This window comes from Rathayibacter sp. YIM 133350 (assembly GCF_037404875.1).
Lineage (GTDB): Bacteria > Actinomycetota > Actinomycetes > Actinomycetales > Microbacteriaceae > Orlajensenia.
Genome location: NZ_JBBELO010000022.1, coordinates 112,675 through 169,619 on the forward strand (window position 1 = coordinate 112,675; position 56,945 = coordinate 169,619).

A 56,945-nucleotide genomic window follows, 5' to 3' on the forward strand; every position below is an offset into this window, starting at 1 on the left:
AGCAGGCCGACGCCCTCCGCGCCGGCAGCGACGGCCGCGGCGGCCCCCTCGGCCGACCCCAGGTTGGCCAGCAGCGGAATGGCGGTGCCGTCGGCCAGTCGGCCGGGTCCGATCGGTGCGGCCGCGGCGACGGCGAGCTCGTGAGCCCGCCGGAGGGCGGTGGCACGCTCGGCCTCGCTGGGCGAGGCGATGACTAGACCGTTCTCGGCGTCGACGACGACCTCGGTGCCGTCGTCGATCTGCATGGCGCCGGCAGCTCCCACGACCGCGACGATCGCCTTCTCGGCGGCGAGGATGGCGGTGTGCGACGTGCGGCCGCCCTCCTCGGTGACGACGGCGAGCACCTTGGCGAGGTCGAGGGTCGCGGTGTCGGCCGGGGCGAGGGTGCGGGCGACGAGCACGAACGGATGATCGGGGTCGGGCACCCCGGCGGCCTCGACGCCCTGCAGCCGGGCGATGATGCGGTGCGAGACGTCGTCCAGGTCGATGACGCGGTCGGCGAAGTACCCGCCGGCGGCGGCCAGTGCGGAGCGGAACGTCTCGAAGCCCTCGAACACGGCGCGCTCGGCGGTGCGTCCTCGCGCCAGGCGGTTCGCGATCTCCGCGGCGAGAGCCGGGTCGCGTGCCATGAGCGCCTGCGCGTCGAGCACGTCCTTCGCCGTGCCGTCGGTTGCGGCGGCGTGCCGCTCGAGCGCATCCGCGACGTCGGCGAGCGCCTGTTCTGCGCGGGCCGACTCCTCCTGCGCGCTCAGCCGGCTGGGCACGGCCGGCGGATCCGGCAGACGGTCGGCCATGCGCACGACGGGGCCGGTTGCGACGCCCTGGCCGATCCCGATCCCCTGCACCCTCATCGGTAACCCCTTCACGACGGCCGAGACCCTGTTCCCGCCCTATCCTGCCGTGACCCCCGCTCGGGGTCCAGACCGCGTCGCGCCGCCCGCCCCGAAAGCCTCAGGGCGCGACGGGGGTGATGCCGTACGGCGCGAGCCCGGCTGCGCCGCCGTCGGGCGCCGTGAGCACCCAGATTCCGCCCGCGTGCACGGCCACGCTGTGCTCCCAGTGGGCGGCGTCGCGGCCGTCCTCGGTGCTCACCGTCCAGTCGTCGTCCTGCAGGACCGTCTCGATGGAGCCCTCGACCACCATGGGCTCGATGGCCACGACGAGCCCGGGCTTCACCTCGGGCCCCTTCTGCCGCACCCGGTAGTTGAACACCGGCGGCTCCTCGTGCATGGTGCGGCCGATGCCGTGACCCACGTAGTCGGTCAGGATGCCGTACGGGCCGGTGTGCCCGGGCCGGGCCTCGATGTAGCCCTGCACGGCGTCGCCGACCTCGTTGAGGTGCGACGCCCGCGCGAGCCGGGCGATGCCGGCCCACAGGGAACCCTCTGTCACGTCGGCGAGCTGTTGGCGCGAGGCCGTCAGCGCGGCATCCGCTCCCCCGGGCACGACGACGGTGAATGCCGCGTCACCGTTCCAGCCCGCGACCTCGGCGCCGGCGTCCACCGATACGATGTCGCCCGGCTCGAGCGGTGTCGTTCCGGGGATGCCGTGCACGACCGCGGAATTCACCGAGACGCACAGCGTGTGCACGTAGCCCGGCACGAGCTGGAAGTTGGGGATGCCGCCGCCCTGACGGATGACGGTCTCGGCGATCGCATCGAGTTCCAGCGGGGTGATCCCGGGACGGATGGCGGAGCGCACCGCTTCGAGGGCGTCCGCCGTCAGCCGCCCGGGCGCACGCAGTGCGGCGAGCTGTTCGGGCGACTTGTAGATGGAGCGTCGGAAGGCCATGGCCTCAGCTGGCGGCTGCGGCGTCGAGTTCTCCGATGCCGCGGGCGGCCAGCGCCTCACTGATGCGGTCACCGACCGCATCCACCGAGCCGAGTCCGTCGACGTCGATGAGCAGGCCGCGGTCGCGGTAGATCTCCACGAGCGGAGCCGTTTCGCGGGCGTAGACCTCTTGGCGGTGGCGGATGGCGCTCTCGGAGTCATCCGCGCGCCCCTGCTCGGACGCGCGCTTGGTCAGGCGTGCCACGATCTCGTCCTGGTCGGCCACCAACCGGATGACCGCCTCGAGGGGCTGCGCGCGCTCGGCGAGCAGGCGGTCGAGATAGTGCACCTGCTCGACCGTTCGCGGGTAGCCGTCGAGCAGGAAGCCGTTGGTCGCATCCGGCTCGGTGAGCCGCTCGGTCACGAGGGCGTTGGTGAGCTCGTCGGGAACGTAGTCGCCCGCGTCCACGATCGCCTTGACCTGCACGCCGAGGGGCGTCTCGTTCTTGATGTTGAAGCGGAAGATGTCGCCCGTCGAGACATCGGGGATGCCGAAGCACTCGCCGATGCGCTTGGCCTGGGTGCCCTTGCCCGATCCGGGAGGGCCCACGATGAGCAGTCGGGCGCCGCGGTCGCGGTTCCGGCTCATCGCAGCAGTCCCTCGTAGTGCCGCTGCTGCAGCTGGGAGTCGATCTGCTTCACCGTCTCGAGACCGACGCCGACGATGATCAGGATCGAGGTGCCGCCGAACGGGAAGTTCTGGTCGGCGCCCACCAGCGCGAATGCCACGAGTGGCAGCAGGGCGATCAGGCCGAGGTAGAGCGAGCCCGGCAGGGTGATGCGCGTGAGCACGTAGTCCAGGTACTCGGCCGTCGGACGCCCGGCACGGATGCCGGGGATGAAGCCGCCGTACTTCTTCATGTTGTCGGCGACCTCTTCGGGGTTGAAGGTGATCGCGACGTAGAAGTACGTGAAGCCGACGATGAGCACGAAGTAGAGCAGCATGTAGAGCGGGTGATCGCCCTTGGTGAGGTAGTTCTGCACCCACGAGACCCATGGCTGAATCTGCTGTCCGGCCGCCGGCTGGTTGAACTGCGCGATGAGCGCGGGCAGGTAGAGCAGCGACGAGGCGAAGATCACCGGAACGACGCCGGCCATGTTGACCTTGATGGGGATGTAGGTGTTGTTGCCCCCGTAGGTGCGCCTGCCGACCATGCGCTTGGCGTACTGCACCGGGATGCGACGCTGCGACTGCTCGACGAAGACGACCAGGCCCACGACGAGAAGGCCGATGATGATCACCAGCGCGAAGACGTTGAAGTCCTTGGTCTGGAAGATGGCCCAGAGCGAGACGGGGAAGCGTGCGGCGATCGAGGTGAAGATCAGCAGCGACATGCCGTTGCCGATGCCCTTCTCGGTGACCATCTCGCCCATCCACATGATGACGCCGGTGCCGGCCGTCATGGTGATGACCATGAGCACGATGGCGTACCAGGCGTCGTTCGTGATCAGCTGCGAGCACTCGGAGGTCGTCGAGGTGCCGAAGAGCGCACCGGATCGGGCGACCGTGATCAGCGTCGTGGACTGCAGGACGCCGAGGGCGATCGTGAGGTAGCGGGTGTACTGGGTGAGCTTGGCCTGACCGGCCTGGCCCTCTTTGTACAGGGTCTCGAAGTGAGGGATGACCACGCGCAGCAGCTGCACGATGATCGATGCCGTGATGTAGGGCATGATGCCCAGCGCGAAGATCGAGAGCTGGAGCAGCGCACCACCGCTGAAGAGGTTGACCAGCTCGTAGAGGCCCGAGGTTCCCTGGTTGGCTGCGAGACACTTCTGCACGTTGCCGAAATCGACGAACGGCGAAGGGATGAACGATCCCAGCCGGAACAGGGCGATGATGCCCAGGGTGAACCCGATCTTCTTGCGAAGGTCGGGCGTGCGGAAGATCCGCGCGATGGCGCTAAACACTAAGCCTCCTGATGGTGCGTGCTGAGTCAGCCTACCTAAAGAATCGAGCCTGCCGAGACCACCTCGATGAGAGGTGATGCCTCGACAGGCTCGATCAGAGGAGTCCGGTTACTTGACGGATCCGCCGGCGGCGAGGATCTTCTGCTCTGCCGAGCCGGAGACCTTGTCGACCGCCACGTTGAGCTTCACGTCGAGGTCGCCGTTGCCGAGAACCTTGACCTTCTCGTTCTTGCGCACGGCACCCTTCGCGACGAGGTCGCTCACGGTCACGTCGCCGCCCTTGGGGTAGAGCTCGGCGAGCTTCTCGAGGTTCACGACCTGGTACTCGACCCGGAAGGGGTTCTTGAAGCCGCGCAGCTTGGGGGTGCGCATGTGCAGCGGCATCTGCCCACCCTCGAATCCGACCTTCACGGAGTAGCGCGCCTTGGTGCCCTTGGTGCCGCGACCCGCGGTCTTACCCTTGGATCCCTCACCGCGACCCACGCGGGTCTTGGCCTTCTTGGCGCCGGGGGCCGGACGAAGGTGGTGAACCTTGAGCACGTGCTCGCGGGTCTCCACGACATCCGTCTTCTCGGCGGCCTTGGGAGCGGCCTTCTTGGCCGGTGCCTTCTCGGCGGCCGGCTTCTTGTCGGCTGCGGCCTTGGGGGCCGCCGCCGGCTTCTTGTCGGCTGCGGCCTTGGGGGCCGCCGCCTTCTTCGGAGCCTTCTCGGCGTCCTCGGTCTTCTTGGCCTGCGCCATTAGTCGATCTCCTCAACCTTCACCAGGTGAGCGACGGTCTTGACGTAGCCGCGGTTCTGAGGAGTGTCCTCGCGAACCACGCTCTGACCGATGCGCTTGAGTCCCAGGCTGCGAAGCGTGTCGCGCTGGTACTGCTTTTCACTAACTTTGGACTTGATCTGGGTCACCTTGAGCTGAGCCATCAGGCACCTGCCTTCGCTGCGGAGGCGGCCTCGGCCGCGCGGGCCTCGGCACGCAGCAGACGCGCGGGCGCGACCTGGTCGTAGTCCAGACCACGACGGGCGGCCACGGCGCGCGGCTCCTCGAGACCCTTGAGGGCCTCGACGGTTGCGTGCACGATGTTGATCGTGTTCGACGAACCGAGCGACTTGCTCAGCACGTCGTGGATGCCGGCGCACTCCAGAACGGCGCGCACCGGACCACCGGCGATGACACCGGTACCGGCAGCGGCGGGGCGCAGCAGCACCACACCGGCGGCCGCCTCACCCTGGACGGGGTGCGGGATGGTCGAACCGACGCGAGGAACGCGGAAGAAGTTCTTCTTCGCCTCCTCGACGCCCTTCGAGATCGCCGTGGGCACCTCGCGGGCCTTGCCGTAGCCGACGCCCACCAGGCCGTTGCCGTCTCCGACGACGACGAGCGCGGTGAAGCTGAAGCGACGACCACCCTTGACGACCTTGGAGACGCGGTTGATGGTCACGACGCGCTCGAGGAACTGGCTCTTCTCGGCGTCGCGGCTTCCGCGGTCACGGTTGGGGTTGCGCTCACGGCCACCGCGGCGAGCCTCACGAGGCTCGTTCCGGGTCTCCGTGGATGCAGCGGTCTCCACCGGTGCCTCTGCGGCCACTTCTTGCTCCTTGATGTTCTCGCTCACAGGTTCAGCCCTGCCTCTCGCGCTCCGTCGGCGATGGCCGCAACGCGACCCGCGTACTTGTTGCCACCGCGGTCGAAGACGACGTCCTCGACACCGGCTGCCTTCGCGCGCTCGGCGACGAGCTCGCCGACCTTGCGGGCCTTGGCGGTCTTGTCACCCTCGAACGCGCGCAGGTCGTTCTCCATGGTGGATGCGGAAGCGAGGGTGAAGCCCTTGCTGTCGTCGACGACCTGCACGAACACGTGGCGTGCCGAGCGGGTGACGACGAGACGCGGGCGCACCTCGGTGCCGACGACCTTCTTGCGAAGGCGGGCGTGGCGGCGCGAACGCGCAGCCGACTTGGTCTTGTCAGCCATGATTATTTACCAGCCTTTCCGGCCTTACGGCGAACAACCTCACCGGCGTAGCGGATGCCCTTGCCCTTGTAGGGCTCCGGCTTCTTGATCTTGCGGATGTTGGCAGCTGCTTCACCGACGGCCTGCTTGTCGATGCCCGCGACCGTGATGCGGTTGTTGCCCTCGACGGTCAGGGTGATGCCGGCGGGAGCCTCTACGACGACCGGGTGCGAGAAACCGAGCGCGAACTCGATCGACGCGCCCTTCTGGGCGACGCGGTAACCGGTACCGACGATCTCGAGGCCCTTCGTGTAGCCCGTGGTGACGCCGATGATCTGGTTGGCGATCAGCGTGCGCGTCAGGCCGTGCAGCGAACGCGAGGTGCGCTCGTCGTCGGGACGGGTGACCAGAACCTGGTTCTGCTCGATCTTGGCCTCGATGGGCGCTGCGATGGTGAGGGCGAGCTCGCCCTTCGGGCCCTTGACGGTGACGTCCTGGCCCTGGACCGTGACGTCGACGCCAGCGGGAATGTCAATGGGAAGTCGTCCGATACGCGACATCTTCGATTACCACACGTAGGCGAGGACTTCTCCGCCTACGCCCTTCTTCTCGGCCTGGCGGTCGGTGAGCAGACCGCTGGAGGTGGACAGGATGGCAACGCCGAGGCCGCCGTGCACCGTGGGGATCTCGGTGGACTTCGCGTAGACGCGCAGTCCGGGCTTCGAGACGCGCTTGATGCCCGCGATGGAGCGCTCGCGGTTCGGGCCGAACTTGAGCGTCAGGGTGAGCGTCTGGCCCACCCGAGCGTCGGAGACCGCGTACTCGGCGATGTAGCCCTCGGACTTGAGGATGTCGGCAATGTGCGACTTGAGCTTCGAGTTCGGCATCGACACGGAGTCGTGGTGCGCCGAGTTCGCGTTGCGCAGTCTGGTCAGCATGTCTGCGACCGGATCTGTCATCGTCATGGGATGTGTTTCCTTCGTTCACCAGGTTTCAGCATCCGTACACGGCGTACTGACCTGTGGTGGTGGAAGCCGAATGGTTATCCGGCTTCGGGTGGCTGGCTGCCCCGCCCGGCCCCCTGACGCCGCCGCACGATGTGCGGCGCGCTCGGGGTCCGGACGGAGAGCAAACCTGCCTAGTCTACTGCTGGTTCTCGGTGCCCTGGAACGGGAAGCCGAGCTGACGCAGAAGGTCGCGGCCCTCGTCGTCGGTCTTCGCGGTCGTGACGACCGTGATGTCCATACCGCGCACACGGTCGATGCGGTCCTGGTCGATCTCGTGGAAGACCGACTGCTCCTGCAGGCCGAACGTGTAGTTGCCGTTGCCGTCGAACTGCTTCGGCGACAGGCCGCGGAAGTCGCGGATGCGGGGAAGCGCGAGCGAGAGCAGGCGGTCCAGGAACTCCCACATGCGGTCGCCGCGCAGCGTGACGTGCGCGCCGATCGGCTGGCCCTCACGCAGCTTGAACTGCGCGATGGACTTGCGGGCCTTGGTCACCTGCGGCTTCTGGCCGGTGATCTTGGTCAGGTCGGCAATGGCGCCGTCGATGACCTTGCCATCGCGAGCAGCCTCGCCGACGCCCATGTTCACGACGATCTTCACGAGTCCGGGCACCTGGTGCACGTTCGTGTAGCCGTGTGAGGAGAGCAGTTCGGCTGCGATCTCGTTCTTGTACTTCTGCTTGAGACGGGGCTGGATTTTGCCAGCCACCACTGCAGTGTCGCTCATTACAGGTCCTTACCAGACTTCTTGGCGTAACGGATGCGGACGTTCTTGCTGACGCCGTCCTTCGTTACCTGCTCGGTGCGGAAGCCGACGCGGGTCGGCTTCTTGGTCTCGGGGTCGACCAGGGCCACGTTCGAGACGTGGATCGGAGCCTCGTGGGTCTCGATGCCGCCGGTCTTCGTGCCACGCTGCGTCTGGCCGACGCGCACGTGCTTGGTCACGAAGTTGATTCCCTCGACGATGACGCGGTTCTTCTCGACCTGCACCTCGATGACCTTGCCCTGCTTGCCGCGGTCTCCGCCGCGGGCCTGGGTGCGGCCCGAGATGACCTGGACGAGGTCACCCTTCTTGATGTTCGCCATGACTTAGATAACCTCCGGTGCCAGCGAGATGATCTTCATGAACTTCTTGTCGCGAAGCTCACGGCCGACCGGGCCGAAGATGCGGGTACCGCGGGGGTCACCGTCGTTCTTCAGGATCACGGCGGCGTTCTCGTCGAACTTGATGTACGACCCGTCTGCACGACGGGTGTTCTTCTTGGTGCGGACGATGACGGCCTTGACCACATCGCCCTTCTTCACGTTTCCGCCCGGGATGGCATCCTTCACCGTCGCGACGATGGTGTCACCGAGGCCGGCGTAGCGCCGCTTCGAGCCACCGAGAACGCGAATGGTGAGCAGCTCCTTGGCGCCGGTGTTGTCGGCGACCTTGAGGCGTGATTCCTGCTGAAGCACTTCTACTTACTCCTTCTGTCAAGCAAGCCGGCAGGCTTACTTGGCCTTCTCGAGAATCTCGACCAGGCGCCACCGCTTGGTGGCGCTCAGGGGACGGGTCTCGCTGATGACGACCAGGTCGCCGATACCGGCGGTGCCCTGCTCGTCGTGCGCCTTCACCTTGGAGGTGCGGCGGATGACCTTGCCGTAGAGCGGGTGCTTCACGCGGTCCTCGACCTCGACGACGATGGTCTTCTCCATCTTGTCGCTGACGACGTAACCGCGGCGCACCTTGCGGTAGCCACGTGCGTCGACGTCCTTGACGTCATGCTGCGAGGACTCGTGGCCCGTCGTTGCCTTGGCGGTTGCCATGACTAGGCCTCCTTCGTGTCTGCGGCGTCAGCGGCATCCGCGTCGGCCTTCTTGGACTTCTTGGTCGCCTTGGCCGGGGCTTCGGCCGGAGCGGGCGTGGCACGGATGCCGAGCTCGCGCTCACGGACGACCGTGTAGATGCGAGCGATGTCGCGCTTGACCGCGCGCAGGCGGCCGTGGCTCTCGAGCTGGCCGGTGGCCGACTGGAAGCGCAGGTTGAACAGCTCTTCCTTGGCCTTCTTCAGCTCTTCGACGAGTCGCTCGTCTTCGAAAGTGTCGAGCTCGGTGGTAGCGAGCTCCTTGGAACCGATCGCCATTATGCGTCGCCCTCCTCGCGCTTGATGATGCGTGCCTTGAGCGGCAGCTTGTGGATGGCACGGGTCATGGCCTCACGAGCGAGTTCCTCGGAGACGCCCGAGACCTCGAAGAGGACCCGGCCCGGCTTGACGTTCGCGACCCACCACTCGGGCGAACCCTTACCGGAACCCATGCGGGTCTCGGCGGGCTTCTTCGTGAGCGGACGGTCGGGGTAGATGTTGATCCACACCTTTCCACCGCGCTTGATGTGACGCGTCATGGCGATACGAGCGGACTCGATCTGACGGTTGGTCACATAGGCGGGGGTGAGGGCCTGGATGCCGAACTCACCGAACGTGACGGTGGTGCCACCGGTGGCGGCGCCGCTACGGCCGGGGTGGTGCTGCTTGCGGTGCTTGACGCGACGGGGAATCAGCATTATGCGCTCGCTCCTTCTGCAACCGGTGCCTCGGCGCGCGGTGCGCGGCGGGGACGGTCGTCACGACGCTCGGGGCGCGACGACTTCTGGTTCGCCTGCTCGCGAGCGAGTTCCTTGTTGGTGATGTCGCCCTTGTAGATCCAGACCTTCACGCCGATGCGGCCGAAGGTGGTCTTGGCCTCGTAGAAGCCGTAGTCGATGTTCGCGCGCAGGGTGTGCAGGGGCACACGGCCTTCGCGGTAGAACTCCGAACGGCTCATCTCGGCGCCGCCGAGGCGGCCCGAGACCTGGATGCGGACACCCTTGGCGCCGGCGCGCTGGGCGCCCTGCAGGCCCTTGCGCATCGCGCGGCGGAAGGCCACACGTGCGGAGAGCTGCTCGGCGATGCCCTGAGCGACGAGCTGGGCGTCGGCCTCGGGGTTCTTGACCTCGAGGATGTTCAGCTGGATCTGCTTGGCAGTGAGCTTCTCGAGGTCGGCGCGGATGCGCTCGGCCTCTGCACCGCGACGGCCGATGACGATACCCGGGCGGGCGGTGTGGATGTCCACACGCACGCGGTCACGGGTGCGCTCGATCTCGATGCGCGAGACGCCGGCGCGGTCCAGCGAGGACTGCAGCAGCTTGCGGATCTTGATGTCCTCGGCGAGGTAGTCGGCGTAGCGCTGACCCGGCTTGGTCGAGTCGGAGAACCAGCGCGACACGTGGTCGGTCGTGATTCCCAGACGGAAGCCGTAGGGGTTTACCTTCTGGCCCATTACTTCGTACCCTCCTCAGGAGTGGCGAGCACAACAGTGATGTGGCTGGTGCGCTTGTTGATACGGAAAGCCCGGCCCTGTGCGCGCGGCTGGAATCGCTTGAGGGTCGTGCCCTCATCGACGAATGCGCGGCTGATGTACAGGTCCTGCTCGTCCAGGTAGGTGTTCGAGGCGTCGGCCTTGACCCGTGCGTTGGCGATTGCCGAGGCAACCAGCTTGTACACGGGCTCACTTGCACCCTGCGGGGCGAACTTCAGGATGGCGAGTGCCTCCTGAGCCTGCTTTCCACGGATGAGGTTGACGACGCGACGAGCCTTCTGGGGGGTGACGCGGATGTGTCGCACGCGTGCGATCGACTCCACCATTTCTTCTCCTCCTTCACGTCACCGCGTTAGCGGCGACGGCCCTTCTTGTCGTCCTTCACGTGTCCACGGAAGGTACGGGTGGGCGCGAACTCGCCGAGCTTGTGCCCGACCATGGTCTCGGTGACGAACACCGGGATGTGCTTGCGACCGTCGTGCACCGCGATCGTGTGGCCGAGCATGGCCGGAACGATCATCGAGCGGCGCGACCAGGTCTTGATCACGTTCTTGCTGCTGGCCTCGTTGGCCGCGGTCACCTTGCGAAGCAGGTGCTCGTCGACGAAGGGGCCCTTCTTAAGACTGCGTGGCATCTTCTACAACTCCTACTTGCGCTTCTTGCCGACGGTGCGACGGCGAACGATGAGCTTGTCGCTTTCCTTGTTGGGGCGACGGGTGCGTCCCTCGGCCTGGCCCCACGGGCTGACCGGGTGGCGACCACCGGAGGTCTTGCCCTCACCACCACCGTGCGGGTGGTCGATCGGGTTCATGGCCACACCACGCACGGTCGGGCGGATGCCCTTCCAGCGGTTGCGGCCGGCCTTGCCCCAGTTGATGTTGGACTGCTCGGCGTTGCCGACCTCGCCGACGGTCGCGCGGCAGCGCGCGTCGACGTTGCGGATCTCGCCCGAGGGCAGACGCAGCTGCGCGTAGGGGCCGTCCTTGGCGACGAGGCGAACCGAGACACCGGCGGAGCGGGCGATCTTGGCACCGCCACCGGGACGCAGCTCGATCGCGTGGATCACGGTACCGGTGGGGATGTTGCGCAGCGGCAGGTTGTTGCCCGGCTTGATGTCGGCGTTGGGGCCCGACTCGATCGCGTCGCCCTGGGCGAGCTTGTTCGGAGCCAGGATGTAGCGCTTGGTGCCGTCGGCGAAGTGCAGCAGCGCGATGCGCGCGGTGCGGTTCGGGTCGTACTCGATGTGAGCGACCTTGGCAGGCACGCCGTCCTTGTCGTTGCGACGGAAGTCGATCACGCGGTACTGGCGCTTGTGGCCACCACCGATGTGACGCGTCGTGATGCGACCCTGGTTGTTGCGGCCACCGGTCTTCGACAGGGGCTTCAGCAGCGACTTCTCAGGGGTCGAGCGGGTGATCTCCGCGAAGTCGGCGACGGACGAGCCGCGGCGGCCCGGGGTCGTGGGCTTGTACTTACGAATAGCCATGTTCTCTCGTCTCCTAGCCGACAGCCGTGAAGATGTCGATGGAACCGGACTTCAGCGTGACGATGGCACGCTTGGTGTCCTTGCGCTTGCCGGTGCCGAAACGCGTGCGACGGGTCTTGCCCTGACGGTTCAGCGTGTTCACCGAGGCGACCTCGACCGAGAAGATCTTCTCGATGGCGAGCTTGATCTCGGTCTTGTTCGCACGGGGGTCCACGACGAACGTGTACTTGCCCTCGTCGATCAGGCCGTAGCTCTTCTCGGAGACGACCGGCGCGATGATGATGTCGCGGGGGTCCTTGTTGTGGGCGGCGCTCATGCCGAGACCTCAACCTTCTTCGTCTTGGATGCGATGAAAACGTCCAGGGCACCCTTGGTGAAGACGATGTCGTCGGAGACGAGCACGTCGTAGGCGTTCAGCTGGTCGGCCGAGAGCACGTGGACGGTCGGCAGGTTGCGCACGGCCTTGAGAGCCTGCTCGTCACCGCGCTCGAGCACGATGAGAACGTGCTTGGACGTGGCGATCTGCTCCAGCAGCGCGACGACGGCCTTGGTCTTCGGGGTCTCACCGATGGTGAGCGACTCGACGACGTGCACGCGGCCGCCACGAGCGCGGTCCGAGAGCGAGCCGAGCAGAGCCGCGGCGATCATCTTCTTGGGGGTGCGCTGGGCGTAGTCGCGAGGAGTCGGGCCGTGCACGATGCCACCGCCGGTCATCTGGGGAGCGCGGATCGAGCCCTGACGAGCGCGACCGGTTCCCTTCTGCTTGAACGGCTTGCGACCGGCGCCGGAGACCTCGCCGCGGTTCTTGGTCTTGTGCGTACCCTGGCGCGCGGCAGCGAGCTGGGCGACGACGACCTGGTGGATGAGCGGCACGTTGGCCTGAACGTCGAACAGCTCAGCGGGGAGCTCGACCGAGCCGGAGGTCTTTCCGGTCACGTCGATGATGTCGACGGTGTTGGTAGCGGTAGCCATGCGGTTACGCCCCCTTCACTGCGTTGCGGACGAAAACGAGGCGACCACGAGCACCGGGAACGGCACCCTTGATCAGCAGCAGGCCCTTCTCGGCGTCGACCGAGTGAACCTTGAGGTTCAGCACGGTGACGCGCTCGGCGCCCATGCGGCCGGCCATGCGCATGCCCTTGAAGACACGGCTGGGGGTCGAGGATGCACCGATCGAGCCGGGCTTGCGGTGGTTGCGGTGCGAACCGTGCGAAGCGGAGACGCCCTTGAAGTTGTGGCGCTTCATGACACCGGCGGTGCCCTTGCCCTTGCTCGTGCCGACGACGTCGACGAGCTGGCCGGCTTCGAACACCGTGGCGTCGAGCTCCTGGCCGAGGCTGTACTGGTCGGCGTCGGCGGTGCGCACCTCGGTGAGGTGGCGGCGCGGCGTCACGCCGGCCTTGTCGAAGTGACCGGTCGCGGGCTTGTTCACCTTGCGCGGGTCGATGGCGCCGGCGGCGATCTGAACGGCGCTGTAGCCGTCGACCTCAGCGGTGCGAATCTGCGTGACGACGTTGGGGCTGACCTCGATGACGGTCACGGGAACGAGCTTGTTGTTCTCGTCCCAGACCTGGGTCATGCCAAGCTTCGTGCCGAGCAGACCCTTGCTGGTCTTGTTAGCAGTAGACATGGTTGTTTCCCTTAGAGCTTGATCTCGATGTTGACGTCAGCAGGCAGGTCGAGACGCATGAGCGAGTCGACGGCCTTGGGCGTCGGGTCGATGATGTCGATCAGCCGCTTGTGCGTACGCATCTCGAAGTGCTCGCGGCTGTCCTTGTACTTGTGGGGCGAGCGGATGACGCACACCACGTTCTTCTCCGTGGGGAGGGGCACAGGGCCGACGACGGTCGCGCCGGCACGGGTCACGGTGTCGACGATCTTGCGCGCCGAGGTGTCGATGACCTCGTGGTCGTACGACTTGAGACGAATGCGGATCTTCTGTCCCGCCATGTCTGACTCTCTCTCTTGTTCAAGGCGTCTTACATCCGTGAGGCTGCATTGGACGCCGTCGTAGCACTACTTGAATTCGCACCACTGTTTATCTGTCAAAGGCGGTCCTGCTCGGACCGGCCATACCCTCGACCCCGCACTCGGGCGTGTCGCCGTCGTGGCGCAGAGTTAGCCCCTGCACGATGGGTTGTCGATGAAGTAGTGTTCTTCCACCCGCGGCCTAACCTGATCCATCCGGAGGTTATGCACAGCCTGGTGGTGATTCGAACCCGCACGAAAGCGTCGTTCGAAATGTTGAACTCATTGAGTTTGCCATAGTCCGGAGCCACCTGCAAGCCCGGGCGTGTCGCGCGGACCGGACTCCCCGCCCTTTCCCAGATACCCGCGATTTCGCGGGCGACGCAGCCGCCGCGCCGGCCCTCCCCCGCCCCTTGCGCCACTTCCCCGGCCGTTGCGCCAGATCACCTGGCGCAACGGCCGTGAAGGTGGCGCAACCGCGCGGAAAAGCGGCGGCATCCGTCGTACGCTCGACGGAACAGGAACGGGGTGTTCGATGGTGGATGAGTTGCTGGCCGGTCAGCGCACGGCTCACGGAAGCGTTTCGGCGAAGCGCACCGGCGAACGCACCTTCGAGGGGCGCAACGAACGCGGCGCAACCGTGCGCATCGGGCCCGAGGATGCTCCGGATGCCTTCACCCCGGGCGAGCTGCTGAAGGTCGCGCTAGCCGCGTGCGCCGGCATGAGCTCGGACCGGGTGATCGCCCGGCGCCTCGGCGAGGACTTCTCGGCCACCTTCTGGGCCCACGGCGTCTCCGACCCCGCCACGAACCGCTACAGCGCGATCGACGAGGAGATCGTCCTCGCGGGACTCGACGCGATGGCCGAGCAGGATCGCGCCAAGCTGCTCGACCTCATCCACCGTTCGATCGACAAGGGCTGCACGGTCGCCCGCAGCGTCGAGGGATCCATCGACCTCACAAGCACGGTGTCCGACGTCGCCGGCGCCTGAGCGTTCACCGAGCCGCAATCCTCACATTGCGTCGGGAGGCGCTGGGGGCGACGCGGCTCGGACTGCTCTGCGAGCGCCCGGTCGAGAACTCGCCCCTCGTCTGCGTGCGAGCAGGAGGAGACCGAGGAGGAGTACCGCGACGGCGACGGGAACCCAGGAGATCGCGTCGGAACCCGTTCCTGCGAGCCCGGCGCCACTCCCCTCAGCCGTCGTGGGATGTGAAGAGACGTAGCCCGCGTTGACGTTCGTCACGACCGCCAGCTCACCGCTCACCCCCAGCGGCGAGGTCACGCCATCAGCTGCAGGCTTGGAGCCCGTTGCCACATCGACGCGGCGAGTGGTCAGGCTCTCGCCGTCGGAGCTCGTGGGGAAGGCCACGGTGTAGAAGCCGAAGGGAACGGTGAAGCTGTAGTGGCCAGCGGCATCTGTCGTGGTCGTCACCGGGTTGCCGGAGTCATCGAGCACCGGAGTCCGGTCGGCAGCCAGAAGCTTCACCGGAACATCGGCGATGGCGGGTTCGCCTCCGTCGAGCACTCCCGATCCGTCGATGTCCCGCCAGGCCACGCCCTCGATGGATCCCGTGACGAGGCTCACACGAGCGATCGCCGACTCCGCGCGGGGAAGCGGGAACACCTGGCCAGCACCGCTCACTCGCGTCGCTCGCCAGGCGATGGTCGTGTCGGCCGGCGACGTTCCCGGAGCGACCGGCGTCGAGCCGAGGAGGGCCGGATCGGCGATCGCCGGAGCGGCGAGGGCCGGAGCGGCGATCGTGAGCGCCAACGGGGACGGGCCACTGGGCGGGGCTGTCATCGAGTACTCGATGGCCAGCGGGGGGTTGTCGGCGTCGGGCGCTTCGTAGGGTTCGGACACCTTCATTCTCAGAGCCGTGACGGATGCCGGCGGCGGCATCGTGTTCGTCCAGTCGTCGTCGCACGGCCCCTGGTCGCCGTCGAAGAGTTCCGGTCGGCAGGGCTCCAGCGATGTCGAGTACGACACCTCCACGAACGACGGAACCGTCGTCATGCCTACGAAGACCGGAGTCCACTCACTGGCGCGCCTCTGATCCCGCAGTTCCGGCGTCAGCGGGTGGTCGCCCGGGTGGGGGAAGACGTCGTACATCACGAAATCGCCGACCCGGTAGTTCTGACGGTTCTCGACGAGAATCCGGTAGTCGATGGGAGCCGCCGCCGCTCGCCCGACATCGTCGATGAACGCGCCCTTCGTCCATTCGTCTGCCGGATCGACACGTGTGAAGATCTGTGCGGTGACGGCCGCCGATCCCACGGCCGTCCAGCTCTCGGATGCGATCGCCACCCGCTCGGCCGTCACGCCATCAGCGTCGGCGTCGAACTGGTCGGCCTCGGCACCCACCGACGGGGCGAGATCGGTGGTCCCGTCGAAGAGGTAGACGAGCATGGCCTCGTTGCCCGTCCGGGTTCCATCGCGAACTGCCTGTGCTACCTGGGTTCGGAAGGTGACGGTGGGCAGCTCCCCGCGGGTGAAGAACGCGTGGTCCGGCGAGGCGGTATCCGCCGGGTTGTCGATGACGTGGGAAGGATCCCAAGTGAAGATCAGCTCGGTACGGGGTTCCCCGTCGACGACGATGGTCGCTGTCGTGACCGACGGCTCCGCACCGTCGAGCATGCCCAAGTTGGACCATCCCACGGAACCCTCGACGAGCGTCTGACCAGCAGGAATCACCACCGCCATTCGTGGATTGAGCGGCGTACCGTTCAGCCCGTTCGTCATGACGGCGCGCCACTGAGGCGTGTCGCGCGGCGCCAGTGCCGAGACCGGGTCGTCCGCCGTGACAGTCACAACGGGATCGGGGGCCGGCTGGGTGAAGGTACGCGGGTACTGGAAGCTGTCGTTGCCCCCGAACCACTGGCCCGTGGCCGGCGATCCCCACGGGAATCCGCCGGCGTACGTCATGGCCGCGATCGCATTGGACATCTGACTGAATCCGGAATCGGCGAATGCCTGCGTGGAACTGCCGTACATGTCCGCCGAGACCATGTTGTAGTAGTCCACCTGGTCGTAGACGACTCGCACGTCCGTGACGATCTCACCGGCGGGTACCCCGAGGCTGTACACGGTCGGGGTACCCGCTGATGCACCGACGCTGATTCCCGTCTGCGTTATGAGTCCGCCGTCGGAGGACTCGCCCTCGATCGCCGGCGTCGGGCCTGCGGGTCGTGGCGCATCGACGATGTCGGTCGGCGCGTGGACCGCGATCTGGATGGGTCCTGCGGCAGCGGCTGGAGGATTCCACTTGTAGACCTTGCCGACAGTGCCATCCCACGTCACGGCCTCGAACTGCACGATCTTGGACGCCGTGTAATTGTCCAGAGCGATCCAGCGCGTCTCGAATGCGGGCGCGTGGCATTGGTTCGCCGGAACCGACCAGTCGCCGGGAACGTTTCCCACCAGCGGATCCGAGCCCCGTGGCGCAGGCGAGACAGCGGCGGTGGCCGTGACACAGGGAATGCGGCTGGTGTTCACGATCACGTTGTAGCGGTCGGGCCAGGGCTTCAGGCCGATAGCCGCCATGTACCAGTACCCGTAGATGCGCCAGTCGTAGATCGCCGAGGTGTTGGTCCGCGAGATGGCTCTCGGAGCCGCCCAGTCGCCGCCACTCGTTCCGCGGAAGATCGTCGTCGTCCCGTAGCTGTTGTTGGAGGAATCGCCGACGAAGGTGTGCTGCACGGAGTCCGTACCGCTGAGGGCAGACCCGTCGAGGCCGGTCGCCGTCACCTGCAGGCTCGCCTCGTGGTTCACTACGGCCGGCGGCGATGCCGGGGCCGGTTCGAAGACCGCAGAGGGGTAGCGCACGGTGATGGAATAGGTGCGCGTCGGTTCGTCGCAGGAGTTCGCCGAAGGAGCACTCGTCCGCCACGTCGCCACGTTGCCCGCCACCGAGCCGCCGTTGCCGATCGACTCGACCTGGACACCCGGTGGGAGCGTGAGAGCGAGGGTCACATCGCTGAAACCGAGGCCGCCGAGGGCGGTCAACCCTGGATTGCAGTCGTAGATCAAGTAGGTGACAGGCCTGTCGACGACGACCGCCGTCTCATCCGTCGGATCCTGCATCACAAGGTTGGCCGTGATGGATGCCGCCGCGGTGACAACGGTCGCACCCGACGTCTCGGAGGCATCAGCCTGCCCGTCCGAGCCATAGGTGATCGTCTGAACGATGGACGTGTTCGGCAGCGTCGTGAGGTTGGGGATCAACCAGCTGACCTGAAGCTCACCACTCGTCCCGCCGGGGATCGGGGCAAGGTTGATCGAGACCACGTCCCCCGATGTGACGGAGGCCACGTCGGCATTGACGACGGCCTGCCCGGATTCCGGCGCAGCTCCAACGGGGATCGGGGCATCGATCCTCGCTCCAGTGCAGAAGTCGACGAGGGTCGAGCAGGAGTACGGAAGCCTGAAGACAGCTCTGGCACCGGCCTGGATGCTCGGGTCGATGGTCGAGACCTCCGCTATGAACGCCTGCCCTTCGGCGGCCAACGCCATCGGCGCGGCGGGCGTCAAGAACGTGATCAGCCCTACGGTCACCGCTATCGCGACGGCACGGAACCGACGCAGCGTGCCCCCGCCGTCCTTCTCCGACTCCTGTGTCGACATACCCCAGCCTTCCCCTGAACGCGCTTGGGTGATCTCAACCCTAAACGCGAACGTGACGATCTGTCATCTGCGGCTGCCGTCCCATCCAGCATGTGCGCTCGACCGACCCTCGAGCGCTATTCCTCGAGCTGGAGGCTCGTCACTCCCCGCGGTCACGCGTCCGGAACGCCCTCGCCTTCTCAGCAGCATCGCGCCGAGGATCACGGAGGCCACTGCGAGCATCGGCAGCGCCGGGGAACCGGGCCAACCTGAGGAGGCGAGACCCGTACGAGAATCCGCAGCCGGAGCCGGAGCGGCAGGGCACAGCGCCAACCCCGTAGGCGGATTGACGTGGATGGCGGCGGACGGGTTCACGCGGAACTCGAGGGTCCAGTCGTCCCGGAGAGCGATGCCCTTGGCATCCACGAGTGCTGAGGAGACCTGTATCTCGCCCACGAGCGGATCGTCCGGCTGCCAGCCTGCCGGAATGGGCAGATACTGCACGGCGTCCGCGCCATCGGCGAGGATGCCCGCACTATCGGATGGGAGGATGGAGGCGTCGCGATGAGGGAAGACGTCGTCCTCCCACCAGATGACCGCGACTCGGGGTTCCGGGGTCGCCGGCACACCGGTCAAACTGATGTCGTACTGCAGGTACCCGAGATCGCCCCGGCACGTCACGTACGCCCCCGAGATCGTGAGGCTGGCCTCGTTCCCGCACAACTCGGGATAGAGCACCTGCGTGGTGCGCACCTCGGTGATGAAGGCGCCGCCGCCATCCCATCCCGTCGCGGCCACCCGCGGCCCGCAGGGCGCCCCCCAGTCGTTCTGGCGCGGCTCCGTCTCCTCGCGGGCATCCACGGCCACATTCCCGTTGATGAGGGCGTTGTCGGTATTCGAGTCGGTGCCGACCTCGGCGTTGGGCAGTGTGACGATGGCGATCGAGGGCTGCGGGAAGACGTTCTCGCTCACCTCGATCGTCTCGCGCAGCGCCCTCGCGTCCTCTGGAGCGCCGATCGGGGCGAGCAGCGGGTTCGACTCGTTCACGGCCCGAGGCGCGGCTTCGATTCCAGATCCGCCATCGGCGTCCGGTGGAGGAGGTTCGGGGAGTGTTTGGGAAACCGGCTCGGGGTCTCCGAGATCCGCCAGCTCATCCCTATTGAGAGTGCCCGCGCCGACGCGGAGGAACGGGCCGGGCCCCGTGAAGCGATTGCCGGTCACGGAGACACCGGTGCTCGATGCGGAGCCGGGGTCATTGACATCGTCGTAGAGCGTCGTGACGGAGATGGCCGCCGAGGTGGGCACCGACGGCGTGAACGCGATGTCATTGTCGGAGATCGACAGGCCGTGCACGGGAGTCGCCTGGATGACGTACTGCGCCTGTCCCGTCACCGTGTTATCTGCGAACGTCACGTCGTACGCACCGAGCGGCAGGTAGAGCCCTCGAGGATTGTCGACGAAGCTGTTACGCGTGAACAGCACGTCACCGCTCGGTCGGATCACGTCGAGGGGCGGCGAGACCGAGGGGTTGATGGTTAGGTTGCCGATGGCGTAGTTATCGGTGAAGCTCGAATCCGTGAGCGTGTAGTCGGTGACGCCCTCCGTGTACGTCGCCCACCAGACCGTGTCAGATACCGTCGCCCGCTGCACCAGAACCCCATCCGTCATGTCCCAGTAGAGGGCCGTGGAACCGCCCGTGATCACCGCATCGGTGACGGTGATGTTCGCGGAGTAGTAGAAGCGGATGCCGTTGCTGCCGCCCCGCTGCTCATTGCCCGCCGGGCCCGGGTGACCGGTGATTTGGGGCGACGTGATCGTCACGTTCTTAGCCTCGTGTCCGGTTATCGCCTCGCCGGCCGAGTCGATGACCGCGTTCGTGATGATCGCGCCCGTGCTGCTGCCGAGGTAGATACCGCTGCCCACATCGCTCAACCGGGCGTCGGAGATCACGGCCCCCGCCATCGGCGCGGCGAGGTAGACGCGGCCCTCCGCGATCGCCTGCGTCACACCCGAGATGGTGGGCGCCACGATGCGCGCCGCCGGAGCGCGGCCGATGGAGAGCCCGATCGCCGTGGTGAGGCCGGGCGTTGCGGTGATCACCGGTCGCGTGAGGACCGCACCGGTCATCGCGCCGAGCGAGATGCCCAACCCGTTGATCGAGGGCGGCGGAGCGGGACGCCAGATCTCCACGGTGCAATCCGTGATGACGAGCCCGGCGTTCGTGTTCGTTCCAGGCGTGAGGACGCCGCTGCTGTAGCCGGAGATGGACACATCGACGGCCGCCACGTCTGCGGCATTCTGAACGGAGACGCCGACGGTCGTACCCGACGAGGATGCGCCCGTGATCGTGGTTGTCAAGATCCGCGCTCCCGTAGTGGCGCCGAGTGTGACGCCGTAGAGCGAACCCGAGATTCTGCTGTCGCTGATGCTCGGACCGACCGCCGTGCTCGCTGCGGCCACGAAGACGCCGCGGCCGACGCCAGAGATGTCCACGCCCTCTATCGCGACACTCGCGGCATCATCGACGTTGATTCCGTACGAGGTGGTGCTCGAGATCGGCGGCCCGGTGATCGTCGTCGCCGTGACGGAGGCGCCGACCGTCTCACCCAGGCTGATGCCGATCGCCGCCGCATTGACGACCGAGATCGACCCTCCGCTGATCACGGGGCCGGCGCCGGCGTTGGTGGCTGATGTGGAGATGCCGTTCTGCACACCCGAGATGACAGTGTCCGTGACCTGGGCGCCGACGCTGCGGAGCAGGCTCAGTCCGGTACTCGCGCCCGCGACCGACGCCCCGGTGATCGTGACGGCGGTGAGACGAGCGCCCGTGGTCGTCCCCAGGCCGATGCCGACCGCCCCGGCCACGGTGTTCAACGTCACCGACCCGCCGATCACCTGCGCCCCGGCAGCGGTGCTGGCATCGGAGGCGTAGATGCCACGGCTGACCCCAGCGATGGTGACGTTCGTCGCAACCACAGCGCCCGCCGCCGCCAGGTTGATGCCGTAGGTCGTTCCAGCGCTGCTGCCGCAATCGATCTGCACATCTGTCACCTGTGCGCCAGTCGTGGCGCCGAGAGCGATGCCCGTGGTGCAGCCCGGGCCGATGGTGCCATCCGAGATCTGCGGGCCGGCGCCGCTGTTGGCCGCCGAAATCGCGATCGGTTGGGCGAGGCCCGTCATGGAGAACTGCCCGATCTGCGCCCCCGACGTGCTGCCGAGACTGACGCCGACCGCGCCGGCCACGGCATCCGGGTTTGCGAGGGCGATGCCGGTGAGTGCGGCATTGCTCGACGTCACGGTCACCAACGCGGCTGCGGCGAGCGAGTCCAGCGTGATCGACTGCACGGTGATGCCGCCGCCGCTGATGCTCATGCGGCCGTAAAGATCCGTTGCCGCGGACGCCCGAAGGGTGACCAGCCCGGGAACAGCGAGAACCGCGTTGTAACGGTAGGTTCCCGGAACGATGTTCACGATGCCACCGGCACCGGCGGTGTTCAGAGCCTGCTGGAGCGTGATCTTCGTCGCGGGCTCGGGGCCGGTGCCCGTCCACGCGAGCAGGGCGGCATCCGAAGCCGTCGGCGGCGCAGCCAGCGATGCTTCGCCCCGAGGTGCCCGAGACGTGGCCGGTGTCTGGGGCGCCGAGTCTGCTGTCGGCGTGGGCGTGGGCGTCGGTTCCGCGCTCGGCGTCGGGGTGGACGACGGTGTCGGCGCGGACGTCGGCGTCGGTTCCGTACCCGGGGTCGGTTCCGGTGTCGGCTCAGGCGTGGGGGTGGGCGTGGGCGTGGGCGTCGGCTTTGGGGAGGGCGTCGGCTCTGGGGCCGGGGTCGGCTCGGGCGTCGGCGTGGGCTCAGGCGCCGGCGCCGGCGCCGGCGTCGTTGTCGGCTCGGGCGCGGGAGCAGAGACCGTTGCCGCCTCGCTCACTCCATCGGCTGTCGGCGTCGACGCGCCGGCGTCGGCCCACGCCTGCGAAGGCAGGACGAACGTTCCGACCAGCGTGATGGCCCCGGCCAACGCCAGTGTCCTGAAGGCCGACGATGCCCGTCGTCGTCCCTCGCCCAGGATGGCCGTTCCCCCGCCAACCCGTCGTCGCATCCGCTGCCTCCCCGACCGCGCGTAACCCGCACACTAGCGCGAACCCGAGGGGCTGTCACCTTTCACCGGTGCGGCGGGATACCAAAAGGGGCCGGGCCCGAAGGCCCGACCCCTTGTCGGTATGTCGCGAGGACTACTTGACGATCTTGGTGACCGTACCGGCACCCACGGTGCGTCCACCCTCACGGATGGCGAAGCCGAGGCCCTCCTCCATGGCGATGGGCTGGATCAGCTCAACGTTCATGTCGGTGGTGTCGCCGGGCATGACCATCTCGGTGCCCTCAGGCAGCGTGATGACGCCGGTGACGTCGGTGGTGCGGAAGTAGAACTGCGGACGGTAGTTCGCGTAGAACGGGTTGTGACGGCCACCCTCATCCTTGGAGAGGATGTAGGCGGTGCCCTCGAACTGGGTGTGCGGCGTGACCGAACCCGGCTTGACGACGACCTGGCCGCGCTCGACGTCTTCGCGCTTGGTGCCGCGAAGGAGCAGACCACAGTTCTCGCCGGCCCAGGCCTCGTCGAGCTGCTTGTGGAACATCTCGATACCCGTGACCGTGGTCTTCTGCGTCGGGCGGATGCCGACGATCTCGACCTCGGAGTTGATCTTCAGGGTGCCGCGCTCGGCGCGACCCGTGACGACGGTTCCACGACCGGTGATCGTGAAGACGTCCTCGACGGGCATGAGGAACGGCTTGTCCTTGTCGCGGATGGGGTCCGGAACGGACTCGTCGACGGCGTCCATGAGGTCGAGGATGGACTGGGTCCACTTCTCGTCACCCTCGAGGGCCTTCAGGCCCGAGACGCGAACGACGGGAGCGTCGTCGCCGGGGAAGCCCTGGCTGGACAGCAGCTCGCGAACCTCGAGCTCGACGAGCTCCAGGATCTCCTCGTCGTCGACCATGTCGGCCTTGTTCAGCGCGACGAGCAGGTAGGGAACGCCGACCTGCTTGGCGAGCAGAACGTGCTCACGGGTCTGAGCCATCGGGCCGTCGGTGGCGGCGACCACGAGGATCGCGCCGTCCATCTGGGCAGCACCGGTGATCATGTTCTTGATGTAGTCGGCGTGACCCGGGGCGTCAACGTGCGCGTAGTGGCGCTTCGGCGTCTCGTACTCGACGTGCGAGATGTTGATCGTGATGCCGCGCTGGCGCTCCTCGGGAGCGGAGTCGATCGACGCGAAGTCGCGCTGCACGTTGGTGGCCGACGGGTACTTGTCGGCGAGCACCTTCGAGATCGCTGCGGTGAGCGTGGTCTTGCCGTGGTCGACGTGACCGATCGTTCCGATGTTGACGTGCGGCTTGGTCCGCTCGAACTTGGCCTTAGCCACTGTGGGTCCTCCTCAGGACTGACGAGTAGAAGTTTCGGGCACGGGCTTGTGACCGGTTTCTACGGGGGTTTGTTTTGTTATGTTACGCGAACCCGGAGGTTCGTGCTGAGACGGGCTATTCGCCCTTGTTCTTCTGGACGATCTCGTCGGCGACAGCCTTCGGAACCTCCGCGTAGCTCTCGAAGGTCATCGAGTACACGGCGCGGCCCGAGGTCTTCGAGCGCAGGTCGCCGATGTAGCCGAACATCTCCGACAGCGGAACGTTGGCGCGAATGACCTTCACACCGCTTGCGTCCTCCATGGACTGGATCTGACCGCGACGCGAGTTCAGGTCGCCGATGACGTCACCCATGTATTCCTCAGGGGTGCGCACCTCGACAGACATGAGCGGCTCGAGCAGAACCGGGTTCGCCTTGCGAGCGGCTTCCTTGAAGCCCATCGATCCGGCGATCTTGAACGCCATCTCCGAGGAGTCGACGTCGTGCGCGGCGCCGTCGAGCAAGCTCGCCTTGACGCCCACCATCGGGTAACCGGCGAGGATGCCGTACTGCATGGCGTCCTGGAAGCCGGCGTCGACCGACGGAATGTACTCACGGGGGATGCGACCGCCGGTGACCTTGTTCTGGAACTCGTAGACCTTGTCAGCCGTGATCTCGAGGGGCTCGAGGGCGAACTGGATCTTCGCGAACTGGCCGGAACCACCGGTCTGCTTCTTGTGCGTGTAGTCGTGACGCTCGACGGCCTTCTTGATCGTCTCGCGGTAGGCCACCTGCGGCTTTCCGACGTTCGCCTCGACCTTGAACTCGCGCTTCATGCGGTCGACGAGGATGTCGAGGTGAAGCTCGCCCATTCCCTTGATGACCGTCTGGCCGGTCTCGGAGTTCTGCTCGGTGCGGAAGGTCGGGTCCTCCTCGGCGAGCTTCTGGATCGCGGTGCCCAGCTTCTCCTGGTCGGCCTTGGTCTTGGGCTCGATGGCGACCTCGATGACGGGCTCGGGGAAGGTCATCGACTCCAGCACGACCTGGTTGCCCGGGTCGCTCAGGGTGTCGCCGGTCGTGGTGTCCTTCAGGCCGATCACCGCGTAGATGTGGCCCGCGGTCACGAAGTCGACCGGGTTCTCCTTGTTGGCGTGCATCTGGAAGATCTTGCCGATGCGCTCCTTCTTGCCCTTGGTGGAGTTGATCACCTGGGCACCCGAGTCAAGACGACCCGAGTAGACGCGCACGTAGGTCAGACGACCGAAGAACGGGTGCGTGACGACCTTGAACGCGAGCGCCGCGAAGGGCTCGTCGGCGTCGGCGTGACGCTCGATGACCTTCTCCTCGTCGCGCACGTCGTGGGCCTCGATGGCCGGAACGTCGAGCGGGCTGGGGAGGTAGTCAACGACGGCGTCCAGCATCGGCTGCACGCCGCGGTTCTTGAAGGCCGAGCCGCACAGCACGGGGTAGATCTCGCTGTTGACGGTGAGCTTGCGGATGGCGCCCTTGATCTCGGCGACCGTGAGCTCCTCGCCGCCGAAGAACTTCTCGAGCAGCTCGTCGCTCGTCTCGGCGACGGTCTCGAGCAGCACCTGACGGTACTCGTTCGCCTTCTCGACGAGATCGGCGGGGATCTCCTCGACGGCGTACTTGGCGCCCATCTCGACGTCACCCTTCGCGTCGCCGCGCCACGTGAGTGCGCGCATCTCGACGAGGTCGACGACGCCCTCGAAGTCGCTCTCAGAGCCGATCGGCAGCTGGAGCACGAGGGGCTTGGCGCCGAGGCGCTTGATGATGGTGTCGACCGTGAAGTAGAAGTCGGCGCCCAGCTTGTCCATCTTGTTGACGAAGCAGATGCGGGGAACGTCGTACTTGTCGGCCTGACGCCACACCGTCTCGGACTGGGGCTCGACGCCCTCCTTGCCGTCGAAGACGGCGACGGCGCCATCGAGCACGCGGAGCGAGCGCTCCACCTCGACGGTGAAGTCGACGTGTCCGGGGGTGTCGATGATGTTGATCTGGGTGCCGTTCCAGAAGCACGTGGTGGCAGCAGAGGTGATCGTGATGCCACGCTCCTGCTCTTGGGCCATCCAGTCCATCTGCGAAGCACCGTCGTGCGTCTCGCCGATCTTGTGGGTGATACCCGTGTAGAACAGGATGCGCTCGGTGGTGGTGGTCTTGCCGGCATCGATGTGGGCCATGATGCCGATGTTGCGGACCTTCTTCAGGTCCGTGAGCACGTCGAGTGCCACAGGGTTCCTCCGGGAGAGATGTAGTGGTGAAAATCAGGGGCGAGCGCTCGGGACCATCCGGTCCCTGAGCATGTCGAAGGGCCGGACGGGACCGAGCGCTCGCTTGCCGACTACCAGCGGTAGTGGGCGAATGCCTTGTTCGACTCGGCCATCTTGTGGGTGTCTTCGCGGCGCTTGACCGCGGCTCCCAGGCCGTTCGAGGCGTCGAGGATCTCGTTGGTGAGACGCTCGGTCATGGTCTTCTCGCGGCGGGCCTTGGCGTAGCTGGTGAGCCAGCGCAGTGCCAGGGTGTTCGCGCGGTGCGGCTTGACCTCGACGGGCACCTGGTAGGTGGAACCGCCGACGCGGCGCGAGCGCACCTCGAGCGTGGGGCGCACGTTGTCGAGCGCCTTCTTCAGGGTGACGACAGCATCCTGACCGTTCTTGGACGAGACGGCCTCGAGCGCGTCGTACACGATGTGCTCGGCGAGGCCCTTCTTGCCGTCCTTCAGGATCTTGTTGACGAGCTGGCTGACGATCGGCGCGCCGTAGACCGGGTCTGCGACGACGGGGCGCTTGGGCGCGGGTCCTTTACGAGGCATTACTTCTTGTCCATCTTCGCTCCGTAGCGGCTACGCGCTTGCTTACGGTTCTTGACCGCCTGGGTGTCGAGGGCGCCGCGCACGATCTTGTAGCGCACGCCGGGGAGGTCCTTCACACGACCGCCGCGCACGAGCACCATCGAGTGCTCCTGCAGGTTGTGGCCCTCACCGGGGATGTAGGCCGTGACCTCGGTACCGTTCGAGAGCTTGACACGAGCGACCTTGCGCAGAGCCGAGTTCGGCTTCTTCGGGGTCGTGGTGTAGACGCGCGTGCAGACGCCGCGCTGCTGGGGGTTGGCCTTCAGGGCGGGAGCCTTGGTCTTGGTGACCTTCGGCGAGCGCCCCTTGCGGACCAACTGCTGAATGGTTGGCACTGTTTCTCCTTGTTGTGCTGCACGGTGACAGCGTTGATGATGTGTCATCACGACCCACCGTCAGCACAGAGAAGCGCTGAAGTTGTGTGGTGGGTATGCCGTGGGGGCGACTCGCAAAAGCGCCCTGACAGTGTGGTTTCCGTTCAAGCCGGTTCCGTGCGACCCCTTGAGCTTGTCGCAGGGCACGGTTCAAGCGCGCTCAGAGCGCACACCTGAACAACTCTAGCTGGCCGCATGTCGCCGGTCAAACGGATGCGGCCCTCATCAGCTGCTGCACAGCATCCGGAGCCACAACGTCCATCGGTGGTTGTAACGCGTTGCGGCGCTCCCCTATTCCGCCGCTGCCGCCAACGACCCGCAGGCTAGAAACCGGGCCAGAGGGGGGAGTCCAGTTCGCGGTCGAGGTCGGCGAGCAGCTGCGCGATCTGCGGCTCGACGATGTCGGAGACCGCCCGCTCGATGCGCGCCCGGTGGTGGCTGAGCTCGGTGCACACGCGCTTGCCGATCTGGCGGGCGTACTCGTCCGCGAGCTTCACCTCAGCCCGGATGGCCTCCTTCTCGCGCTCGGTCAGCGGCTCGGGAGGCAGCGGCGCGCTTTCGGCCGCGGTCTGGCTGGCCAGTTCGCCCAGGGTGAAGAGATAGGGGGCGTCGGGCTCGGGCTCGGGATCCAGCTCCAGCCCGGTCGCCTCGGGGGCGAGCCCATCCGCCGGGCGGTACGGTCGTTGCGCCTTGCGCTGCTCGGAGAGTTCGATCTCTCGGCGCAGCAAGGGCAGGTTGCGGTCGGTGTAGTCATCCACCGCCGCGTCGATGATGAGCTTCATGCGCATCGTGAGGGCGTGCTGCACGGCGTGCGGTACGTCGGTCGCGAGCCCCGCCGCGGCCACGATGGGCGAGCCGAAGCAGCGCCGGCACAGCCGGGTACGCGAGCGATGCGTTCCGGGCCGCCAGCGCGGCAGCCACCGCAGCCAGTTGTCGACTTCGTGGCTCACACGGGCTTCGATCGAGCCTTCCACGTGATCACCGTACCGGCACAGCGAGGTTGACTCGCCACTTTTTGCGGGTTCCGAGCGCCCCCGAGCCACAAAAAGTGGCAAGTCGGCACCTCTTCGTTGAACGGCGAAGGGGGAAGGGCGCCTGCGCCCTTCCCCCTTGATCGCCATTGCGACCGGCTGATCAGCCGCCGGCGAGCTGCTGGTCGAGGTCCTGAATGGCCTGCATCATGCCGCGAAGCGATTCGCCCATGTCGCCGATGCCATCCGTGGCCGTCTTCAGCCCCGTCGTCAGCTCCTCGTAGCCCTGGCCGAACTTGCCCGACGCGTGCTGCGTCTTGAAGTCGTTGCCGAGCAGGTCGTCGACGGCGCTCTTGAGCTGGTCGAGCTGGCCCTGGATGTCGTCGCGAGCAGCGCTCAGCTTGTTCGACATCGCCTCCATCTCGGCGTATGACGCTCCGAAATCTGCCATAGTCCTGAACCTTCCTTACTCTTCTCGGATCGGCCCCCTCGGACCACCTGGCTTCACGCTATCGAGGGCCGCCACGATCGGCCAATGGGGAGAGGTACCCACATACGGGGCGGTAGGCTCAGCGCGGTTCGGCTGCGCCCTGCAGCAACTGCTCGGTGGCCCGCACCTGCTCCCCCGTGAGCTGCCCGCGCTCGAGCTGCAGGCGCAGCGCCTCGCTTTCGGCGGCGCGCACAGCGGCGCGCTCGGCCGCCGAGCTCACGTTCCACACGTGACGACGCCAGTCATCGAGCCGGCCCTGTACACCGAGGTCGGCGTCGGAGGCGTCCGTACCCGCGTCGGTCGTCGGATGCACAGACTCGCCGACCCTGGTCCAGCGCGGTCGCCGTCGATCGTGACGGATGGCGAAAACCGACAGCACGCCGCAGCCGATCGCCGCGAGCACCTGAAGCACGAGCCCGGCGACCGCGCCCCCGTTTCCCTGGAGTTCGTCGAATCGGCCGAGCACGACGAGCGCGGCGATCGCCCACAACACGGCGTAGAAGACGAAGAGGCCACCGGCGAAATTGCCACCGCGATAAAAGGGGCTGGAGGTGCGCAGGGGCTCCAGCCACACGAACAGCCCCAGCGCGATCGCCATGGCGACACCGGAGGCGAGCGCCATCGCGACCGGGTCGGGCGCCGAAGAAGAGACGAGCCCCGCGAGCACGAGGGCCGGTGCGATCAGCGCCAGTGTGAACGCGATCACGCTCCACCAGCTGTATGCACGCGAGACCGACGGCTTGGCGGCATCCGACTCGACAGGCCCGCGCTCGCCCTCTGCTTCTCGAGCGGTGCGCAACACGACCGGAAGACTGGCTGCCGCCTCGGGGTTGGTGGAGATGATGGCGAGTTGCCGCACGGCACGGGCCGCCTCGTGTGCGGTGAGCCGTTCGGGCATCGCCTGCACGCCTCGCGCGATGGCCTCTCGAACGGCGGGTGAGAGCCCCGCGGGACTCTGCGGCCGATCAGCGCTCATGAGGCCGCCTCCGGCAGCTCCGCCAGCGACGCAGGTTCACGGCCGCGTCGGAGTTCTCCGGCCATCCGCGCGGAAGGGCTAACGACGCGCTCCATCGACGATCGCAAGGTAACCGGGCATCAGCTGGAACGCCCCCAGAGGCATCGCCTCCAGGGCCGCTCCGTCGGCCGCGACCAGAAGGTACCGCTTGACGAGGGCGGCGACTGCCGCGTTCCGATCGGCGAGCGCGGCCGCCGTGGCGGCATCCGTCGGAAGCGCCCCGAGTGCCGTCAGGGCTTCGGAGCGCGCCCGGTCGACCTCCTCGACGATGTCGGCGACGCGGGGTTCGAGGTCGCTCGTCGCAGCCGCCACCTGCCGTGCGCGGGAGCTCGACCGTTGCCGTATGACGAGGCACGAGCCGACCACGACGACGGCGGCCACGACGTTCACGGCGATGGGCGCACCGGGACTCTCGCCGGCCAGCCGGGGGTTCCACGCCGGAAGTCCGACCGCGGCGATCGCCTCGAGGGCGGCGACCACGGCTGTGCCCACGAGGTAATTGGTGCCGAAGCGCACGAGATGCACCTCGCGCACGGACAGGATGGCCATCACGAGGGCGATGACCGCGGCCACGACCATGAGAACGGCGGATGCGACGAGGGCGGTATCGAGCGGAACCGCACGGCGTACGACGAGCAGGGCCAGCGCGAGGACGGGCACGATCAGCAGGAGGAAGCCTGCGATGGAGCGGATGATTCTCCCGCGCGGCGAGAGCGGCGGATCGGAGCGTCGTCGCAGCTCGGCGAGGGTCGCCGTCGCGTCGAGGCGTGCGTCGATCTCGCCCAGCCGGCGCCGGAAGGCGTCCACCAGGGCGTCGATCGCGGGAACCGCCTCGGGGGCCGACAGAAGTGCGCGACGTTCGAGGGCGGCCATCGCCTCAGGTGAGCGGTCGACGGTGCCCGCGACCTGCACGGAGGCCAGCGCAGGCTGCGACGGATCGGCGCTCATCGTGTCGAATCCTCGGTACGCGGCTCTTCGTCCGCGGTCTGGCCTGCGGGGGATTCGCGGATACGGATGGTGTTGACGATCTCATCGAGCTCGGCCTCGAGCAGGCCGATGATGGTCGGCGTGCTCGGGCTGCTGAAGACGTGCACCACTCCATGCCGGGTGGGGAATGCATAGCTCAGACCACCCGCGGTCACGTCGTCGGCGAAGCGGTCGGCGACGATGAAGGCACCCTTCCTGCCCCGGCCGAGCTCGGGCGATTCGACGTCTTCGACGATGGGTGGCAGGGCGAGGTCGACCGTGGGGATGAGCGCCCAGTCGAGGGATCGGGAGTCCACGGCATCCGAGGCGAGCACTTCGACATGGATGATGGCGATCGCGGGAACCTCGAGCGGGCGGAAGAGGAGCGTGTGAAGATCTCCGGGCAGAATCTGGCCGCGCGCGGCGTCGAACAGCTCACGCAGCTCGCCCGCATCCGCCGCAGCAGAACCGGCGGGACTGCCGGCATAGAGGGCGCTGACCGCGCCGATCCACTCGTCATGGTCGAGGCCGTCGGGAGTCGGGAACTCCCGCGGAAGCACGCTCCAGCTGGCATCCGGGGTCAGCAGCTCGATGATCATGCCGGCACCCACTGGAAGGTCGAGATGATCGTGTCCGAGACCGCTGTGAGGCTGCGCACCACGTCGTCCTCCGGGGAGATGTCGATGGGATGCGCGATGACCGTCGTGAACTGCACGGCTTCGCGTCGGGCCGAGCCCGGTACCGGAGTGAGGTAGGCGAGAGTGTGGGTCGCCGCCCGATCCGCTCCGATGGTCTGCACGTCGTCCTTCTCCCAGCGCAGCATCGAGGAGTCACCGCCCAGGGGGTGCGCACCGTGGTCACGGATGAGGGAGACGACCTGGCTGTCGAGGCTCATTCCCGGCTGCGCCCTTACGCGGGTTGCCGTGATGCTCATGGGCATGACAAGCCCTTCCGGTGCGTCGGTCTGCAGGTACAGCGCGATGCCGTCCCGCCGACGCAGGTCCTCCATGGCACGATGCAACTGAGCGCGAAGTTGGCCATACAGGTCTGGGCGATGCGCCGGCTTGAGTCGCGCGCCCGCGCGGGCCACCAACGCGGCCTCCGCCTGCGCATCCGGCCGGAATTCCTCCCAGCCGGCCGGCAGCACGATTCCGAAGCCCGGCACCGCCCGTCCGAGCAGTTCGTCCTTCAAAGACACGCGGCCCTCCCCCGATGCGATGAGCGCACAACGCAGACCACCTTATCGGTCACCGCGTCGACGCCAGCTCCTTCTCCCACGTCTCGACGTCAGGTCCGTCGTCACTCATGAGGTCGGCCATGCTCACGATGTTCGCCACGGTCGTCTTCACGTTCACCTCGCCGACGTGGCCGAGGATGACCTCGGCGGTCGCGAGATTCCGGGTGGATGCCACTGAGCTGCCGAGGTCGGCGAACTTGCCGGCGTCCGCTAGGCCCATGTACCGCGCGAGGATGTTCTGGCCGGTGACGGTCGTCGAGAATCCCGACCGCACCCCGCTCCAGAGCCCGCTCGCTCCACCGGTGAAGTGGGCGAGGCCGCTTCCGCCGTTGAACGCGGTACGGGCGGCCGACCAGCCGTTCCTCACCTGGCCCCAGCCCTCGGCGAAGTCGTCCGCCGCCACGAAGCCCTTGCCGACGGCCTTGGCTCCGACGGCGCCGCCCTCGGCGAACTTCGCGAACTTGGCGAACGGGATTACCCCGACGATGGCCCAAGCCAGGTCGACGCCGTCGGCGCGATGCTGGGTCATCTGGTAGATCGTGCCGATGAGCGTGAGGATGGCGACGATCGTCGCGAGTGCTGCGATGATCGGGCCGCCGATGACCAGCGCGAGCACGGCGAGCACCAGTCCGACGTAGGCGAGCACCTTGAGAGCCACCTCGACGAAGCCCGCCAGGTTGTCATTCCAGTGGTCGTGGATGCCGGACTCCATGGCATCGCTGATCTTGGACGCGGCGCTCTCGAACGCCTCGTCCCAGGTGTCCCACTTCGCGTCGTACTTCTCGCCCTCGGCGTCGAAGAGGGCCTTGTAGTGATCACGTTGCGTGTCGGCGCTGGAGAGGTCGTGATCGAGCTGGGTCTGCTCGGGCGTCTTGCCTGTCTGACCAGCCGGCGGCGGCGTCTGCGGGGCGTGGGCCTTCTTGTCGAGCTCGTTCCAATGCGCCTGCGCGGAGGAGTACTTGTGCCAGTAGTCCTCGGCGTCGTCGATGATTCCGCGCAGCCCTGTCTGTACTTCCGCGAGTGCGCTGCCGTAGTTACGGATCGCTTCGCCGGAGGGCCCGTAGAGCTTCCCCGCCGCACGAAGGTCGTTGAAGACATCGCCGACGACCTCGCGGATCTTGTCGAGCGAGAGTCCCTTCATGCCCGAGGCGCCGTCATGGATGGCCTCGAGAATGCCGGCCGAGCCGATCATCTGCTCGCCGAGGCTGTGGATCTGGTTGCCGCGAGAGATGATGTCGGACGCATTGCCTTCGATCCACTCGATCTCGCGACCCTTGGGTGACGTGTCCACGTGTTCTTCCCTCAGTTCTTCTTCGGAAGCTTGGATGCGGCATCCGCATCGACCTTGAGGCTGTTCGCGGCCTTCGTGTCCCAGTCCTGCCAACCCTGGCCCGCCTGCTCGACGTGCTGCTGCACCTTGCCCAGGTCCTCCTTGAGCTTGGAGCGCTTGTCGTCCCAGCTGCCCTCGAAGTCGTGCGCGCGATCACGCAGCTTGTCGCGGCCGCAGGGCCGGCCGATGGCGTCCTGCAGGTCGCCCTCGCGCTCCTCCGCCTCTTCGAGCTCCACGAGAATCTGCTTCAACGAACCGTTGAGCTGGTTCAGCACCGAAAAGCTGATCAGTACGTCTGACATTGGTCTCCTCCCCTGCTCATCCGATCTCCCTCAACCTAATCCGGGCCTCGCGGCGACCGCGATGGGGAGAGATCCCCATACCCACCCAGCGGCTCATCTGGCACCGTCCACCAACGGCAGCTGCACGGTGGTGACGCGCCCGTTCTGCACGAAGATTCCGCGCCCTTCGGGGAAGTCGGAGCGCTTGACCTTCGGGAACGGCGTCTTGAACACCGAGTCGCCGTCGAAGGCATCCGGCTTCAGGGCGATGCCACGTCGGCCCGCCTTGAAGTCGCCGATGAATCCGAAGCCGCTCGAGAGGTTCGCCACGTCCGCATCGCCGACGAGGAAGTGCTCGCTGCGGTTGATGGCCTGGAAGAGCTCCTTGAGCGGGCGCTCGGCCTCGGTGTCGGCGAACTGGGTCACCCCCTCGATGACGACCATGATGCGGCCCGGGATGCTGTCGTCGCCGACGACCTCGGCGAGCTCCTTCGCCAGCTCCTTCACCTCGGCGAAGGTGGTCGCTGATCGCATCCAGGGCGCGGCATCCGTCAACTGGGCGCGGCGGCCGGCGATGTGGAACAGCCGCACGCTGGGGTCGAACCGCATGACGGCCTCGACGAGCGACCGCATCGCCGTGGTCTTGCCGCTCTGCGGCGGACCGGTGACGGCGAAGGTGCCGACGGGCTCGAAGCCGATCGCCGCGAGCGTGTCGTCGGCGATGCCGAGCACGGGCTCTCCGCCGGCGGAAGCGGGCAGCTCTGACGCGGAGTACTCGGTGGGAAGCGCCCCGATCTCGGGCACCTCCCGCGCACCGGCGGCGCGCAGCCGCGCGGCGATCGCGTCGATCGCGGTGGACTGCTCGGCCACGTTGGGAGTGCCTCCGGGAACGGCGAGCTGCGTCTCGAGGCCCTCGACGACGGCGCGACCCGGAACCGATCGATCCGACAGTACGTCTTTCGCGACTCCGAGAACCTGGTAGGCCGACTCCTCCGACATGCGCAGAACGACGCGCTTCGTGATGTTCGCACTCACCGCGGTCGGCACGGCACCGGCGCGATCCGCCGTGGCGACGACGTGCACGCCGAGCGGGCGCCCCTCGGCGAGGATACGCATGAACGCGTTGTAGAACGGCAGTCGAGCCGTCGTCGAATCCCAGTCGGCCTTGAACGGACCGAAGCCGTCCAGCAGCAAAAGGATGCGCGGCTCGGTCGAACCGGTCAGGCGGCGGAACTCCGACAGGCTCGCGGCGTTGGCCTCGCTGAAGCGGCGGCCGCGTTCGTCGAGCACGCCGGAGAGCTGACGCAGCAGTCGCTGCACGCGCTGGCCGTCGTCACCCCCGATGACGGACCCGACGTGCGGAAGCGACTCGATGGACCGCAGGGCGCCGGAACCGAAGTCGAGGCCGTACACCTCGACAGAGCCGAGGTCGGGGCGCAGCCCGGCCGCGACGGCGATGGTGCGCAGGATCGTGGACTTGCCCGAACCGCTCGTTCCATAGACCAGCATCGATCCGTCGCGGTCGGGCTGGAAGGTCATCGCCTCCTGGCGCTGCCGCGCGGGCAGGTCGGCCAGGCCGAGGGTGATGGCCACGTCGCCCTCCGCGGGCAGGTCGAGGATGTCGACGCTCGCGGGCAGATCATCGAGCCAGGGGCGTCGCGGTGCGGGGATTCGCGCCTCGGTCGCCGCAGCGATGAAGCTGCGCACCATGCGCTTCTGGTCGTTGGGCCCGAGGTCTTCATCGTGCGCGTCCGACTCGGGGCCCGCATCCCGCTCCCATTGCACCGAGGGGCCGAAGCGCAGCTCGCTCACCGTGACATCGGCACTCTGCACGGCGGCCTCCGACCAGCCACCGGCATAGGCGGACTGGAACGGCACGAGCCGCCCTGGCCCGGTCTTCGCGATGCCGCGTCCGGGAAGGGCAGGATCGAATCCGGCGGCGACCGGCTCGCCGACGACGTCGTTGGAGTCGGACTCGTCGGCCATGCGCAGGGCGACGCGCAGGTTGGTGTTGGCGCGCAGGTTGTCCTTGATCACACCGGCCGGCCGCTGTGTGGCCATGATGAGGTGGATGCCGAGCGAACGCCCGCGCTGGGCGATGTCGACGACCCCATCGACGAACTCGGGAACCTCGCCGGCCAGTGCGGCGAACTCGTCGATCACCAGCACGAGCGCCGGCGGCGTCTCGGGGTCGCGGCGCTTCTCGAGTTCGAGCAGGTCTTTGGCCTTCTTGCGGTTGAAAAGGTGCTCGCGGTGGTGCAGCTCGGCGCGCAGGCTCGTGAGCGCCCGTCGCACGAGGTGCGGGCTCAGGTCTGTGACGAGCCCGACGCAGTGCGGCAGCTCGACGCAGTCGGCGAAGGCCGAGCCGCCCTTGTAGTCCACGAACAGGAAGGTGACGCGGTCGGGGCTGTACTCGGCGGCCATGCCGAGCACCCACGCCTGCAGGAATTCGGACTTGCCGGCACCGGTTGTTCCACCGACGAGGGCGTGCGGACCCTGGGTGCGCAGGTCGAGCGACATCGCGTTGGCCGCCCCTTGGCCGACGAATGCCCGCAGCGTGCCGGCCCGCCGCATCCGGGGCAGCGGGATGCCGGAGCGGTCGAGCACGGAGTTGTTCTGCCGCCAGCGCTCGAGAACGGCGGCGGGCTGATCGGCGAGCTCGTGGCCGATGAGTCCGAGCATCGAGACGCTGCCGGGTAGGTCGGACGAGTCCTGTGCGACCGCGCTCGCGTCGATCACCGGGGCGAGGCGCCGGGCGAACATGTCGGCATAACCCGCCGAGACGCCCTCGAGGGTGATCGGCTCGTAGGTCTGACCCGCGCGCACATAGCCGACACGGGCGGCATCCATACCGGCGGTGGCGTCGATGAAGGTGCGACAGGCGGCGGGCAGCGCCTCGACCGACGGGCTGAGGAAGATCGTGTAGATGCCCGCATCCGCTCCCCGCTCGATGAGCTGGGTCAATCGCGGCCGGTCGACCGGCGGGTCCGCGGAGACGAACAGCACGAGGGCCATGTCGCCATCGGGCGAGGAGCCCGACTCGGTCGCCTCCCCCACCTGGCCGCCGAGTGCGATCGAGGTGTCCACGTCGCGCAGGGGACCACGCCGGGTAGGCGTGCCGCTCAGCCGCTCGAGGATGATCTCTTCCAATGCGCTGAGCAGGCGCGTGCCCGCCGGCTGGTTGTCGGCGAGGGCGAAGTCGGCCACCGGCGACTTGGGGCTCGTCGTGTGCGGCAGCCACTTGATCCACTCGAGCTCGCGGGTCCAGCCGGGGTCGACGATGGCGGCGGTGATGATCTCGTTGGGCGCGTGCGTTCCGAAGAGCTGCACCGCGAGGCCGCGCACGATGTCGGCGGCGAGCGGCTTCGGGGCGGCGATGCCGAGCGCACCCGAGAGCTGCAAGTGCTCGGTGATCGGCACGTCGTCGATGGAACGGAACGCCTCGGTGAGCTTCTCCACCTGGCGGGTGTAGCGCGGAATGCCGTTGTTGTTCTCGTTAACCCGGATGCTGTTGCGGCTGGGCGCTCGGCCGGTGCCGAGGCGCAGCGAGAGGAAGTTCCAGTGCTCGGGGCGGCGCGTCCAGAGCAGCGGGCCGAGGCGCATCGCCTGCTCGTAGACCGTCGCGACGGCCGGCGCCTCCTCGTGGCGGCGTTCGTGCTCCACGGCACGCTGTTCGGTGAGCTCGTCTTCGAGCCGCTCGAGCTGCGTCTCGAAGGTCTCGACCTCGCGCTGCAGCTTCTTGCCCGTCTGGGTGCGTTGCCCGATGAGGTTGCCGAGCATCATGAGCGGCGACGCGAAGACAACGAGCAGCGCGCTCGCGCGTTGGGTGATGCCGAACATCACCATGCCGAGCAGGATCGGCGTGACGATCATCGCCCACGGGAACAGCCGCGGTGTCGCCTCCGACGGGATGGCCGGATGCGGGTACTCGGTGCCGTTGTACCGGATCTCGACCCGCGGCGAGCGGTTGAACAGCAGCCCGCCGCCGCGCTCGAGCACGGGGTCGCTCTCCCCGCCGGCCCCGGCCAGGGGAACGAGCGAGACCTCGGTGTCGCCGAGCAGCAGCCGCTGGCCGGGAATCACACGCAGGCGCTGAACGAGCGTTCCATCGACGACGATCCCGTTGGCCGAGTTGAGGTCGACGATCTCGATGCCGCCGGCGGCCGTCTCGATGCGGGCGTGCTTCTTCGAGATGAGCGGGTCGTCGATCACGACGTCGGCGTCTGCCCCGCGCCCGAGCACGCTGTTGCCCGCCGCAAGCGCGATGGTGCGCCCCGCATCCGGACCGTTGTGGATGCGCAGCTCGGCGGCCGCCGGAGCCGCTCCGGCGTGCGAGCCCACCCGGCCGGTGTGCGGAACGACGGTGGCGTTGAATCCGGAGCCGATCGCGCTCTCGCTGAAGACGTGGTCGGGGTCGAGCGTGGTGGGCGCGTCGCCCGTCGGCGGCGCGACAGTGAGCGTGAGGCGCATGCCCGGAGCCGAGGCCAGCACCGGCGCGGCGGGGTCGTTGCGGGCGATCGCACGCGCGACATCCTCGACCGTGGCGGTCGAGTCGGCGGTGACGACGATGTCGACCGGCGACCCCGACTGCCGTTTGAGCGCGAGCTTGACCTTCATGCATCACCTTCCGCGGGGGCGACGCTGAAGCTGCGCCCACCGATCTGCACCGAGGCGCCCCACGGCACGTGGACGCGTTCACCTGCCACGATCTCGTGCGGCTCGTCGCCGACGGTCGCGAGCAGGGTGCCGTTCGTGGAACCCCGATCGCTCACCCAGAACCCCTGGGCGTCGATGCCGAAACTCACATGCGTCTTCGAGATGCGCATCGAGGGGTCATCGACCGGAATGGCGTGACGTATGCGCTCGCCGGCGCGGGCTTCGGGGTTGCGACCCATGACTCCGTCGCCGCTCACGCGCAGGCGGGTGCCGTCGTCGAAGGTGAGGGTGGCGGCGGTGATCGGCGTCGCGGTCGTCGCAGTCGTCGCGGTGCGGGCGGGGGCGACCGCGGTGCGCCGTTCCCGTGCCTCGACCGCGGGTGAGCCCGGTGTTGCGACCTCGGCCGCCGGCGGGTTGGCGGAGGGGGCGACCGGCGCCGAGTCTGTGCGCGCATCGGCGCCCGAGAACGCCGGCGGCTGCCAGTCGTCGGCCGCCGCATCCGTCGCCGCGGCGCCGATGACGCCGGCGGGAAGCCGCGGCCCGGGCGCGAACGGGGTCGCGCCGGCTCCGGTGGCGAGCGAGGGCAGCGGCGTCGCGGCCGTGCGCACCGGGGCGTCGAGGGCGCGCTTGGCCTGGCGCATCGCCCGGGTGTCGAAGGGATCGAGGCCACCGCGCGTGCGAACGACCCACGTGCGGCCGATGCGGTCGAGCCAGCTGCGCCCGCGGTGCTCGTCGTCCCAGAAGCTCGACGCGAACAGTACGGCGGGGCCGATGAGCGGAAGCACCAGTTGCGAGGCGTACAGCACGAGCACGCGCAGCAGAACGCGCCAGAATCCGGGAGCGGTGAATCGAGCGACGTTGACCGACCGGATGCCGGCGATCGCCTTGCCGACGGTGATTCCGCGCATGCCGTGCAGAAGCAGTTGCACGAGACCGAACACCGTGGTCGCGGCGAGGCTGATGAGCGCGGGAATGGCTATGCCGCTCAGGGCATGTGTCACCGCGGACACCTTCCCGTTCGCCAGCTCGCCCGAGAGGGAGACCAGTTGGACGCCTGCGATCAGTCCGGGTATCGAGAGCGCGATCCAGACGGCGGCATCCGTCGCGAAGGCGAGAGAGCGACGCAGCGGCGTGGCGGCCACCAGGCCCAGACGGGCGGCGTAGTCGGGGTCGGGTGTGCCATCCGGTCGCAGACCCGGCACGATCTCGTCGTCGAGGTCGTGGGTCACACTCACTACTGCTCCTCGCCTGCGCCGGCGCAGTCGCCGGCGATCGCTGTCATCGACCAGTCAGTCAAGCGTGCAGCGGCGACCGTGTCGATGGGGAGCGCTTCCCATCCCCCGCACAAGTGTATGCAGAGCGCGCGACGGCGCCCTTCCCCTCGTTCGGGAGACACGGGGCGTCGTGCGGGTCAGTCCTCGTCGCGCTCCCAGGGCCAGTGCGGCCGGCTCCCTCCGTGCCCCCGGGCGACGAGCGTGGCTTCGTAGGCGATCACGACGGGGATCGCGAGCACGCCGATGCTGATGGCGAACGGATCGCCGAGGTGGCCTCCGAGAAAGAGCACGAAGGCGAACGGATCGCCCTCACCGACCACCGCGAGGATGGCACCGACGATGAGGTAGACGAAGTAGGCGCCCAGGCCGACGAGTATCGGCAGGCCGATATAGATGCGCTGCTGGGCCGGCGGGCGACGGATGCCGAGCATCACCATCGAGAGAGCCACCCCGATCACCGTGATGCCCACCATGGTCGGGCCGACGAAGGCCCCGGCATCCCGATCGGAGATGACCTCGAGATCGGTGATGAGGCTCAGCATGCCGAACGCGGCGACCACGAGCGCGAGGTAGAGGGCGGTCGCGAACGCGGCGACCACGACGGCGTAGCGCTGGTAGGCGTTCACCCTGACGAGCCTACGCGCCCGTCTCGCGGCACGTCCCTTCGACAAGCTCAGGGACCAATCACCCCGTCGCGCGCCGCACCCCAACAGCGGCACTCACCACGCGTGTTCGCTGAGCCTGTCGAAGCGTCGCGACGTGCGCTCGGAACCGCCGGCCCATCGAACACGGCCCTGCAGCGGCACCCACCACGAGCGTTCGCTGAGCCTGTCGAAGCGCCGCGACGTGCGCTCGGACCGCGCCCCCTACGGGCGCTCGATCACCGGGCCCTCCGCGATCTTGCGGTCGTACTCGCGGCGCGCGGCGACGTTGCGCTCGGTCACCTTGCGTCCACGGGACGAGATCCACGCACCGAACCAGATCGGAACCTCCCGGCCGATCACGGCAGCGCCGATGGCCAGCGGCGAGGTCCACTGGTTGGCCAGGAACCGGTTGGCCTCCTCGAGCGTGAGCGTCCAGGCCTGCACCGTGAGCAGGGCCGCCGCGATGTAGGTGAAGTACACGAAGACGCCCACGAAGAAGCCGGCGAGCACCCAGGACCACCAGCCGGCGCGGTTGATGATCGCGGCGACGATTGCGAAGGCGACGAAGAAGCCGATGATCGGCAGCCAGAACACCGGGCGCGGGAGGAAGTCCGCGAAGGAGTTCATCGCATCCGCACCGTTGTAGACACCCGCGACGACGAGCGACACAACGCTGTAGATGACGGCGAACGCGAGCGTGGCGAGCAGGCCGACGAGGATGCCGAAGCCGCGGTTGCCCTTGTTCACGGGCGGCGTCGGCGCCTGCACATAGATAGGAGTGGGCTGCTGCGCCGGGTAGGCGTCGTTCGGCGTGGGAGCGGCGTAGGCACCGGGGTACTGCTCGGTCGCCGTGGTCTCGACGGGAGCCGACGCCGGGATCGGGTCCTCAGCCGGAGCCACATACCGCGACTCATCGACGGTCTCGACACGCACGCCGTCGACCTGCTCGTCTACCGCTGCGACGGGCTCGTAGGAGCGGGTGTCGCCGACGGTGTCATCGGCAACGGATGCGTCGGCCGTCTCGACCGGAACGGCCGCGGGGCGCCCCGCGTCGACGCGATCGGCCTCGAGGCGGTCGGCGGCAACATCCGCGTCCCGCGCCGGCACCTCGTCGGCGCGGTCGGCCTCGACGGGAACGGCATCCGCGCGGTCGCTCTCGACGGGCTCGGCCACGACGGGATCTGCAACCACAGGCGTGTCGACGGATGCGTCAACAGGCTCGGCCGGTTCGCGTTTGCCGTTCGGCTCGGTCGTGCTCATGGCGTTCTCCTCTCGCGCCCAGCGGGCGCCCAGTCATTGCACACTGTAGCAATGGGGCGCCCGCCGGAGCGGGAGGCGTGCGGGGGTTGCTATCCGGCGGCCGGAGTCACTACTTCGCTGCAACTGCCGCGTCGGCTGCTGCTGGTGCCGCCGGTGCCGCAGGCGGGACCAGAGCGTAGATGAATCCGGAGATCGTGCCATCCACCGACTCGCCATCGGACTTCTTGGTCGACAGGCTGGTCACCAAGAACAGGCGCGACCCCGTCTGAAGTCCACTCACGAAGTTCATGACGTTGGCGTAATCGCCCTTCACCGAGATGTCGACCTGCATCGTGGCAAAGTTGCTCGCGGTGATGAGACTGTTCGTCGCGGGGGGCATCCCCGGGGTTGGAGCCGCCGGAGTGGGCGCAGGTGTTGCTGCCGGCGTCGGGGTCGGCGTCGGACTCGGGGTCGCCCCAGGAGAGGCAGCCGCCGCGGCGGTTGCCGCTGCTGGATCGGGTACAGCGGGTGCGTACGCCGTCGGTTCCGCTACCGAGAACGCCGAAAGCGTGACATTGCTCGACTGGGCGAGTGCATGCAGTTGGTTCACGAAGTCCGGCGCGCCAGTGCCCAAGGGCACTGACTGGGACAGGGTCGCCAGGTCTGCCTTGAGAGCGTCGATGCCGTCCTTGTCTTTCTGCAGCTGAACGATCAGCTTCTCCTGTGTGGCGTTGGAGGCGTCGATATCTGCACGCTGGACGATCGCCCCGCCAGCAGCGGCGAGTTGGGGTTGAACGCCGAGGAACCAACCGCCCGCGACGACGGCGACGGCGATGACGATGTAGGCGATGACCCACAGCCTGTGACGGTCCATGATTACTCGGCCTTCTTCTCGTCGAAGCGGTGTGTGAAAGCTGCGTCGTTCACGTGCATCGTGATGGCCACCGTGTAAACGCCGCTTGTCTCGTCAAGCGTCACTGAGTCAGGAAGCGCGTCGGCAAATCCCGGCAGTTGTGCCAGCGACGTCAGCCAGGTCGGCACGTCGGGAAGAGTGCTGCTTTCGGCGCTGAAACTGAGTGTCGCGATGCGCGCGCCCTGAAGGGGCTCGGTGGGCTGCGAATACACGGCCATGGGGGACGCCGAATCGACGTCGACCGACGTGATCGTGACACTTCCCGGAAGCGTCGATCGCACGCTCTCCAGATACGCCTTCCAGTCGACCTCCGTGGATCCGCCCACTTGCTGCGCCGCCCGTGTCAGCTCGACCTGCTGCTGAACCTGCCTGACGTCGCTGAATGTCGCCTGCTGCGCGAGCAGATCTGTCGTGCGTTCCTGCGCTGCCGTGAGTTGCATCTGGGCCTGAATCGCGAACGCCGTTGCCAGGATCGTCGCGAGCACGACAACAGCAGCCACCCCGATGACTCCAAGCCTCAGCCTGCGCCGTATTGCCTTGGCGTTGCGCGCCTTGAGCACTTCGACCGGCAGGAGGCTTACACGCGGTTCGCCACCTGCGGTCTGCGGTGCCGCCTCGCGGCTCTTCGGAGCCGGCGTGTTCTTCCGCTCGGCATCGGGACGGGCGTTCGGTTGGAAGGTCTGGAACAGTGACTCAGCGTCTGCAGGAGCCGCCTTCTTGGCGGTCTTTCCCGCTGCGCGAGCGGCTTTGGCCTCCTGCTGCGCAGCAACCTTGCGAGCTAGCCGTTCTTCCTTGGTTCGCTGCGCCTCAGCCCGACGGTGAGCACCCATCCCTTTGGCACGCTTGATTCCACCGGCAGCCGAGGCTCCCGCGACGCTTCCGCTGGTCATGCTGCACTTCCCATCGCCAGGCCGAGTGCGACAGAGTATCGAAGGCTCTGCGCCCTGAGAGCGCCCTCGTCAACGGAACGACTCATCGTGACGTTCGTGAACGCATCCTGCACCATCACCGGAAGCTTCGTCATATCCGACAGTGCAGCGGAGAATCCCTTGAGGAGTGACCCTCCCCCGGTCAGCATGATTCCGCTGATCGGATCGCTGGGCCGGGTACTCGCGTAGTAGACGATGGTGTTCCTCAGACTCGTGAGCTGCTCACTTGCGACGCGATAGATGATGTCCACGGCCGCCTTCTCCTCCATGGTCGAGATCGAGAAGGCGAGCCCGAGGTCGCGCTTGATGGTCTCGGCCTCCTGTGGGTTGATCTCCAAGCCGACCGACAGCGCCTCGGTGATGGTGTTTCCACCGGCGGGGATGATGCGCACGAACTGGGGAACCCCGCTGCGGCACACGACGACGGTCGTGGTATCCGCTCCGAGGTCGATGAGGGCGACGGTGTCGTGCGAGCGATTGCGCGGCAGAAGAACCCTGGACAGTGCGAACGGGATCAGGTCGACATCCAGCGCCGTCAACCCAGCAACCTGCGTGGCCTTCACGTTGCCGAGTACCGCTTCCTTCACCGCTGCGATGAGCAGGCCGTTGACCATCGGCCCCTGCTCCCCGATGGATTCGGAGACCGGGTAGAAGTCGAGAAGCGCATCGGCAACGGGAATGGGGAGGATGTCCTGCACCTCGAAGGGAAGCGCCTCGCGAATGCTCTTCAGAGGCATCTTGCGAATGGACAGGTCTCGAGCCAGCACTCGGTGATTGCCCATCCCGAGTACGACATTCTTGCTACGGAAGCCGCTCTTGCTCCACAGCGACTTCAGCGCCGCCCCCACGTTGTTGTGCTCCACGATCTCGCCTCGACTGGCCGCCTCGGCCGAGATCGCGATTTCGCCGTACCGGAGCACTGTCGGGCGAGGCTTGGTCGGGTCACTCACTTCCACGGCTCGAATCGACCCGTTGCCGATGTCGATTCCCACGACACTCTTAGCCATGTTCACTCCCAACCAGTTGTCGAACGTTTGAAGGTCATGCCAGTCCCATCAGGCTCAGGTATCCGTCCCAGATCGCGCCGCCGAAGAAGATGCCGACCCACGCCCCCGCCAGCATCCACGGACCGAACGGGATGCCGCTCTTTCGCGTCGCCCGCTGAGCCACAACGAGGCCCAGCGCGAACACTCCGCCGAGCACGAAAGCGGCGAAGGCTCCGACGAGCACCTGGCCCCAGCCGAGGTAACCCAGGTAGAGGCCGAGAACGCCAGCGAGCTTCACGTCGCCGAGACCCATGCCGCCCGGATAGGCGAGCGCCATGAGCAGGTATGCACCGGCCAGAACCACCATTGCGATGCCCGCGCGAAGAATAGCGCCGCCGTCGCCCGCGAAGATCGCGCTCGCTCCGAGTAGAACGCCGGCCACAAGGTAGCTCGGCAGCACTATGACGTTGGGCAGTCGGTGGGTGTCGATGTCGATGAGCGCGAGCGCTACGCTCACGGCTGCCAGATAGAGGAAGGCGACGAGGAGCAGCACTCGGCTGGCCGTCAATCCTCCGGATTCTGCGCCCGCGTAGGCGAACCAGAACGCAACGGCGACGAAGAAAAGCCCTGTTCCGAGCTCGACAAGCGGGTAGCGCGGTGAGATCGGCTCGCGGCACGTCCTGCATCGACCCCGAAGCAGCAACCACGAGAGCACCGGGATGTTGTCGAACCCTCGGATCCCTTTTCCGCAGGTGGGGCAGGCGCTAGGAGGCGAGACGATCGACATCCCGTTAGGCACCCGGTAAACCACGACGTTGAGGAAGGACCCGATGAGCAGACCGAAAACGCCTGCCGCGATCAGTACGACCCACAGGAGCGGGCTGTTGAAGAAGTCGCTCACGGGCCGTTCGCCCCGCTCGCCTTGAAGGCGGCCGCGACATCCGTGTAGCGCGTGACGCCGTAGGTCGTCGACGTCGGCGTGAGGAATTTCGGCGGTGCGGTGGTGCGCAGGCGCGTGTCGTAGTGGTAATCCTTCACGTAGCCATCCGAGACGCCAGCCACTCCTCCGACAACAGTCGACCCCTTGGACACGGTGCCTCGATACTTCTGCGAAATTGCGCCGAGCACGCGCAGATAACCCCTCTGAGGAGCAGCCTCGTAGTTCTGCACCTGGAACGTATGGGCGACGGAGAGGATCGCAGCTTGGATCGTGCGAGAAGTGTCTGTGAGAAGAGGGGCGCAACTTGTCGCCCGGCTACCGGAGTTGGTCGTGCAGTTCGTCGAACTCTTCATCGGATTCCACACCCATACGGCGTTCTGTCCGACGAGTCCCAAGACATCGACAGCCTGGTCTTTGTAGACGATGTCGCCGGTGACGTAGACGAAGTTCTGAGCGGCGATCGTCAACGCCCCCTTGAGAGTGCCCTTGACGAAAACGTCGCCATTCCGACAGGCATACGCCGGCACGGTCGATGACGATGTCGGCGGAATGACCTCGTTGGTCGCTGGATATTGAATGGTGGTGGTGCTACTCGTGAAGGTCCATCCGGAGGTGGCACCCGACCCCGTGCAGCTGAAATTGCTTGGAGTGGACGACGAAGACGTGTAGTTGGGATCTGTGCTCGAAGTCGGAACGTTCTGGACCCAGATGAGGTTCTGATCTGGAACGTTGATCGTCGCGCCTGCCGTCGACTGAAGGTCGCTGATCTTTCCGCACGAGTCCGGCTTCGCACTGTTGATGCCCGCGGTATAGGAAGGCTGGGTGAACTTCGTCCATGGGGAGACGACGTTCATCTTTCCGTCACCGGTCAGGGTGATGGTCGTCGGGCCTGTGTACATGCACCCCGGTCGCGGGACCTCGGGCAGATCGATCCTGGCTTCCCGTGACATCTGCTGGTTCGTCGGCGGGAAGTCGTACGGAGCGGAGGCCGTCGGTGCGCCCATGTCGTAGACGCCGTCGGCGCACCCAGAAGGCTTCACGAACGGCAGCACTCCAGCGCTCTTCACCTGTCCGGTGAAGTGCGCACCGCAGATGCGAAGGGTGTCGTTCGACTGAACAGGACCATAGAAGGTGTCCGCTGCGGCGAAGTTGATCTCTTGACAGTCGGTGTCGTGCTTCGTGTCCGTTGTGCCGTTCATGACCGCGTAGTCGACCTTGCCGGTCGATGCGTTGATGCAGTTCATGCTCGAGATCTGGGGATCCATGACCTCCAGATCGGTGTAGTAGAGGAAGTCGATGAATCCCTTCTGCTTGAGGTCGACGATCACGCTTCTCGTCGTCTGGCCCACTCGGCCGGTCGAACGGATGCGAATCACGCCCGTTGAGCTGTATCGCGAGTTGTCGACCTCATACCGGAATGAGGCTCGGTTGGCCGAACCCGCGATGTCGGCCCAGGTGTTCGGACCCGTGCCGAGGCCGAAGGCCGGGTTCGCGTTGGCCCCGGTCGGGAGGCTCACGGTGCTCGCGCTGCCCATCGCCACAGTGAAGGGCGCTAACGGGTTGCCGTACTTCTGGTAGGTGCTGTCATTGGACAGACGGCTGCCGTATTCATCGGCCCCGGCGTATGCGGCCGCAAGAGCCGCATCCCAGTTCTGGTCGGTGCGCGCTTTCTTGTACCCGCTGATGCTGAAGCTCACCGCGGTCGTCACCAGGATCAGCATGATCATCGACAGACCGATGACGGCGACGAGCGCGACACCGCCCTCATCGCCACGCAGGCGAAGAGAAGCCGAACGTAGACGATTCATGACACCACTCCAGACCGTCCGAGGTTGGGCATCGTGATCGTATTGACCACAGTGACGAACGGCGCGTTGGGATTGCTCGCGGCTCTCATCGTCACGGTCACCTTGACCGATGCGACAGTCTTCAACAGTGCGGTGGACATACTGCCGGTAACCGGCGTCGTGATGGCCGCCCCATTCGCGTCGTAGTAGGTGAACAGCGGAGTCGTAGTACCGGGCGCAAAGACTCCGCCGAGGTTCCGGCTCGACGTCGCCGTTCCCGGGTAGTTAGGGAAAGTCCAGAACTCGCCGGATGCCGTCGCAGACCAGCGCGACTCGATGAGCTGGCGGGATGTCGCGTCGATTGCGAAGCGAACGATCTGAGGCTTGGGGTAAGCACCGACGGGCTTCACCGATGCATCCACATCGACGTCACTGTAGAGAGTGAGACCTTCTCGCTCGGCCGACAGAAAGGCTGGATCCGGCTGGCTCACAGTCGCTCGTGGGTTCTCGGTGCCGAATCTGATCACGCGATTGAGCTCGTTGACGGCGTTCGAGACTCCCGCCGTCGATTCGTTCGTGTTGCGCGATTGGTACACGGATTTGGCTGTGCTTATGTACAGGCTCGCAACCATCGTCAACACGAGCAGCCCAAGCATGATCGTGACGATGAGTTCGGCTAGTCCAAGTCCAGCCTCCGGCGATTTCGGGCACCGGCGGCCGACACCCGCCAACCGAGCGCCGATCATGGAGCAGCTCGCGGATCGAGTGCGATGAGACCGGTGATGTCTGGACCGAAACCGCTCGTCACACGAGAGACCCGCGGGGCCGGGATCGGCAGCAGAACCGGGCTGGCGTCCGTACCGCTATTCGAGAACAAGCGCCAGCTCCCGTAGGGAAGGGCGATTTTCACGGAGCCGGTCGCGGGGATGACTGCTCCGAACTGGTAGGTCATCGCAGGTGTCGCGGGTGCCGTGCCAACATCGGCACAGGTGGGCTGCCCTGTCAATGGTGTGTCAGGCTCACTTACTGCGACCAGCTTCGCGACGGGTCCACCCGCAACGTTGACGATTCCCATTGGCACGGACAGATTGGCTGAGCCGCCAGGAGCCGCCGTCTGAGCCTGTACTCGTGTGCCAACGAGAGTGGGCGCCGATGCTGGGCCCACCGGATCCCAGGCTTCTGGATCGGGAGACTCACAACCGGCCACTGTCGGCGTCTGAGGCACATACTTGCCAGCGACGGCCTGATAACCAACGGGATACGGGTGTAGCTTCGCGGGATTGGAGACGGCCGTCATCGGCCACAAACCGTAGGTATTGATGAAGGTGGTGTCGAGATTCGTCGGGAGCTTCGCTGCCGGCCCTGGCGAGTTGGATGCGTACGCCAGGGTGTACGTGGCCGCCTGGTCGTACTGGAAGGAGAACGACGCTGAGGAGCCGGCGGCCACCGTTCGAGTGATCGAAGGGCTCGCGTTCTGTGCGTAGTCGATGTAGCCCGCGGTGTTGAGCTTGATCGTGTATGTGCCGGGCGCCACCTGCAGGAGGAAGCTGCATCCGTCTTCGTCGGTCGGTGTCGTCGCTTGGGCTGGCGTCGAAACGAAGGTGACACCTTGAGCACCGCCGCCTGAAGCATCCTTCACGGAGATCAGCAATGTGCCCTTGCTCGGATCGTTGATGCGTCGACTGGGTGCGATCAGGGTGTCAGAGGTGACAGGATTCGTCGACGAGAGCATGCCCGTCCATGTGACGCTGACGCTCACATGCTTGTATTGAAGAGCGCCGCCGGAAGTTCCACAGGTTGCGTCACTGCCGGTGGGGGTGACCCAAGACGTGACACGCGTCACCTTGTACGTGTCGCCAGAGGGAATGGCCACGTCGTAGGAATCAGAGAAGATGTCAAACGGATCGCCGTCGGCCCGCACGCTGTCGATGTCGGAGGAGGCGAGGTTTACGGCGACCTGGCGGGCCTGATTGTCGCGGGTCATGCGCATGGTGTAAGTGAGGGAGTAGGCGATTCCTACGGCGAGCACAGCAAACACCATGAGCGCGACCAGGATCTCGACGATACCGATGCCTGCATCGCCGCTTCGCTCGTTGGGTTCAAGAAATGATCGCATCGCCTCTCCGTCCTCTGCTCGGTGTGCGGGTTCGAGGAATGCGCGAGTGGGGCCGGCGTTCGCCGACCCCACTCGCGTGCGCAGAGCCGTCAGCCATGCGCACGTTAGCTGTTAGTACGTGGGCAGTCCCGTGGTGGCGGCGCATGCCCCTGAAGTCGACGTTGCAGCGGAAACCTTGGCCGACGCAGCTTCAGTGATGACGAAGATCTTGTTTGAGACGCTCTTGGCCGCGATGCAGAACTTCGTTGTGCCGTTCGTTCCGTAAACGGGCGAGGACGATCCATCCGTTGCTACGACGCCGGCCGCGGCCGCGTCGGCAGGAACTACCCCATTGTTACTCGTCTGAGCTGCCACCACCCCGGTCTTCCAGTTAGTGAGGTCAGACTTGGTAGCGCTGTCCTGAGCGTTTCCCTGGATGCCGAGGTACACCGGGATGGCGATAGCGGCCAGGATGCCGATGATGATGACGACGACGAGGAGCTCGATGAGCGTGAAGCCCTTCTGTCCTTCTTCGTCATTCTGCAATGCCGCCCGGCGGTCGCCGAGCGCGGTGAGCATGCTGCGCATGATTGTCCATTCTTGTCCGTAGGGTGACAGTGAAACCGGTCCTGCGGACCAGCCGTTCCTGATGGTATTGGCGACCGTGTCTAGGGCAGAATCCCCCGCGCGGGGGTGATATCCCACGCATCCGACCCCAGATCAGGGGTACTTTCGAGTCCGCCGGAAATCAATAGGCGCGGAGCCGCGGTGAAGAAAATCTGAAGTTCTCGCCGGCTACTTGATGGCGCTGGCGATGCTGAAGATCGGCATGTAGAGGGCGACGACCATCCCGCCGATCACCACGCCAAGGAACGCGATCATGAGTGGCTCGATGGCCGCAGTGAGCTGCTCAGTGGCCGATTCCACCTCTTGGTCGTAGAAGTCGGCGATCTTGTCAAGCATCGTCTCCAAGGAACCGGCATCCTCACCGACCGCGATCATCTGTGTGACCATCGGCGGGAAAACAGGTTGGGCCAGCAGGGGCCCGGAGATCGATTGTCCTTGGCGCACTGATTCAGCGACCTTCTTCAGGGCGTCTTCAATCACCCAGTTCCCGGAGGTCTCGCCCACGATGTTGAGCGCCTGCAGGATGGGAACACCCGAACCGATCATGTTCGAGAAGTTGCGTGCGAACCGCGCGACCGCTATTCGCTTGAGCAGTGACCCGAAGACTGGCAGCTTCAGCTTGATTGGGTCTAGGAACTTTCGAACCCGCTCAGTGTTCTTGTTGCGCGACCACCAAACACTGAATGCGATGCTGCCGATCGCCAAAATCGGCACGATGTAGATCATCGACTTCGAAAGAGTCACCAAGATCTGAGTCGGCAGAGGCAATGCACTGCCGAAGCCCTTGAACATGGTTTCGAAGATGGGGACGATAAAGATGAGCATGATTGCCACGGCAACGACGGACATGATGAGCACGATCACCGGATAGGTGAGCGCCGACTTGATTGTTCCGCGGAGCTTCACTTCCTTCTCGAAGTTCACCGCAACCGAATCCAGCGCCTCATCGAGGAAGCCGCCCGTCTCGCCTGCGCGCACCATGTTGATCATGATCGGCGGGAACGTGTCAGCGTGGCGCTGCATCGCGTCAGAGATCGCGGTGCCCCTTTCCACCTCATCGCGCACCTGAGACAAAATCTTGGCGAGCGGCTTGTTTTCCGTCTGCTCCGCCAGGATGTTGAGGGTTCGGAGCAGCGAGAGGCCCGACCCGATCATGGTCGCCATCTGGCGGCTCATGATCGCGAGGTCCTTGAGCTTCACGCCCTTCGTGAAACCCGGGATCGAGATCTCCTTTTGAAGACCGGTTCCCTCGGCGCTCTCGGTGATGCTGATAGGGGCGATGCCCATCGATCCGAGGCGCACTGCAACAGAGCTCTGGCTGGCGGCCTCGAGCTTCCCCTTGACCTTCTTTCCCTTGGCGTCCCTGCCCGTGTAGGCGAAGGTGAGTGCCGCCATCAGCTGGCCTGCGAGTAGGTGTCGCCGAAGTCGATGCCGCTGGCGGCGATCGCGCGAGCCGAGGCATCCGTCGGAGACTCAGTGCGTTGGATAAGGCGGCTGAGCTCTCCGGGCTCCTGCGCCTTCTCCTCGGCGGCCTTACGCGTGATCGTTCCAGCGTCGACCAGGCTCGCGAGGTGCTGGTCGAGGGTGTGCATTCCTTGATCACGGCCAGCTTGCATCATCGATGCGATCTGGTAGGTCTTGCCCTCACGCACGAGGTTGCTGATGGCCGGCGTCATAACGAGCACCTCGGTTGCCACGACACGGCCGTTGCCACTGGCCTTCTTGACGAGCGTCTGCGTCACCACGCCCTGCAGAGTCGATGCCAACTGCGTCCGTACCTGATCTTGCTGGTGCGGCGGGAACACGTCGATCACGCGGTCGATGGTCTGCGCCGCGCTCTGGGTGTGCAGAGTGGCGAACACCAGGTGGCCGGTCTCGGCCGCCGTGAGCGCCACGGAGATCGTCTCGAGGTCACGGAGCTCGCCGACCAGAATAACGTCGGGGTCCTGACGCAGAACGTGCTTGAGCGCCTGGGCGAAGCTGTGAGTGTCGTGCCCGACCTCGCGCTGGTTCACGAGCGACTTCTTGTGGTTGTGCATGAACTCGATGGGGTCCTCGACCGTCACGATGTGGTCGGCACGGGTGGAGTTCACGAGGTCGATGAGTGCCGCAAGCGTTGTCGACTTACCGGAACCGGTCGGGCCGGTCACGAGCACGAGTCCGCGAGCGAGCGTTGAGAACTTCGCGACGGACGACGGCACACCGAGTTCGTCGAGGGTCTTGATCTCGGTCGGGATGAGACGGAATGCCGCTCCGACGTTCGCGCGCTGCTGATAGATGTTCACGCGGAAGCGGGCGTTCGCCGAGATCGCGTAGGCGAAGTCGAGCTCGAGCTCGCGCTCGAACTTCTTCTTCTGATCTTCGGAGAGGATCGTGTAGATCGCCTGTTTCACCTTGTCGCTCGTCCACACCGGGCCGGGCAGCTGACTCAGTCCGCCGTGCACGCGAATCGTCGGAGCGGTGTTCGCCGTCACATGAAGGTCGGATGCGCCTTGCAGCACGACCTCGGTAAGAGCTTTCACGAGATCACGGTCGGAATCGTCGCGAGCGGTGAGACGCGTCACGTCGCTTTCTTCCGCTTTCGGCCGCTTCGGCGCACCGGGCCGAGCCGGCGCCAACGCCTGAGGAGGCGCAGCGGCCTCTGCAGCCGGCGAGACCGGAACTGCGGGAGCAGTGAGCTTCGGCGGAGTCGGCAGGGGCGCCGCGGATGCAGTACGTTCGGCCGCTCCTGCATCGGGAGAAGATGATGCGGCTGCGGCCGGCGGAACCGGTGGGGCGAACGACGAGGCCGGCGGCGCGAACGGCACGGTCGGTGCCGCCTGCGGGAGCGGGACGGTGGGCGCCGCCTGCGGGAGCGGCACCGTTGGCGTCACGGGCGACACCAGCGCTGCTGCGGACTGGGCGGGTGGGATTGTCGAGACTGCGGAACTCGCACTGACCGATGAAGCAGGCTGCTCTTCCGCGACCGGCTTCGCCTCGGCGACGACAGGCTTCACGTCCGTCTTCGGCGCGGGATGTGGTGCATCAGCTGTCGACACGGTCTGGCCCGGCAGCATCGGCCGCAACCCGTCAGTGAACGGGTTGGGCTCGTCGGTGGCCGCCTCGCGAATTCGCGGACGCGTGGGGAAGGGAGTCGGCTCGGCTGAGTGCGTCTGTGATGCATCGCGCTCCGCCTCCTGCCGCAGCTGAGCGCGCCAATTCGCCTCGAGAGCGTCAGCGATCGGGTCAGTCGCCTGCGAGGGAGTCGACGTCGGAGCCACGGCTGCAGGCGGCACTGGGGCGGTCGGGGTCGGAGGTGTGATGGCGGAGCTCCCCGCGGTTCCCGTGAGCAGGGCCGCCCAGTCCTCGAATGAGATTCCCGAAGGGTTCACCGGCAGGTCGTCTTGCTGGGTCATAGCTTCTCCTTGTTGTCACAGCCGGTCACACGATCACCCGCATGATCTCTTCCACCGAGGTCAGGCCCTGCTGAATCTTCAGCCAGCCGTCCTGACGAAGGGTGCGCATTCCGCCGTTCTTCGCGGCCCGGGCGATGTCGGATGACGCCGCTCGCGAGACCGCCAGGCGCTCGATCTCTTCGCCGACCGCCATCACCTCGTGCAGAGCGAGGCGTCCGCGGTAGCCCGTGTTCGAGCAGCTCGAGCAGCCCTTAGGACCGTAGGTTGCGACCGAACCGACCTCGGGCTCCACGTCGAAGCGCAGGGCGGCGAGCTGGGCGGCATCCGTCACCACGGTTTGCTTGCAGCGTTCGCAGAGCCGGCGCGCGAGACGCTGGGCGACGACGCAATCCAGGGCACTGCCGACGAGGAACGGCTCGATGTCCATCTCTATCAGGCGGGTCACGGCGCTCGGCGCGTCGTTGGTGTGCAGCGTGGAGAGCACGAGGTGGCCGGTGAGCGAGGCCTCGATGGCGATCTGGGCCGTCTCGTGGTCGCGGATCTCACCGAGCAGCACCACATCGGGGTCGCTTCGCAGGATGCTGCGCAGCGCACTCGCGAACGTCAGGCCCGCTTTCGGGTTCACTTGCACCTGGTTGATGCCGGCCATGCGGTACTCGACCGGGTCTTCGACCGTGATCACGTTCACCTCGGGCCGCGCCACGGCGTTCAAGGTGGAGTACAGCGTCGTCGACTTACCGGAACCCGTCGGCCCCGTGACCAGGATCATGCCGTACGGCTTGGAGTACGCGTTCCGATAGATCTCGGAGTTCGCCTCACTCAAACCGAGGTCGCGCAGGTCGAGGCTCGTGTTGGTGTTGTCAAGAATACGCATGACGACTTTCTCGCCCCACACCGTGGGCAGCGTCGCCACGCGCAGGTCGATCTTGCGGCCGCCGGAGTTCACCGACATGCGACCGTCCTGAGGTTTGCGACGCTCGGCGATGTCGATGTCGCTCATGATCTTCAGACGGCTGATGACGCCGTTCTGGATGCTCTTCGGGGCCGACTGCATCTGGTGCAGCACGCCGTCGATGCGATAGCGCACCCCGACGCTGCTCTCCCCCGGCTCGATGTGGATGTCCGAAGCGTGGTCTTCGATGGCCTGACTCACGAGCAGGTTCACGAAGCGCACGATGGGGGCATCGTCTTCGACGTTGTCGCCGACGCTGAAGGCATCCGTCGCCTGGGCGGCGTTCTCTTCTTCGAGCGTGCTCGTGAGGTCGCTCAGCTCGTCGTCGGCGCGGTGATAGCGCGCGATGGCGGCGAGCAAATCGCCACGCTCCGCAACGACCGATACGACCTGCAGACCGGATGCCTGACGCACGTCATCGATGGCGAACACGTCGCCGGGGTTCACCATCGCCACGACGATGCGGCCCGGAGCGAGCGCGATGGGCAGCAGGTTGTAGCGTCGGCACGTGGCCGCGCTCACGAGCGAGACGGCTGCGTGATCGACCGGATAGTCGACGAGTTCTATGAAGGGTGTGCCCGCTTGCGCCGCCCGCGCCTTCGCGAGTTGCAGCTCCGTGACGACGCCGCGTTCAACGAGGCCCCGAACGGCCGATTCGTCGGTCTCGTCCATCGCCATGATCTCGTCGAGATGCTCGATGGGCAGGTGGCCGTGCAGAATGAGGATCTCTGAGAGCGCCGCCACGCTCGACCTCCTGCTCGGATTCCAGGCTGCGGCGAAGAACCCGAGCTGCCGCAGTTTGTGTAGGGGGCAAAGAAGGGTGCTCGGGCGAATTGTTCAGGTAACGGGTCAAGCTAACGGCTTGCACCCGCGTGCGACCAGTCCCTCATCCGGGTCGCACCCCCACGGGTGGTGGCCGCTGCCGGCGGGTTGGGCGCGACTACTCGCGACCGCCAGCCGAACGGATGCCGCGGCTCAGCTCCCGAAGATCGCTGCCACGATGTCGTGGGTATACCCGTCGGGCTGGGCGTTCAGCCAGGAGGTGGCGACCCAGACTCCGTCACGCACGAAGTGGGACTCCCCCGCGACGCCGTCCGCGCTGGGCGCCGTCTCCGTGACGCACCGCGTTCCCTCGAGTTCGTCGTAGCAGGTGAATCCCGCGGCCGACATGCGTGCGAGGGCTGCGGTCTTCTGGTCGTCGGTGACCGCGGCGACGTTCGTCGCGAGGTGGGCGACATCGTTCGGGCCGCCGGGCATCGCCCAGATGCACGTGAGGCGCGTCGTAGCCGCGAGGTCGGCGATCAACTGGTCGTCGCGCGAACCCTCGCGCGTCGTCTTCCCCGATTCCGTCCACTCCGGATTCAGCACGAGCGGCTTCATCTCGGGCGCCCAGTCCTTCATGTAGATCTCCGCGCACGTCGCCGGAATCTCACCGCTCGCAAGCTCGGTCGTCCCGGGGGTCGGCGTCGGGCTGGCAGATGCGACCGGCCGCGACGGCGTCGCCGAGCTGGTCGGCGAGGCGCCTGCCATGCCGCGCGCCTGCATGAACAGAACGCCGGCGACGAGTGCAGCGACGACGAGCACCGCGAGAATCAGCCAGACGATCCACTGGCGCGACCGGCCGATACGGGCGGGAGGAACGTCGCTGCTCATGGCGCCAGAGTACCGGCGACCCGCGTGCGCCGGTGTCAGGGCTTCCACTCAGCCGTGGATGCCCATGGAGGATTAGCGGCACAGCGAGGCTCGTGCAGCACGGCAGAGCCGCTCATCCTGCATCTGCGCGACCCTGAGCGAAGTGAACCGCCTACCGCTATCCCCTGTCGACTCTCCCGCACACCCGACCAGCGCCGCTAGGCTCGAAGCTCCGCAATCGCGAACCTCCACTTTGCAAGGATGCCCATGGGTGTTTCATCCGCGCGCCCGGTCGAGCGCGCTGTCGTGAAGAACGAGCCGCTGCGCTCGATGCTGCGCCTGCTCGCGCCGGCCAAGGGCTCGCTGTCGGTCGCGTCGTTGGCCTTCTTCATCAAGGACAGCCCCATCTGGGCGCTGCCGCCGATCACGGCGGCCATCATCGATGCCGTCGTGGCAGGCGGACCGGTGAGCCGCGTGTTGCTCTGGGCGGGCGTCGCCCTGGTGCTGCTCGCACTGAACTACCCCTTTCACATGGTGTTCGTTCGCATCTCGAGCCGGGTCACGCGCAACCTCGCCGTCGACCTGCGCAACAGCCTCACCGACCGCCTGCAGCGACTGAGCATCGGCTTCCACAACCGGCAGAGTTCCTCGCTCGTGCAGACCAAGGTGGTGCGCGATGTGGAGAACCTGGAGCTCCTCATGCAGCAGGCACTGCCGGTCTTTCTCGCCACGACGGGTTCACTCGTCGGAGCCATCGTGCTCACCTCCATCCAGGTTCCGGCGTTCGTGGCCGTCTTCGCGGTCACCGTGCCCGTCGCGGTCGTGCTGCTGCGCTACATCCGCAGTCGCGCCGGCGATCGCAACGAGGTGTTCCGCCGCGAGGTCGAGCGGCTCTCGGCAGGCGTCGGCGAGATGGCCGCCCTCATCCCGATCACGCGTGGCCACGGACTTGAAGACGTCGCTGCGCTGCGCATCGCCGATCGCGCCGAGCGCGTGCGCACCGCGGGCCATGAACTCGACACCCTGAACGGGCGATTCGGAGCCCTCAGCTGGATCTCGTACCAGTCGCTCGGCATCCTCTGCCTCGTCGGCGCGGCCACGGCATCCATCACGGGCCTTCTGCCCATCACTCCGGGCCAGGTCGTGCTGCTGTCGGCGTACTTCACGCTGCTCACCAGCGGAATCATCAGCCTGCTCAACGTCGCCCCTGTCTTCAGCCGCGGCCTGGAATCGGTGCGCTCCATCGCCGAGGTCATGCAGGATCCCGACCTCGAAGAGAACGAGGGAAGGCAGCGCGTGACGGATGTCGCGGGTCACCTCGCACTGCAACGCGTGGGCTTCTCCTACCCCGACGCGCCGCGGCCGGCCCTGGACGGGATCGACCTCGACATCACCCCGGGTGAGACCCTCGCCCTCGTCGGGCCGAGTGGTTCGGGCAAGTCGACGCTGCTCAACCTCGTGCTCGGCTTCGTGCGCCCCACCTCGGGACGGGTGCTGCTCGACGGCGTCGACATGGCGAGCCTCGACCTGCGCTCGGTGCGCTCCTTCGTCTCCGTTGTGCCGCAGGAGTCGGTGCTGTTCGAGGGCAGCATCCGCGAGAATGTCGCGTACGGCCTCGGCGATGTCCCCGACGAGCGCATTCTCGAGGCGCTGCGCGAGGCGAATGCCCTCGACATCCTCGAGACACACGGCGAGGGCCTCGACGCCGTCGTCGGAGACCGCGGCACCCGCCTCTCGGGTGGACAGCGGCAGCGCCTCGCCATCGCGCGGGCCCTCGTGCGCAATCCCCGCATCCTCGTGCTCGACGAGGCCACCTCTGCGCTCGACGCGGTTTCGGAGGCGAAGGTCAAGCAGGCCCTCT

56 protein-coding genes and 1 pseudogene (2 of these 57 only partly in view) are annotated in these 56,945 nt (G+C 66.6%); 2 read left to right on the top strand and 55 right to left on the bottom strand.

Annotated features, from left to right (window positions below; translation table 11 throughout):
* From ptsP to rpsJ, 24 genes are all read right to left on the bottom strand, one after another.
* Positions 1-851: the 5' portion of a phosphoenolpyruvate--protein phosphotransferase gene (gene ptsP, locus WDJ51_RS06725; RefSeq protein ID WP_337851665.1), read on the bottom strand. Its footprint begins 832 nt before the window's first position; 851 of the gene's 1,683 nt are visible here — the first part of the coding sequence; the start codon lies at positions 849-851; its stop codon lies beyond the left edge, outside the window.
* Positions 852-951: 100 nt separating this feature from the next.
* Entirely contained in the window at positions 952-1,791 is an 840-nt protein-coding gene (gene map, locus WDJ51_RS06730) for a type I methionyl aminopeptidase (RefSeq protein WP_337851666.1), read from the bottom strand.
* Between the two features lie 4 nt (positions 1,792-1,795).
* Entirely contained in the window at positions 1,796-2,419 is a 624-nt protein-coding gene (locus tag WDJ51_RS06735; protein ID WP_337851667.1) for an adenylate kinase, read from the bottom strand.
* Positions 2,416-3,738, bottom strand: coding sequence for a preprotein translocase subunit SecY (gene secY / locus WDJ51_RS06740; RefSeq protein ID WP_337851668.1), 1,323 nt, complete (start codon positions 3,736-3,738; stop codon positions 2,416-2,418). The genes WDJ51_RS06735 and secY overlap by 4 nt, the downstream gene beginning before the upstream one ends.
* 108 nt (positions 3,739-3,846) lie before the next feature.
* Positions 3,847-4,476 carry a 50S ribosomal protein L15 gene (rplO, locus tag WDJ51_RS06745; protein ID WP_337851669.1) on the bottom strand — a complete coding sequence of 210 codons (630 nt, stop codon included), beginning with the start codon at positions 4,474-4,476 and terminating at the stop codon, positions 3,847-3,849.
* The gene (gene rpmD / locus WDJ51_RS06750) at positions 4,476-4,658 is read right to left on the bottom strand and encodes a 50S ribosomal protein L30 (RefSeq protein ID WP_183060650.1); all 183 of its coding nucleotides are present in this window, start codon (positions 4,656-4,658) and stop codon (positions 4,476-4,478) included. Before rpmD ends, rplO begins: the two co-directional genes overlap by 1 nt.
* Positions 4,658-5,350 (bottom strand): 30S ribosomal protein S5, encoded by a 693-nt coding sequence (gene rpsE / locus WDJ51_RS06755; RefSeq protein WP_337851670.1) that lies wholly within the window; start codon positions 5,348-5,350, stop codon positions 4,658-4,660. Before rpsE ends, rpmD begins: the two co-directional genes overlap by 1 nt.
* Positions 5,347-5,706: a 50S ribosomal protein L18 gene (gene rplR, locus WDJ51_RS06760; RefSeq protein WP_337851671.1), complete on the bottom strand. Its 360-nt coding sequence runs from the start codon at positions 5,704-5,706 to the stop codon at positions 5,347-5,349. Before rplR ends, rpsE begins: the two co-directional genes overlap by 4 nt.
* Positions 5,707-5,708: 2 nt before the next feature.
* Positions 5,709-6,245: a 50S ribosomal protein L6 gene (gene rplF, locus WDJ51_RS06765; RefSeq protein WP_337851672.1), complete on the bottom strand. Its 537-nt coding sequence runs from the start codon at positions 6,243-6,245 to the stop codon at positions 5,709-5,711.
* A gap of 6 nt (positions 6,246-6,251) precedes the next feature.
* The gene (rpsH, locus tag WDJ51_RS06770) at positions 6,252-6,650 is read right to left on the bottom strand and encodes a 30S ribosomal protein S8 (protein WP_337851673.1); all 399 of its coding nucleotides are present in this window, start codon (positions 6,648-6,650) and stop codon (positions 6,252-6,254) included.
* 178 nt (positions 6,651-6,828) lie between these two features.
* A complete protein-coding gene (gene rplE / locus WDJ51_RS06775) occupies positions 6,829-7,416 on the bottom strand; it encodes a 50S ribosomal protein L5 (RefSeq protein WP_337851674.1) in 588 nt (195 codons plus the stop codon).
* Positions 7,416-7,775 (bottom strand): 50S ribosomal protein L24, encoded by a 360-nt coding sequence (gene rplX / locus WDJ51_RS06780; protein WP_337851675.1) that lies wholly within the window; start codon positions 7,773-7,775, stop codon positions 7,416-7,418. Before rplX ends, rplE begins: the two co-directional genes overlap by 1 nt.
* A 3-nt stretch (positions 7,776-7,778) precedes the next feature.
* A complete protein-coding gene (gene rplN / locus WDJ51_RS06785; RefSeq protein WP_056165742.1) occupies positions 7,779-8,147 on the bottom strand; it encodes a 50S ribosomal protein L14 in 369 nt (122 codons plus the stop codon).
* Between the two features lie 36 nt (positions 8,148-8,183).
* Positions 8,184-8,498, bottom strand: coding sequence for a 30S ribosomal protein S17 (gene rpsQ / locus WDJ51_RS06790; protein ID WP_337851676.1), 315 nt, complete (start codon positions 8,496-8,498; stop codon positions 8,184-8,186).
* Between the two features lie 2 nt (positions 8,499-8,500).
* On the bottom strand, positions 8,501-8,815 hold the full coding sequence (rpmC, locus tag WDJ51_RS06795) for a 50S ribosomal protein L29 (protein WP_337851677.1): 315 nt from the start codon (positions 8,813-8,815) through the stop codon (positions 8,501-8,503).
* Positions 8,815-9,234, bottom strand: a complete 420-nt coding sequence (gene rplP / locus WDJ51_RS06800) for a 50S ribosomal protein L16 (protein WP_337851678.1) — start codon at positions 9,232-9,234, stop codon at positions 8,815-8,817. Before rplP ends, rpmC begins: the two co-directional genes overlap by 1 nt.
* Positions 9,234-9,989: a 30S ribosomal protein S3 gene (gene rpsC / locus WDJ51_RS06805; RefSeq protein WP_337851679.1), complete on the bottom strand. Its 756-nt coding sequence runs from the start codon at positions 9,987-9,989 to the stop codon at positions 9,234-9,236. Before rpsC ends, rplP begins: the two co-directional genes overlap by 1 nt.
* Positions 9,989-10,354, bottom strand: a complete 366-nt coding sequence (gene rplV, locus WDJ51_RS06810; RefSeq protein WP_129520961.1) for a 50S ribosomal protein L22 — start codon at positions 10,352-10,354, stop codon at positions 9,989-9,991. The genes rpsC and rplV overlap by 1 nt, the downstream gene beginning before the upstream one ends.
* A 26-nt stretch (positions 10,355-10,380) precedes the next feature.
* On the bottom strand, positions 10,381-10,662 hold the full coding sequence (gene rpsS, locus WDJ51_RS06815; RefSeq protein ID WP_337851680.1) for a 30S ribosomal protein S19: 282 nt from the start codon (positions 10,660-10,662) through the stop codon (positions 10,381-10,383).
* Between the two features lie 12 nt (positions 10,663-10,674).
* Complete coding sequence (gene rplB, locus WDJ51_RS06820) at positions 10,675-11,514, bottom strand: 50S ribosomal protein L2 (protein ID WP_337851681.1); 840 nt, start codon at positions 11,512-11,514, stop codon at positions 10,675-10,677.
* A gap of 13 nt (positions 11,515-11,527) precedes the next feature.
* Positions 11,528-11,830, bottom strand: a complete 303-nt coding sequence (gene rplW, locus WDJ51_RS06825) for a 50S ribosomal protein L23 (protein ID WP_337851682.1) — start codon at positions 11,828-11,830, stop codon at positions 11,528-11,530.
* Complete coding sequence (gene rplD, locus WDJ51_RS06830; protein WP_337851683.1) at positions 11,827-12,486, bottom strand: 50S ribosomal protein L4; 660 nt, start codon at positions 12,484-12,486, stop codon at positions 11,827-11,829. Before rplD ends, rplW begins: the two co-directional genes overlap by 4 nt.
* Positions 12,487-12,490: 4 nt before the next feature.
* Positions 12,491-13,144, bottom strand: a complete 654-nt coding sequence (rplC, locus tag WDJ51_RS06835; RefSeq protein ID WP_337851684.1) for a 50S ribosomal protein L3 — start codon at positions 13,142-13,144, stop codon at positions 12,491-12,493.
* Positions 13,145-13,155: 11 nt separating this feature from the next.
* The gene (gene rpsJ / locus WDJ51_RS06840; RefSeq protein WP_005050520.1) at positions 13,156-13,464 is read right to left on the bottom strand and encodes a 30S ribosomal protein S10; all 309 of its coding nucleotides are present in this window, start codon (positions 13,462-13,464) and stop codon (positions 13,156-13,158) included.
* Between the two features lie 553 nt (positions 13,465-14,017).
* On the opposite strand from rpsJ, the gene WDJ51_RS06845 reads away from it, so the two are divergent.
* Entirely contained in the window at positions 14,018-14,473 is a 456-nt protein-coding gene (locus tag WDJ51_RS06845; protein WP_337851685.1) for an OsmC family protein, read from the top strand.
* Between the two features lie 21 nt (positions 14,474-14,494).
* Here WDJ51_RS06845 and WDJ51_RS06850 read toward each other — a convergent pair whose 3' ends face one another.
* The 31 genes and pseudogenes from WDJ51_RS06850 to WDJ51_RS07000 all read right to left on the bottom strand — a co-directional run bounded on the left by WDJ51_RS06850 (position 14,495) and on the right by WDJ51_RS07000 (position 55,105).
* On the bottom strand, positions 14,495-18,103 hold the full coding sequence (locus WDJ51_RS06850; RefSeq protein WP_337851686.1) for an SdrD B-like domain-containing protein: 3,609 nt from the start codon (positions 18,101-18,103) through the stop codon (positions 14,495-14,497).
* Positions 18,104-18,166: 63 nt separating this feature from the next.
* Positions 18,167-22,174: a beta strand repeat-containing protein gene (locus tag WDJ51_RS06855; RefSeq protein WP_337851687.1), complete on the bottom strand. Its 4,008-nt coding sequence runs from the start codon at positions 22,172-22,174 to the stop codon at positions 18,167-18,169.
* Between the two features lie 133 nt (positions 22,175-22,307).
* Entirely contained in the window at positions 22,308-23,501 is a 1,194-nt protein-coding gene (tuf, locus tag WDJ51_RS06860; RefSeq protein ID WP_337851688.1) for an elongation factor Tu, read from the bottom strand.
* A gap of 115 nt (positions 23,502-23,616) precedes the next feature.
* Positions 23,617-25,731, bottom strand: a complete 2,115-nt coding sequence (fusA, locus tag WDJ51_RS06865) for an elongation factor G (protein ID WP_337851689.1) — start codon at positions 25,729-25,731, stop codon at positions 23,617-23,619.
* Between the two features lie 110 nt (positions 25,732-25,841).
* Positions 25,842-26,312: a 30S ribosomal protein S7 gene (rpsG, locus tag WDJ51_RS06870; RefSeq protein WP_337851690.1), complete on the bottom strand. Its 471-nt coding sequence runs from the start codon at positions 26,310-26,312 to the stop codon at positions 25,842-25,844.
* Positions 26,312-26,686 (bottom strand): 30S ribosomal protein S12, encoded by a 375-nt coding sequence (rpsL, locus tag WDJ51_RS06875; RefSeq protein WP_337851691.1) that lies wholly within the window; start codon positions 26,684-26,686, stop codon positions 26,312-26,314. Before rpsL ends, rpsG begins: the two co-directional genes overlap by 1 nt.
* 362 nt (positions 26,687-27,048) lie before the next feature.
* Positions 27,049-27,675: a spermidine/putrescine ABC transporter substrate-binding protein gene (locus WDJ51_RS06880; RefSeq protein WP_337851692.1), complete on the bottom strand. Its 627-nt coding sequence runs from the start codon at positions 27,673-27,675 to the stop codon at positions 27,049-27,051.
* Between the two features lie 184 nt (positions 27,676-27,859).
* The gene (locus tag WDJ51_RS06885) at positions 27,860-28,147 is read right to left on the bottom strand and encodes a WXG100 family type VII secretion target (protein ID WP_337851693.1); all 288 of its coding nucleotides are present in this window, start codon (positions 28,145-28,147) and stop codon (positions 27,860-27,862) included.
* A 118-nt stretch (positions 28,148-28,265) separates the two neighbouring features.
* Positions 28,266-29,162 carry a hypothetical protein gene (locus WDJ51_RS06890; protein ID WP_337851694.1) on the bottom strand — a complete coding sequence of 299 codons (897 nt, stop codon included), beginning with the start codon at positions 29,160-29,162 and terminating at the stop codon, positions 28,266-28,268.
* A gap of 78 nt (positions 29,163-29,240) precedes the next feature.
* Complete coding sequence (locus WDJ51_RS06895; RefSeq protein ID WP_337851695.1) at positions 29,241-30,149, bottom strand: hypothetical protein; 909 nt, start codon at positions 30,147-30,149, stop codon at positions 29,241-29,243.
* Complete coding sequence (locus tag WDJ51_RS06900) at positions 30,146-30,766, bottom strand: hypothetical protein (protein WP_337851696.1); 621 nt, start codon at positions 30,764-30,766, stop codon at positions 30,146-30,148. The genes WDJ51_RS06895 and WDJ51_RS06900 overlap by 4 nt, the downstream gene beginning before the upstream one ends.
* A complete protein-coding gene (locus WDJ51_RS06905; protein ID WP_337851697.1) occupies positions 30,763-31,365 on the bottom strand; it encodes a hypothetical protein in 603 nt (200 codons plus the stop codon). The genes WDJ51_RS06900 and WDJ51_RS06905 overlap by 4 nt, the downstream gene beginning before the upstream one ends.
* Positions 31,366-31,414: 49 nt before the next feature.
* The gene (locus tag WDJ51_RS06910; protein WP_337851698.1) at positions 31,415-32,695 is read right to left on the bottom strand and encodes a hypothetical protein; all 1,281 of its coding nucleotides are present in this window, start codon (positions 32,693-32,695) and stop codon (positions 31,415-31,417) included.
* Between the two features lie 11 nt (positions 32,696-32,706).
* On the bottom strand, positions 32,707-33,036 hold the full coding sequence (locus WDJ51_RS06915; RefSeq protein ID WP_337851699.1) for a hypothetical protein: 330 nt from the start codon (positions 33,034-33,036) through the stop codon (positions 32,707-32,709).
* A gap of 93 nt (positions 33,037-33,129) precedes the next feature.
* Positions 33,130-37,632 carry an FtsK/SpoIIIE domain-containing protein gene (locus WDJ51_RS06920; RefSeq protein ID WP_337851700.1) on the bottom strand — a complete coding sequence of 1,501 codons (4,503 nt, stop codon included), beginning with the start codon at positions 37,630-37,632 and terminating at the stop codon, positions 33,130-33,132.
* The gene (locus WDJ51_RS06925) at positions 37,629-38,906 is read right to left on the bottom strand and encodes an RDD family protein (protein WP_337851701.1); all 1,278 of its coding nucleotides are present in this window, start codon (positions 38,904-38,906) and stop codon (positions 37,629-37,631) included. The genes WDJ51_RS06920 and WDJ51_RS06925 overlap by 4 nt, the downstream gene beginning before the upstream one ends.
* Positions 38,907-39,082: 176 nt before the next feature.
* Complete coding sequence (locus WDJ51_RS06930; protein ID WP_337851702.1) at positions 39,083-39,571, bottom strand: DUF6121 family protein; 489 nt, start codon at positions 39,569-39,571, stop codon at positions 39,083-39,085.
* 240 nt (positions 39,572-39,811) lie between these two features.
* Positions 39,812-40,849 carry a hypothetical protein gene (locus WDJ51_RS06935; RefSeq protein WP_337851703.1) on the bottom strand — a complete coding sequence of 346 codons (1,038 nt, stop codon included), beginning with the start codon at positions 40,847-40,849 and terminating at the stop codon, positions 39,812-39,814.
* Positions 40,850-40,958: 109 nt separating this feature from the next.
* Positions 40,959-41,702 (bottom strand): hypothetical protein, encoded by a 744-nt coding sequence (locus tag WDJ51_RS06940; protein WP_337851704.1) that lies wholly within the window; start codon positions 41,700-41,702, stop codon positions 40,959-40,961.
* Between the two features lie 2 nt (positions 41,703-41,704).
* A complete protein-coding gene (locus tag WDJ51_RS06945; protein ID WP_337851705.1) occupies positions 41,705-42,631 on the bottom strand; it encodes a hypothetical protein in 927 nt (308 codons plus the stop codon).
* Positions 42,628-43,677, bottom strand: coding sequence for a type IV pilus assembly protein PilM (gene pilM / locus WDJ51_RS06950; protein WP_337851706.1), 1,050 nt, complete (start codon positions 43,675-43,677; stop codon positions 42,628-42,630). The genes WDJ51_RS06945 and pilM overlap by 4 nt, the downstream gene beginning before the upstream one ends.
* A gap of 34 nt (positions 43,678-43,711) precedes the next feature.
* A complete protein-coding gene (locus tag WDJ51_RS06955; protein WP_337851749.1) occupies positions 43,712-44,224 on the bottom strand; it encodes a prepilin peptidase in 513 nt (170 codons plus the stop codon).
* Positions 44,225-44,266: 42 nt separating this feature from the next.
* Positions 44,267-44,557: pseudogene (locus tag WDJ51_RS06960) on the bottom strand (prepilin peptidase); the annotation flags it as partial.
* On the bottom strand, positions 44,554-46,404 hold the full coding sequence (locus tag WDJ51_RS06965; protein WP_337851707.1) for a hypothetical protein: 1,851 nt from the start codon (positions 46,402-46,404) through the stop codon (positions 44,554-44,556). The pseudogene WDJ51_RS06960 and the gene WDJ51_RS06965, both read right to left, overlap by 4 nt.
* Entirely contained in the window at positions 46,401-47,129 is a 729-nt protein-coding gene (locus WDJ51_RS06970; protein ID WP_337851708.1) for a hypothetical protein, read from the bottom strand. Before WDJ51_RS06970 ends, WDJ51_RS06965 begins: the two co-directional genes overlap by 4 nt.
* Entirely contained in the window at positions 47,126-48,499 is a 1,374-nt protein-coding gene (locus WDJ51_RS06975) for a type IV pilus modification PilV family protein (RefSeq protein ID WP_337851709.1), read from the bottom strand. The genes WDJ51_RS06970 and WDJ51_RS06975 overlap by 4 nt, the downstream gene beginning before the upstream one ends.
* 111 nt (positions 48,500-48,610) lie before the next feature.
* Positions 48,611-49,066 carry a type II secretion system protein gene (locus WDJ51_RS06980; RefSeq protein WP_337851710.1) on the bottom strand — a complete coding sequence of 152 codons (456 nt, stop codon included), beginning with the start codon at positions 49,064-49,066 and terminating at the stop codon, positions 48,611-48,613.
* A gap of 207 nt (positions 49,067-49,273) precedes the next feature.
* Complete coding sequence (locus WDJ51_RS06985; RefSeq protein WP_337851711.1) at positions 49,274-50,500, bottom strand: type II secretion system F family protein; 1,227 nt, start codon at positions 50,498-50,500, stop codon at positions 49,274-49,276.
* On the bottom strand, positions 50,500-51,669 hold the full coding sequence (locus WDJ51_RS06990) for a type IV pilus twitching motility protein PilT (protein ID WP_337851712.1): 1,170 nt from the start codon (positions 51,667-51,669) through the stop codon (positions 50,500-50,502). Before WDJ51_RS06990 ends, WDJ51_RS06985 begins: the two co-directional genes overlap by 1 nt.
* A gap of 856 nt (positions 51,670-52,525) precedes the next feature.
* The gene (locus WDJ51_RS06995) at positions 52,526-54,196 is read right to left on the bottom strand and encodes a GspE/PulE family protein (RefSeq protein ID WP_337851713.1); all 1,671 of its coding nucleotides are present in this window, start codon (positions 54,194-54,196) and stop codon (positions 52,526-52,528) included.
* A 231-nt stretch (positions 54,197-54,427) separates the two neighbouring features.
* Positions 54,428-55,105, bottom strand: a complete 678-nt coding sequence (locus WDJ51_RS07000) for a hypothetical protein (RefSeq protein WP_337851714.1) — start codon at positions 55,103-55,105, stop codon at positions 54,428-54,430.
* Positions 55,106-55,351: 246 nt separating this feature from the next.
* Between WDJ51_RS07000 and WDJ51_RS07005 the strand changes: the two genes are divergently transcribed.
* On the top strand, positions 55,352-56,945 hold the 5' portion of the coding sequence (locus WDJ51_RS07005; RefSeq protein WP_337851715.1) for an ABC transporter ATP-binding protein. The gene runs 176 nt beyond the window's last position; the window shows 1,594 of its 1,770 coding nt (coding positions 1-1,594); it begins with the start codon at positions 55,352-55,354; its stop codon lies off the right edge, out of view.

Excerpts from the sequence above, each read along its gene's own strand:
- WDJ51_RS06850 (WP_337851686.1), bottom strand. The coding sequence starts at position 18,103 with ATGTCGACACAGGAGTCGGAGAAGGACGGCGGGGGCACGCTGCGTCGG.
- WDJ51_RS06945 (WP_337851705.1), bottom strand. The coding sequence starts at position 42,631 with ATGACCAGCGGAAGCGTCGCGGGAGCCTCGGCTGCCGGTGGAATCAAG.
- rplE (WP_337851674.1), bottom strand. The coding sequence starts at position 7,416 with ATGAGCGACACTGCAGTGGTGGCTGGCAAAATCCAGCCCCGTCTCAAG.
- WDJ51_RS06895 (WP_337851695.1), bottom strand. The coding sequence starts at position 30,149 with ATGAGCGCCGATCCGTCGCAGCCTGCGCTGGCCTCCGTGCAGGTCGCG.
- pilM (WP_337851706.1), bottom strand. The coding sequence starts at position 43,677 with ATGGCTAAGAGTGTCGTGGGAATCGACATCGGCAACGGGTCGATTCGA.
- WDJ51_RS06965 (WP_337851707.1), bottom strand. The coding sequence starts at position 46,404 with ATGAATCGTCTACGTTCGGCTTCTCTTCGCCTGCGTGGCGATGAGGGC.
- rplC (WP_337851684.1), bottom strand. The coding sequence starts at position 13,144 with ATGTCTACTGCTAACAAGACCAGCAAGGGTCTGCTCGGCACGAAGCTT.
- WDJ51_RS06935 (WP_337851703.1), bottom strand. The coding sequence starts at position 40,849 with ATGAGCACGACCGAGCCGAACGGCAAACGCGAACCGGCCGAGCCTGTT.
- WDJ51_RS06920 (WP_337851700.1), bottom strand. The coding sequence starts at position 37,632 with ATGAAGGTCAAGCTCGCGCTCAAACGGCAGTCGGGGTCGCCGGTCGAC.
- WDJ51_RS06915 (WP_337851699.1), bottom strand. The coding sequence starts at position 33,036 with ATGTCAGACGTACTGATCAGCTTTTCGGTGCTGAACCAGCTCAACGGT.
- WDJ51_RS06975 (WP_337851709.1), bottom strand. The coding sequence starts at position 48,499 with ATGCGATCATTTCTTGAACCCAACGAGCGAAGCGGCGATGCAGGCATC.
- WDJ51_RS06940 (WP_337851704.1), bottom strand. The coding sequence starts at position 41,702 with ATGGACCGTCACAGGCTGTGGGTCATCGCCTACATCGTCATCGCCGTC.
- WDJ51_RS06970 (WP_337851708.1), bottom strand. The coding sequence starts at position 47,129 with ATGATCGGCGCTCGGTTGGCGGGTGTCGGCCGCCGGTGCCCGAAATCG.
- WDJ51_RS06735 (WP_337851667.1), bottom strand. The coding sequence starts at position 2,419 with ATGAGCCGGAACCGCGACCGCGGCGCCCGACTGCTCATCGTGGGCCCT.
- rplP (WP_337851678.1), bottom strand. The coding sequence starts at position 9,234 with ATGCTGATTCCCCGTCGCGTCAAGCACCGCAAGCAGCACCACCCCGGC.
- rplF (WP_337851672.1), bottom strand. The coding sequence starts at position 6,245 with ATGTCGCGTATCGGACGACTTCCCATTGACATTCCCGCTGGCGTCGAC.
- rplO (WP_337851669.1), bottom strand. The coding sequence starts at position 4,476 with ATGGCGCAGGCCAAGAAGACCGAGGACGCCGAGAAGGCTCCGAAGAAG.
- rpmD (WP_183060650.1), bottom strand. The coding sequence starts at position 4,658 with ATGGCTCAGCTCAAGGTGACCCAGATCAAGTCCAAAGTTAGTGAAAAG.
- WDJ51_RS06985 (WP_337851711.1), bottom strand. The coding sequence starts at position 50,500 with ATGGCGGCACTCACCTTCGCCTACACGGGCAGGGACGCCAAGGGAAAG.
- WDJ51_RS06845 (WP_337851685.1), top strand. The coding sequence starts at position 14,018 with ATGGTGGATGAGTTGCTGGCCGGTCAGCGCACGGCTCACGGAAGCGTT.
- WDJ51_RS06885 (WP_337851693.1), bottom strand. The coding sequence starts at position 28,147 with ATGGCAGATTTCGGAGCGTCATACGCCGAGATGGAGGCGATGTCGAAC.
- rplV (WP_129520961.1), bottom strand. The coding sequence starts at position 10,354 with ATGGTGGAGTCGATCGCACGCGTGCGACACATCCGCGTCACCCCCCAG.
- WDJ51_RS07000 (WP_337851714.1), bottom strand. The coding sequence starts at position 55,105 with ATGAGCAGCGACGTTCCTCCCGCCCGTATCGGCCGGTCGCGCCAGTGG.
- rpmC (WP_337851677.1), bottom strand. The coding sequence starts at position 8,815 with ATGGCGATCGGTTCCAAGGAGCTCGCTACCACCGAGCTCGACACTTTC.
- rpsC (WP_337851679.1), bottom strand. The coding sequence starts at position 9,989 with ATGGGCCAGAAGGTAAACCCCTACGGCTTCCGTCTGGGAATCACGACC.
- WDJ51_RS06980 (WP_337851710.1), bottom strand. The coding sequence starts at position 49,066 with ATGCGCAGCATGCTCACCGCGCTCGGCGACCGCCGGGCGGCATTGCAG.
- rpsQ (WP_337851676.1), bottom strand. The coding sequence starts at position 8,498 with ATGGCAACCGCCAAGGCAACGACGGGCCACGAGTCCTCGCAGCATGAC.
- WDJ51_RS06890 (WP_337851694.1), bottom strand. The coding sequence starts at position 29,162 with ATGAGCGCTGATCGGCCGCAGAGTCCCGCGGGGCTCTCACCCGCCGTT.
- rpsS (WP_337851680.1), bottom strand. The coding sequence starts at position 10,662 with ATGCCACGCAGTCTTAAGAAGGGCCCCTTCGTCGACGAGCACCTGCTT.
- map (WP_337851666.1), bottom strand. The coding sequence starts at position 1,791 with ATGGCCTTCCGACGCTCCATCTACAAGTCGCCCGAACAGCTCGCCGCA.
- rplR (WP_337851671.1), bottom strand. The coding sequence starts at position 5,706 with ATGGCTGACAAGACCAAGTCGGCTGCGCGTTCGCGCCGCCACGCCCGC.
- WDJ51_RS06900 (WP_337851696.1), bottom strand. The coding sequence starts at position 30,766 with ATGATCATCGAGCTGCTGACCCCGGATGCCAGCTGGAGCGTGCTTCCG.
- rplD (WP_337851683.1), bottom strand. The coding sequence starts at position 12,486 with ATGGCTACCGCTACCAACACCGTCGACATCATCGACGTGACCGGAAAG.
- rpsH (WP_337851673.1), bottom strand. The coding sequence starts at position 6,650 with ATGACGATGACAGATCCGGTCGCAGACATGCTGACCAGACTGCGCAAC.
- rpsJ (WP_005050520.1), bottom strand. The coding sequence starts at position 13,464 with ATGGCGGGACAGAAGATCCGCATTCGTCTCAAGTCGTACGACCACGAG.
- rpsG (WP_337851690.1), bottom strand. The coding sequence starts at position 26,312 with ATGCCTCGTAAAGGACCCGCGCCCAAGCGCCCCGTCGTCGCAGACCCG.
- rplX (WP_337851675.1), bottom strand. The coding sequence starts at position 7,775 with ATGGCGAACATCAAGAAGGGTGACCTCGTCCAGGTCATCTCGGGCCGC.
- rplB (WP_337851681.1), bottom strand. The coding sequence starts at position 11,514 with ATGGCTATTCGTAAGTACAAGCCCACGACCCCGGGCCGCCGCGGCTCG.
- rplW (WP_337851682.1), bottom strand. The coding sequence starts at position 11,830 with ATGAGCGCCGCCCACAACAAGGACCCCCGCGACATCATCATCGCGCCG.
- WDJ51_RS06855 (WP_337851687.1), bottom strand. The coding sequence starts at position 22,174 with ATGCGACGACGGGTTGGCGGGGGAACGGCCATCCTGGGCGAGGGACGA.